A 56,680-nucleotide genomic window follows, 5' to 3' on the forward strand; every position below is an offset into this window, starting at 1 on the left:
GGGGGGGGGCCCGGACGCGGGTGGGGCGGCGGCCGGGGGCCGTGCTTCTTCCGGCCCCCCGCCGCCCCCGGCGGGGGGGGGGGGGGGGACGGGGGGGGGGGGGGGGGGGGCGCCCCGCCCCCCCCCCCCCCGACCGTGGTGCGTCAGATGACGTGCAGGACCCACGCGTGGTTGGCCAGGTCCTCGTCCTTCTTGAACTTCTTCACGAGCGCCTTGATCATCTTCATGACTACTCTCCATTCCGGGATTTCGGGCACGGCGAATAGGTGTGGCCGCGCCGACGGTGAAGTTCGGCAATCCGGTCCGGAAGGCCGAACGGCTTCATCTAACCCTGGACCCTAACCGAAATCCAGCGTTCCTGACACCTCTTTGACAGCTCGTGCTTCATTTCCTCGCCGCATTGGCGGCCAATTCTTGGGGAATTCGTTATAACCTTTTCCGGGCGCCCGTCGTGGGTGACCATGGAGATATGGAGCTGAGGATCGAGGCCGCCGACCTGCCGGGCCGTGAGTGCGGCGCCGGGCCCGGGTTCCCGGGGTACCGGGACATCCACGTCGCCGTCCAGCGCCGGGGCCGCCCGGCCGAGTTGCTCGACCCCCACCCCGGGGACGCGCCGCGGGCGCGCTGGTCGCTGGAGTGCGAGGCGAAGCGGCTGCCGGACGGCGCGGTGGACATCACCGGCCGGTACGTCCAGGGCGGGCCGGGCGGCCGGTTCGTCTACCTGAGCTGGGTCGCCGGGGGCGCAGGCGCCCGGTCGCTGTTCCGCCGGGCCAAGCTGCTGCTGGCGGCGGTGGACCCGGTCACCGTGGAGGAGGCCATGGCGGGCGGGCTGCTGGTGGCCCGCCTCGGCCTGACGGACGTCAAGGGGCACCCGCTGTGCGCCGCCGTCCGCCCGCCGCTGGTCACCTGGTCGGCCGGGGGCTGAGCGCCGCGTACTCCAGCGGCGCCGACGGGTCCATCGATGTGTCCGACTTGGTGTCGGGAATAGGCAGGAGCCCAGAGTATGCTCCTGCAACTAATACGCAATAGTGTTACCCCGGCACGATCACCGTCGTTCAACCTGCCGAAAGGGGCCGTGTCCTGATGGGCGCCTACACGCTTCCCGACCTGCCGTACGACTACTCCGCACTGGAGCGGGCGATGTCGGCCGAGATCCTGGAGCTGCACCACTCCAAGCACCACGCCGCGTACGTGAAGGGTGCCAACGACACCCTGGAGCAGCTGGCCGAGGCCCGCGACAAGGAGCAGTTCGGCGGCCTGGTCGGCCTGCAGAAGACCTTCGCCTTCCACCTCTCCGGCCACGTGCTGCACTCGCTGTTCTGGCAGAACCTCTCCCCGGAGGGCGGCGACCGCCCCGAGGGCGAGCTGGCCGACGCCATCGCCGAGCACTTCGGCGGCTTCGAGGCCTTCAAGAAGCAGCTCTCAACCGCCACCACCGGCGTCCAGGGCTCGGGCTGGGGCATCCTCTCCTGGGAGCCCCTCGGTCAGCGCCTGATCGTCGAGCAGGTCTACGACCACCACGGCAACGTGGGCCAGAACACCACCCCGCTGCTCGCCTTCGACGCCTGGGAGCACGCGTACTACCTGCAGTACCGCAACGTCCGCCCGGACTACGTCACCCGCCTGTGGGACGTCGTCAACTGGCGGGACGTCCAGGCCCGCTTCGCGGCGGTCAAGAGCGCCTGACCCGGATCAGGCGACGGAAGGCCCCGGCCCGGTCGGGCGGGCCGGGCCCTCCCCCTCTCCCGGGCGGCACCGGGGCGCGCGGGCGACGCGGAGCATTGACGCCGGACACGGTCGGCTCACCGAGACGAAGGCTTGATGCCACCCGTTGTTCGCCCGGAAACGGCCTCCGGCCGCTACGCTCGGACCACCGCCGGTAACCGGCGGTCGGCGGCCGTACGGCCCGTCCGCTCCTGAGCGAAAGGCCGTCCGGATGGCCCCGCGCCTCTCCGTCGTCGTCCCGATCTACAACGTCGAGCGCTACCTCAGGGAGTGCCTGGACTCGATCGCGGTACAGACGTTCGAGGACTTCGAGTGCGTCATGGTCGACGACGGTTCGACCGACGACGGGCCGGTCATCGCCACGGCGTACGCCGCCACGGACCGGCGCTTCCGGCTGGTCCAGCAGGAGAACAAGGGCCTCGGCGCCGCCCGCAACACCGGCTGGCGCCACCTCAGCCCCGGCACCGACTACCTGGCCTTCGTCGACAGTGACGACACCCTGCCGCCGCACGCGTACGAGCTGATGATCCGCACGCTGGACGAGACCGGCTCCGACTTCGCCGCCGGCAACGCGCTGCGGCTGCGCACCACCGGCCTCACCCCCTCGCACGCCCACCGCCGCCCGTTCCGGGAGACCCGGCTGCGCACCCACGTGAGCGAACTGCCCGCCCTGGTCACCGACCGCACCGCCTGGAACAAGGTCTACCGGCGCTCCTTCTTCGACGCCGCGGGCATCCGCTACCCCGAGGGCATCCTGTACGAGGACGCCCCGGTCAGCGTGCCCCACCACTTCCTCGCCGAGCGGGTCGACGTGCTCGCCGACCCGATCTACCACTGGCGGGTCCGCGAGGACGGCGAGCTGTCCATCACCCAGAAGAAGACCGACCCGCGCGGCCTGATCGACCGGGTCCGCTCGATGGAACTGGTCCGGGAGTGGCTGCTCGCCCGCCCCGAACCCGCGTTCGCCGAGCACCTGCGCGCCTACGACCGGAACTGCCTGGTCGAGGAGATCCCGATGTTCTTCTGGTCCATCCCGGACGGCGACCGCAACTACTGGGAGGTCTACCAGCGGCACGTCAGCCGGCTGCTCGGCGCCATCGGCCCCGACCGGCTGGACGGCCTGAGCGCCCAGCTACGGATCAAGTACCGCCTGACCCTGGCCGACGCGATGAACCGCTTCGTGGCCGTCCAGCGCGTGCACCGCGCCGTCCGCCGCACTCGCCAGGCGGTCAGGCGTCGGTGAGATCCCGGGCCCGTCGCCGCTGCTCCCGGCCGGCGGATGGTTCCTGCCGGTCGTCTGCCACCGGCCCACCCCAGGGTCTGCCGACCACCACCTCTCCACCGGATCCGACGCGGCCGGGTGACGCGATCGTCCGGTTCCTTGACGCCGGACACGTTGCCGGGGCCGTGGAGGCGGGCAGCGGCTCGGCCCCGGCCGGGCCACCGAGGCTTGCCCCCGACACTGCCCCTCCGGTCCTTGCCCGCACCCCGGAGGTCGTCGTAGACCGGCTCTGACACGTCGCGACTACGGCTCGAATCGCCTGTCCAGGAGGTGGATGTGCACGCGCACGACCAGAAGACGCAGGGCCAGTCCGAGCGCCGGGAACACAGCCGGCCGACCGCACGGCAGCAGCCTGCGCCGCTGCACCTCCAGTCGATCCGTGCGCTGCAGCGCACCATCGGCAACGCAGCCGTCGTCCAACTGCTCGGGCAACAGCGGCAGCCGGGGTCCCCCGTGCAGCGCTCGACCGTCCACCAGGTGCTGCGGTCGCCGGGCCGCCCACTGGCCGACGACGTGCGGGCGGAGATGGAGGCCCGCCTGGGCGCCGACTTCAGCGGCGTGCGGATCCACGACGACTCCGCCGCGGCCCGCTCCGCAGCCGAGATCAGCGCCCGCGCCTACACCTCCGGCGAGCACGTCGTGCTCGGCCACGGCGGCACCGACAAGCACACGCTGGCCCACGAGCTCACCCACGTCATCCAGCAGCGCTCGGGCCCCGTGGCCGGTACCGACCAGGGCAACGGACTGTCCGTCAGCGACCCCGGCGACCGCTTCGAGCGCGCCGCCGAGGCGAACGCCGTCCGGGCGCTGAGTCGGACGATACCTCCGGCCGTCCAGCGGGTCGCCGCTCAAGCCCCCACGCCCGGGCTGGAGTTGCCGGTACAACGCGCCTTCACCGGAACGCCGTACATCACCTACGGTGCGCTGAACGGAAACGGCGTCGGCACCTCGATGCATGCCGAACTCTGGCCCGGCCAGCTCGGCAAGGGCTCCAAGCCGAGCGTCCAGCCGTCCTGGTGGCCGACCGGGAGCGGCGCGACCGCCGACTGGTTCAGCAAGTACATGGTGCAGGGACACCTGCTCAACGAGCAGGTCGGCGGCCCCGGCAACACCATGAGCAACCTGACCCCACTCTGTAAGTCCGCGAACTCGGCGCACCACGCGAAGGTCGAGAAGGACGTCAAGGCCGAGGTACTGACCAACGGCAACGTGGTCGAGTACGCCGTGACGGCCGACTACAGCACCCACCCGGCCGGGAAGGACTTCGGGCCGCTCCCGAGCTCGGTGGAGGCCGACATCGACGCCAACTACTCCGCCAGGCTCGCCGGCAAGATCGAGGCCGAGTACACCGTCTACGACACCGCCGGCACGGAACTGCACGGCGACGCGTGGGAGATCGAGAACAACCGGCTGTAGCACCTGCTGGCGCCCGTGAAGGAGACGTACGTGACCACCCCCCGCGCCCGGCTGGCCGCGATGATCGACGACCTGGAGCGCAACCCCCGCGTGCAGCTCCTGGAGGCCACCGTCGCACCACCGACCCCACCATCCGACATCGAGCTCGCCGTCCGCCTGGCCCACGGCCGCCTCCCGAACGGCGTCGAGGCCTTCTACCGCGAAGTCGGCGCAGTCCGCCTGAGGTGGCGTCACACCGTCCCCGAGCTCCTCCACGACGACCTCTCGGACCAGGGCCTCATCAACCTCCTCCCGCTGCCCGAGGTCTTCGCCGATTGGCACGGCGTCACCTGGCACTCGCCGCAGGATCAGGAGTACCGCCCCGTCAAACCCTTCGACATGTTCGTCCCCGAGGCCTGCGCGGCGTTCGTTCCCCCCCTCGACTCCGTCCACTACCACTACTTCGGCGAGGAGCTGTACGACACCGGGTACTCGTTCGACGCCTACCTCGAACGGCTGCTCGCCTCCCGCGGCTACTGGTACTGGCCGCAGACGCTCTGCCGGGAGTTGGGGGAGAGCACGGAGGTCGCCGCGTTCCGTCGCGCGATGCCGGTGATCTTTCCGGACTACGACGACACCCTGTTCCGGCCGATGCGACGCTGAACCGGTGGCGCTCGTGCCGCTCCCGCGCCGGATCGGGTGGCGCGAGCGCCTTCGAGGGGAGGCGGTGCGACGGGTGGGCCGGCGGCGGTCGAGCCGGGTCCGCCCCCTGGCCGCGGGGGACAAAGCGTCAGCCGGACCTGGCGGCGCGGCCACTGGGGCACTTCGTGGCCGTCCAACAGGTCCACCTCCTCGTCCGCCGCACCCGCCAGGCGGCCAGGCGTCGGTAACTTCCCGGGCCTGTCGCCACTGCTCCGTGCCGACGGATGGTTCCTGCCGATCGACTGCCACCGGTTCACCCCAAGGTCTGCCGACCTCCTCACGGTCACCCGCCGATGAAACTCACCGTCTCCGACACGTCCGCCCGCCCGGTACGAAGCCGCGGCACGCCTTCCTTCTCGAACCCCACCGCGACACCGCAGAACAGCACCAGACCGTCATCGGCTTCGACCGCCGCGCTGACGGTCTTGCGGTACATCGTCCACATGACTTGGGGGCAGCTGTGCAAGCCTTCCGCCCTCAGCAGCAGCATGACCGTCTGCAGGTACATCCCGGCGTCCCCCCACTGCCCGGGGCCCATCGTCCGGTCGAGGTAGCAGAACAGCACGACCGGCGCCCCGAACGCCTCCGAGTTCAAGGCGGCGATCTTCCTGGGCCGGTCGGGGTCGTCGCGCTCGATTCCCAGGGCTTGGTAGCGCTGGGCGGCTGCGGCGGAAAACCGGTCCAGGTACGGCGTGGTCAGTTCGGCCGGGTACATCGGGTACTCCCGCTCATCGCCCGGGTCCCCGGCCAGTGCGCGCGCCGTCGCGCACCTCTTCAGCTCGGCCAAGGGCTCGCCGGCTACGACATACACGTGCCACGGCTGCAGGTTCCCACTCGACGGAGCCCGCGTCGCTGCGGCCAGTACCCGTTCGAGAACCTCTCTGGACACCGGCTCATCGCTGAACGCCCGTACCGCTCGGCGGCTGTCCACGGCCTCGTACACATCCACGACTTCCCGTCCTCTCGCTCAACGATCACCACCATCTCTCTATCGGAATCTCACGCGGCTCGGTGGTGCGATCCTCCGGAGCGGCAGAGACGGGCTTCGACCGCCCCGATATCCGGTCGACCGACTCGTCGTTGCGGCCCTACTCTCGCGCGGTGACGAACAACGTGAAGACGGGCGAGGACTTCCGCGCACTGCTGCGCAGCCTCATCGGCCGCTTCGAAGACCCCGGCACCGACGTGCCGGAGCTCGACGACATCCTCCTCCGCTGGGCCGATTCCCTTCCCGACCGGGCTCCGGAACCCGGCTGGCCAGGCCTGGCCGACCAGCTGCTCGGTGCGCTGAACGCTCCGTCGGCCGGGCCCGCCGAGCCCGCACCCCTGGGGGGCCGGAGGCCGGTCGCCTCTTCCGGGGAACTGCGCGCCCTGCTGCGCGGCCTGGCCGCCGACTACGCCCGGGACCGCGCCTGGAGGGTGGACAGGCAAGCCCGGGGACAGTGGGCCGGCGACGGCGGTGGCTGGGCGAGCGCCTCGCTGACCGGGTTCCTGGAGTCATGGGAGGCTTGGCTCGGTGCCAGGCTCGGCAGGGCACAGGTGTTCTCGGGTGTTCAACCGATCGAACCGGTCACGTGGGCCTCCGTGGCCATGCAGCTTGGCGCGGCCCGCGTCTACGAGTGACGCGGTTCAGCCCGCGTGATGTCCCTACCGGTTCTTCCCGTCACCCCGGATGCCGTGCACGATGCGCTGGGCGGCGGCGTAGTCGTCCGCAATGCTCTCCGGGGCCCACTCCACGCCGTCCCATCGCAGGATCAGACGAGGTTCGGACGGACTGACGTGAGAAGGCTTCCCGGCCGTCCAACCGGACTGCCTTCAACTCGCCGACCGGATGACGGAGAGCCTCCCCGCGAGCAGCCCACAACTCCAGCGGCTCGTTCGCGTCTTCCACGATTCACTCCAACGCTGAGGCTCGCTCATCCAGTTCCTCGACGCCGGGTACGTCGCGGAGGCGGTAGAGGCGGGCGCGCATGTCGTTGACGGCGTCCTGAACCTTGATGGAGCGAATCCGTCCGCGCAGTCGAGGAAGTCGTTCCAGGACGCGAGAGCGCCGTCGATGTCGTCCTGGCGGAGGCGGACGGTGCCAAGGTCGGCGAGGACGATTGCGCGGGTGCGGCGGGGCCTGGACGGCGAGGCCGCGAAGAGCAGTGGCGGCCAGTTCGGCGTCGCCGGCCTCGGAGGCCAGGCGGAACGAATGGGCGTAGTACTGCTGGGCGGCGTCCTGGTTGCCTTCGTCCTGAGCCATCCATCCGGCCAGGTGGACTAGTTGTGCGGTTGCCGCGAAAAGCTGGCGGCCGACGGCTTCGCTCCAGGTGCCGTCCAGCCAGGGGGCGACGTCGTCGTGGAGGTAGCGGACGGCGAGGTGGCGGGCGTGTCCGCCGCCGAGTTCCGCCGCAGCGTCGCCGAGTGACTTGGTCATTTGGCGGATCGCTGCGACCTCGCCCCGGCCGACTTGGACCTTTCCACCGGACTTGAGCCGCACACGGCGGAGTACGGCGTCGGGATCAGGCAGGCCCAGCGCCGCGAGCGCGTAGGCGCTGGAGGCGGCTACGAATCCCCGGCGATCCACCACGTCCCTCCGGCTCAGCTCGATGACGGAATCCACGGTATCGCCAGTTCCGGTCTCTTCCTGACCAGTTGGCGGGCTGCTTACCGTTTCTGCTGGGTCGATGCCCAGAACCGAGATCAGGTAAGGCATCCAGTACTTCGGGACGCGTCCTCCGCGCTCCCAGCGGGAGACCTGGCCACGATCCGGTCCCGCGCCGCCCTTCCCTTCCGCTTCGCCGAGTTCGCGACCGAGTCTGGGCTGCGACCAACCCTTCCTTTCCCGAGACATCCTGATCAGGTCTGCGACGGTCGCGGATCCCCCTGGCACGGCGCCCTCCCTCGGGTCGGCAGCCGGTCGACCGGCCCGTAGTCCCCGGCGGCCCCGCGGCCTACTTCGCGACCCTCTGCCCGTCAAGGCGTGCGTGGCCGCCGTCCGGGAGGCCGGCCTGCCCGCCTCTCTGTCGCACACCGTGGGAACGTTCGTCTGCAACCACGTCGGTTCCGCCGTGCGGGTCGACGGCGGGACCGATCGACTCTGGCAGCACTGGTGGGACCGCATCCTGGACGTCACTGGGCGCCAGGAAGCGGGCCCCCCGATGCTGCCGGACGGCCCGTTCGACAGGGTCGTCGAGGAGAACTTCGTGGCCCTTCACCGGTGGAGTGCCGCGCGTAAGCGTGAGGTCGCGCACGCCACCAGACCCACTCGTGCCCTTCCCAGGATGCGGGACGTCCTGCGCGAGTACGAGCAGACTACCGGCATCCGCCTGGGAGGATTCCAGCTGCGGGTCACCGCACTGCCCGTCACGGGCCAGGTGTTCCTTCCGCTTGACGGCGACCGGATCGTCCTCAGCATCACGTTGCTATCCGATCGAGCGGAGTACCTCAGACACGTCCTGGCGCACGTCTGCGGGAGATCCAGCTGAAGTGCGGTGAATGGACCGCATTCCGAAAGCCGATCCCGCAGCCAGGCCCACTCATCGGTGTGCCCCCTGTGGCCACAACACCTCAACCGGAACGCCGCGATCCTGTGCATAGGCGACCACGTCCGCCGTGCCGCCGTAGCCACGGGCGGGCAGGCCGTCCCAGACGGCGAGGAGCTTGTCGATCTGCTGGACGAGGACTTCGCTGCCCACCATGTGGGCAGCTTCGTCGGACTCCACGTGCCCGGTCCGGTGAACGGCTATGGCGGACTCCAAGAGCCGGTCGTAGGTGGCGTGGTGCCACTGCGGCAGCCCATCCCGGTACTGATCGGCCGGAATGACGGCCTCCAGTTGTGCACCCCGCTCAAGCGCGATCTCTGCCAACCACGCGTCCGGCCCGTCCGCAATGCAGGACACGACGGTCAGTTCGTTCGGGTTCTCGCGCGCGAGAGCGTCTTTGAGTAGCTGCCGTACCTGCCCCTCGACCTCGGTCGTCAGCCCTCGGTGCCCCGTGATCCCGATCCGCATCGGATTCCTTCCTAGAGATAGACGTCGTGCATGCGCTCATCAAACTCCCGCACGACCTTGGGCGGCGAGGAAGTGTTGAACGTCCGTCGAAGTGAGCGGCTCCGTTCGATGATTCGCCCTGAGCGGTACTGGAGACCGACCTCCAGAGCCTGCATCGCGAGTGCGAATGCCGCCTCGATCCGCCCTGAGGCGAGATGGCCTGCCGCGACATCCAGGATCAGAAGCGCGCGCTGTTTCGCGTGACCGGTGGCGAGAACGGGGCCTGCGCTATCCGAGATCCACTTGGAGAGTCCGAGTTTGGCGCCGCAGGTCACTCTGAAACCGGCAACCTTGGTCTCATCGAAGCTGAACACCCATGGCCAAGGAGGCGGTTCATCTTCGGTGTTGGCATGGACCGCCGCTCGGCTGCGTGTCAATGCGCGGTCGGCACTCCGCTGATCACCTGTGGCTGCGTGCCCGAGGGCCTCCACTGACGACAGCCATGCGTCGGCGACTGCGGGAGAGCCAGGCTCCAGAATGCTACGAGCTCGCTTCGCAAGGCTGATCGCCTGGATTCCGTTGCCGGTGTGTGCTTCGAACTGCGCAAGGCTTCCGGTTTGGTAGGCAACCAGGAGAGGACTTGCCCCCGATCGGGCGGCATTGATAGCAGCCCCGTAGAACGATCGCGCAGATCCGTGGTCGCCCATGTCCCATGCCAGCCATGCGTTCAGGCTCGCCGCCTCGCTCGCGACGGCGGCGAGCCTGATCCGATGGGTAGCGGTCTGCGCTGCGCCAGCCAGCCCCTGGATCAGCCGAAGATGGGACCGGGCTGCATCGGCAAGTTCTCGCGAGGGCGTCGATCCGTCCAGTCGGCGGTAGGACGTTGTGGCAAGCCGGAGTGCAGCAGCCTGTTGCTCGGACTCGTCGGTGGGACCGGCGATGACTGCGAGCGCGGGCGACACCGCGAATGCGGCTGCTGCTCCCAGAAATTGACGTCTTTCCACGCTCTCAGTTCCGATTCTTGCCTGCACTGTGGATTCTGCCAACCCGAGCAGGGGAGCTGGAATGCCCAAGTTCTGCGACACCCGCAGCAGCACATCCATGGCATACGGGCCGATGCTCCGCTTCTCCAAGCGTGAGATCGCAGATTGCGACAGACCGCACGCTTCACCCAGCTGCGCCTGTGTCATGCGTCGATGGGTTCGCGCCAGCTCGATGACTTTGCCGTAGTTCCCAGTCCGGGATGCCTCCCGGACCACTGTCGAATTCCAGTTCAACAGCCCACCTAACGCTACAAGCACTGCCGCGTCAACGGACGCACTCCGATGCGGCGCCCGCATACCCGTATGCGGACGCCGCATGATCAATGGTCTCACGGCTGTGACGGATTGTTGACTGACGGTAAGGAATCGCTTGTGCGTCGGTGCCTCGACAGCTATCGAGACACCGACGCCCGGCTCTGCGCTGGCAGTTACCTGCCCGGCTGGCTTGGAGGGTCTTTGTGGTGGTCAGTCCACTGAGCAATGCTCGATTTCCGGTACCGCTGGAGTGGGGTGTGCCGCCAGGGGCGGATGCTGTGCCTGCGGCGCGGCGGCTCGTCATGGCGATCCTGCGAGAGTGGGGTGTGTCGCTCTCGGAGGATGCGCTTCAGGAAGTCGAGCTGTGTGCGAGCGAGGTGATTGCCAATGCGCTGGTGCACACCAAGGAGCGCTGTGTCGTGACCGTCCGCCGCCGTGCTGGGCGGGTGAGGGTGGAGGTCGCTGATCGGTGTCCGGAGCTCCCGCATCGGGAGCGTGATGCTGAATCGACTGGCGGTCGTGGGTTGTTGCTCGTGGAGGCGCTGGCGCATGCGTGGGGCTGGTGCGCGGCTGAGGTGGGCAAGGTGGTGTGGTTCGAGTACCTGGAAACCGCCGAAGCGCCGTGCCCCACGCATGGGTGGGGCACGGCGGACGACCTTCGAGCTCTGCCCGAGGTGGCGTAGTGGCGACCGTCGGGCGGCTCGTGTGGTGGGTGCTCTTCTCGGCCGCGGTGGTGGCCGGCTTCGTGTCGGGGTGTGATCGTTAGCCGAAGAAGGCGTCCAGGATTTGCTGTGCTGCCAATCCCGCAGGCAGGGTGCCGGCGCGGACCTGGGCTTCCAGCGACGGGGTGAGCCGCTGGACCTCCGGGTGCTCGTGCAACCTCGCGTACAGCTGGTCGTGGACCATCGCCCACGTCCACTCGACCTGCTGTTCGCGGCGCTTGGCGGCCAGGGCGCCCGTTGCGTCGAGGACCTTACGGTGCTGCTGGAGGCGTTCCCACAGCACGTCGAGGCCAGCGCCGTCGAGCCCGCTGCAGGTGAGTACCGGGGGAGTCCAGGCCGCGTCCGGCGCCTGCAACAGGCGTAGGGCACCGGAGAGTTCGCGCGCCGCCGCCTTGGCGTCGCGCTCGTGCGGGCCGTCGGCCTTGTTGACGGCGATGACGTCCGCCAGCTCCAGCACGCCCTTCTTGATGCCCTGGAGCTGGTCGCCAGTGCGGGCGAGGCTGAGGAGGAGGAAGGTGTCGACCATCCCGGCCACGGCGGTTTCGGACTGGCCGACGCCGACGGTTTCGATCAGTACGACGTCGTACCCCGCTGCCTCCATCACCACCATCGACTCCCGGGTGGCCTTGGCGACCCCGCCCAGCGTCCCCGAGGTCGGCGACGGCCGGACGAAGGCCTGAGGGTCGACCGCCAGGCGCTCCATCCGGGTCTTGTCGCCCAGGATGGAGCCGCCCGTCCGGCTCGACGTCGGGTCGACGGCGAGCACCGCGACCCGGTGGCCGAGGCCCGTCAGCATGGTGCCGAAGGAGTCGATGAAGGTCGACTTGCCGACACCGGGCACGCCCGTGATGCCCACCCGGACGGCCCCGCCCGCGTGCGGCAGCAGCCGTTGCAACAGCTGCTGCGCGAGCGTGCGGTGGTCGGGCCGGGTGGACTCGACGAGGGTGACGGCGCGCGCGATCCAGGCGCGCGAGCCGTCCAGGACACCCGTCACATAGCTGTCGAGGTCGATCGTCCGCGGAGGCATGCGATCAGAGGCTCACAGCTCGTGGCCGAGATCGGCCGCCAGCGACTTCAGCAGGTCGAACGCCGCGTCGGGAATGACCGTGCCGGGCGGGAAGACCGCCGCCGCGCCCGCCTCGTAGAGGGCGTCGAAGTCCTGCGGGGGGATGACCCCGCCGACCACGATGGTGATGTCCTCCCGGCCCGCCGCGGTGAGTTCGGCGCGCAGCGCGGGCACCAGGGTGAGGTGGCCGGCGGCCAGCGAGGAGACGCCGACGATGTGCACGTCCGCCTCGACGGCCTGGCGGGCGACCTCGGCCGGGGTCTGGAACAGCGGGCCGACGTCCACCGTGAAGCCGAGGTCGGCGAAGGCGGTGGCGATCACCTTCTGGCCGCGGTCGTGGCCGTCCTGGCCCATCTTGGCGACCAGGATGCGCGGGCGGCGGCCCTCGGCCTGCTCGAACCGCTCGACCAGGTCACGGGTGCGCTGGAGGGGGGCCGACGGGCCGGCTTCGTCTCGGTACACACCGGAGATGGTACGGATCTGGCCGGAGTGTCGGCCGTACACCTTCTCCAGGGCGTCCGAGATCTCGCCGACGGTGGCCTTGGCCCGGGCCGCGTTGACGGCCAGGTGCAGCAGGTTGCCGTCCAGCGAGCCGCCGCGCTGCGGACCGGCCTCGGCGGCGCGGGTCAGCGCGTTCAGCGCGTCCTGCGTGGCGGCCTCGTCGCGCTCCTCGCGCAGCCGCCGCAGCTTCTCGATCTGCCGGGCCCGCACCGCGGAGTTGTCGACCTTGAGCACCTCGATCTGCTCGTCGCTCTCGACCCGGTACTTGTTGACGCCGATCACCGGCTGGCGGCCGGAGTCGATGCGCGCCTGGGTGCGGGCGGCGGCCTCCTCGACGCGCATCTTCGGGATGCCCGCGTCGATGGCCTTGGCCATGCCGCCGGCCGCCTCGACCTCCTGGATGTGCTGCCAGGAGCGCGCCGCCAGGTCGTTCGTCAGCTTCTCGACGTACGCCGAGCCGCCCCACGGGTCGATGACCCGGCAGGTGCCCGACTCCTGCTGCAGCAGCAGCTGGGTGTTGCGGGCGATGCGGGCGGAGAAGTCGGTGGGCAGCGCCAGCGCCTCGTCCAGGGCGTTGGTGTGCAGCGACTGGGTGTGGCCCTGGGTCGCGGCCATCGCCTCGACGCACGTCCGCGTGACGTTGTTGAACACGTCCTGGGCGGTGAGCGACCATCCCGAGGTCTGCGAATGGGTGCGCAGCGACAGCGACTTGGGGTTCTTCGGGTCGAACTGCTTGACCAGCTTGGCCCACAGCAGCCGGGCCGCGCGCAGCTTGGCGACCTCCATGAAGAAGTTCATGCCGATCGCCCAGAAGAACGACAGCCGCGGCGCGAAGGCGTCCACGTCCAGCCCCACGTCCAGGCCCGCGCGCAGGTACTCCACCCCGTCGGCCAGGGTGTAGGCCAGCTCCAGGTCGGCCGTCGCGCCGGCCTCCTGGATGTGGTAGCCGGAGATGGAGATCGAGTTGTACCGGGGCATCTTCTGCGAGGTGTACGCGAAGATGTCCGAGATGATCCGCATCGACGGCTGCGGCGGGTAGATGTAGGTGTTGCGGACCATGAACTCCTTGAGGATGTCGTTCTGGATGGTCCCCGCCAGCTTCTCCGGCGGTACGCCCTGCTCCTCGGCCGCGACGATGTACAGCGCGAGGACGGGCAGCACGGCGCCGTTCATGGTCATCGACACCGACATCCTGTCCAGCGGGATGCCGTCGAACAGCTGGCGCATGTCGTAGATCGAGTCGATGGCGACGCCCGCCATGCCGACGTCGCCGGTCACGCGCGGGTGGTCGCTGTCGTAGCCGCGGTGGGTCGGCAGGTCGAAGGCGACCGAGAGGCCCTTCTGGCCGGCCGCCAGGTTGCGGCGGTAGAACGCGTTGGACTCCTCGGCGGTCGAGAAGCCGGCGTACTGGCGGACGGTCCAGGGCTGGTTGACGTACATGGTCGGGTACGGCCCGCGCAGGTACGGGGCGATGCCGGGGTACGTCTCCAGGAAGTCCAGGCCGGCCAGGTCCGCCGCGGTGTACAGCGGCTTGACGCCGATGCCCTCGGGGGTGTCCCAGACCAGCTCGTCGACGTCCTTGCCGGTGGACTGGCGCCAGGCGCCCTGCCACTGGGCGTCGGTGACGTCCGAGGCGGCGTCGCCGTTCAGCCCGATTCCGGTGAAGTCGGGGATCATCGCGTCACCTTGTCCTCGTCGGCGCTGCTCGCACCGGTGATCTGGTCCAGCAGGGAGGTCAGGACGGCGACCGCGTCCCCGCCCGCGTGGATGAACTCGTCGACCCCGGCGGGCACTTCGGCGAGCCGCCCGGCCAGCAGCACCCGCCGGGCGCCGGCCGCCCTGAGCGCGGCGGCGACCGCCTCGGCGTGCTCGGCGTACAGGGCGTCGCTGGAGCACAGGCAGGCGACGGTGGCGCCGGAGGCGGTGAACGCCGCGGCGAACGCCGCCGGGTCGACACCCTCGGCCGAAGCCGTCGCGATGCCGCCCGCCTGGAACAGGTTGGCCGAGAAGGTGGTGCGCGCGGTGTGCGCGGCGGCGGTGCCGATCGAGGCCAGGAACAGCTTCGGCCGCTCGCCCGTGGCGGCGAGCACCGCGTCCGAGCGGTCGCGCAGCGCCTCGTACGCCTCGGCGCGGCGCACCTGCGGCAGGCCGCCCGTGGCGCCGGCCGGGGCCGGCTCGCGGACCAGCGGCTGCTCGTCCAGGTGCGGGAACTCGCTGACGCCGGTGACCGGTTCGCGCCGCTTGGCGAGCTTCACGGAGCGCTCGGCCCAGGCCGCGGCGATCCGCTGCTCGACCAGGCCCGAGTCGAGGGCGGCGCGCTGGCCGCCGGCCCGCTCGATCGCCTGGAACCAGGCCCAGGCGGCCTGTGCCAGCTCCTCGCCCAGCTGCTCGACGTACCAGGAGCCGCCGGCCGGGTCGATCACCCGGGCCAGGTGGGACTCCTCCAGCAGGATCGACTGGGTGTTGCGGGCGATCCGGCGGGCGAAGGCGTCGGGGAGGCCGAGTGCGCTGTCGAAGGGCAGCACGGTGACGGCGTCGGCGCCGCCGACCCCGGCGGCCAGGCAGGCCACGGTGGTGCGCAGCATGTTCACCCACGGGTCGCGGGCGGTCATCATCACCCGGGAGGTGACGGCGTGCTGGCGCTGCGCCGAGGCCTCGGCGGAGGCGCCGGACACCTCGGCGACGCGGGCCCAGAGGCGGCGCGCGGCACGGAACTTGGCGATGGTCAGGAACTGGTCGGCGTCCGCGGCGAAGCGGAACTCCAGCTGGCCGAGCGCGGCGTCCACCGACAGCCCGGCGGCGGTCAGCGCGCGCAGGTAGGCGACGCCGGTGGCCAGCGAGCAGCCCAGCTCCTGGGCGGGGGAGGCGCCGGCCTCGTGGTAGGGCAGGGCGTCGACGGTGAGGGCCCGGACGTTGGGGTAGTCGGCGGCGCAGCCGGCGGCCAGTGCGGTGGCCTCGGCCAGCAGCGCGTCCGTACGGGCCGCGTCGCCGGTGCGGGCCTGGAGGCCGAGCGGGTCGGCGCCGAGGTTGCCGGCGGCGGAGGCGGGGGAGACCTCGCGATCCTCGTACAGCTTGAACAACTGCTCGGCGGCGTCCGCGAATTCGGGGCCGGCGTCGAGCGCCACGGCGGCCAGGTCCAGGTACACCCCGGTGAGTGCCTCGGGCAGGGCCGACACCGGCAGGCCCGCGCCGCCCAGCTCCAGCCAGAGCGAGCCGACGCCGTTCTCCAGGTCCGCGAGGACCGCCTCGTTGGTGCGCCGCCGGTCGGGGTCGGCGTGCCGCTGACGGACGTCCCATCCGGCGATGGCGGAGCCCTGCGGCCGTCCGCCGCGGACGAACGGCGGGAAGCCGGGGTAGCCGGGCTCGGCCGAGCTGTCCTCGGCGGTGTACAGCGGGCGCGCGCGCAGGCCGTCCTGGAGCGCGGTGCCGAGCGCCTGCTCGGCGGCAGCGCCGTCCTCGGGCTGGGCACCGGACTTGCGCAGCACGCCCTCGACGAGCTGCTGCCACTGCTCACGGTGCGCGGCCGGGAACTCGGCGGCGAGGGGGAGCCCTTCGGGCGGGACCTTCATGTCCGCAGGTTAGCGCCCGTTCGCGGACCGGCAGGAGGGGAGTCGCGTGTGACCTTCTTCTCGATTTAGGCAACCTTTGGCATCAGGAAAGCACTCCTCCCGTCGAGGAGTGTCGCGATGCCGGTGTCACGGCACGTGATCGATCGCCCGCACGTGCCCGGATCAGGGGGATTGCGGAACCCCACCACTCATCTATTAAGTTCCTTAGAAGAAGGTGGGCGGGGGCGGCATCCCCCGTACGTCCCCGCCTGTCCTTCGCCGTCCCCCTTTCGCGTCCGCCGACGCCTCGAATGAACCCGCGAACGCCCCAAAGGCGTTCCATGAATGTCCGTCATCCGTCCCCGAAGGAGAGCCATCGCGATGGGAAAGCGCCGCAAGCCCAGCCCCCCGAGCCGGGCCCGCCTGGCGGTCCTCACCACGGCGATGGCCGGCGGCGCGGTGCTCGCCGCCGGCACCGCCCACGCCGAGCCGACCCCGACGCTCGCCTCCGTCAAGGAGCAGGTGGACAAGCTCAACGAGGAGGCCGAGCAGGCCATCGAGCAGTACAACGGCGTCCAGGAGAAGCAGCAGAAGCTGCAGGGCGACGCCAACAAGATCCAGGAGAAGGTCGCCCGCGGCCAGGAGGCGATGAACGAACTGCGCACCCGGCTCGGCGGCGTGGCCGCCGACCAGTACCGCAGCAACGGCATCGACCCGTCCGTCCAGCTGATGCTCGACTCCGACCCGGCCGCCTACCTGGAGCGCGCCTCGGTGCAGAACCAGGTCGCCGATACGCAGACCTCCCTGCTCAAGCAGGCCCAAGAGGAGCAGCGCAAGCTCGACCAGAGCCGCGCCGAGGCCACCGCCACGCTCGCCCAGCTCGACTCGGTCGGCACCGAGCTGGCGGAGAAGAAGAAGCAGATCCAGACCAAGCTCGCCCAGGCCCAGGCCACGCTCAACAAGCTGAGCGCCGAGGATCGCGCCAAGGCCAACGCCCAGCAGGCCGCCGAGAAGGCCAAGGCCGAGGCCCAGAAGGCCGCCGCCGCGGACCGCGCCTCCCGCTCCGCGGCGCGGACGGACCTGAACGCCCCGGCCCCGCCGGCCAGCGGCCGCGCCGCCGCCATCATCCAGTTCGCCTATGCCCAGCTGGGCAAGCCCTACCAGTGGAGCGCCACCGGCCCCGACAGCTGGGACTGCTCCGGCCTCACCGGCGCCGCCTACCGCGCGGCCAACGTCAAGCTCCCCCGGATCTCCCAGGACCAGTGGAACGCCGGCGCCCGCATCAGCCGCGCCGATCTCCAGCCCGGCGACCTGGTCTTCTTCTACGGCGACATCCACCACGTCGGTATCTACATCGGCGACGGCAAGATGATCCACGCCCCCCGCACCGGCAAGAACGTCGAGGTCCTCCCCATCGACGCCATGCCCTACGTAGGCGCCGTCCGCCCGTAGCCGGTCAGCGGTCAGTCCGTCACGGAGAGGACGATCTTCCCGGTGGCGCGGCCCAGTTCGCCCAGGCGGTGGGCCTCGGCGGCCCGGGCCAGCGGGAGGGTGGTGTCGACCAGGACGCGCAGGCGGCCGGTGTCGACCAGGTGGGAGATCTCCCGCAGGCCCTGCTGGTCGGGTTCGACCAGCATGAAGACGGCGCGGACGCCGACGGCCTCGGCCTCGGCGAGGGGGAAGGCGTCGGTCGGCGGTTCGATGGAGACCAGGGTGCCGCCGGGGCGCAGGGAGCGCAGGGAGCGGGACCAGCTGGCGCCGCCGACGGGGTCGAGGACGACGTCGACCTCGCGGACGGCCTCGGCGACGTCCCGGGTGCGGTAGTCGACCAGCTCGTCCGCGCCCAGTTCGCGCAGCAGCTCGTGCTTGGCGCCGCTCGCGGTGCCGATGACGTACGCGCCGCGGGCCTTGGCGATCTGGACGGCGAGGTGGCCGACCCCGCCCGCGGCGGCGTGGATCAGCACCCGTTGCCCGGGCCGGACGTCGGCGGTGTCCACCAGGGCCTGCCAGGCGGTGAGCGCGGCCAGCGGCAGGCCGGCCGCCTCGACGTGGGTCAGGCCCTTCGGGCGGGGCGCGAAGTGCCGGGCGGGAGCGGCGACGTAGTCGGCGTAGGCGCCGGCCGGGTTCGGGAAGCTCGGCATGCCGTACACCTCGTCGCCGGGGCGGAAGATCGTCACGCCGTAGCCGACCGACTCCACCACGCCCGAGACGTCCCAGCCGAGGATGAACGGGGGCGTGCCGCCGTTGACGAAGGTGCCGCGCGAACGGGTCTTCCAGTCGGCCGGGTTGACCCCGGCGGCGTGCACCCGCACCAGGATCTCGCCCCGGCCGGGCTCCGGGCGGGCGGTCTCCACCAGCCGCAGCACCTCCGGGCCGCCGGCGGTGTCCTGCGAGACGGCGCGCATGGTGTGGGACATGTCGTACTCCTCCGATCACGGGCCCGTGGTTCCGGGCGCGTCGTCAGAGTGCCGGTCTGCGAAGGCCCCTGGTGGTGGCGCGACGGCCACGTGGTGAAAGGATCCGGCCATGCACCACGTCGGCGTACTCGCCCTGGACGGCGTCTTCCCCTTCGAGCTCGGCATCCCGGCCAGAATCTTCGGCGCCGCGCGGGACGAGACGGGCAGCCCGCTCTACACCGTCACCACCTGCAGCCTGGACGGCGGTCCGGTCCGCTCCGCCGCCGACTTCGACCTCGCGATCTCCCGGGACGCCGCGCTGCTCGCCGAGGTCGACACCGTGGTCATCCCACCCGCGCTGTCGCTCGGCGGCCTCCGCGAGCACGGCACCCTGCCCGAGGATCTGCGGACGGCGCTGGCCGCGATTTGCCCCGGCACCCGGATCGTGGCCATCTGCACCGCGAGTTTCCTGCTGGCCGCCGCCGGCCTGCTCGACCGGCGCCGGGCCACCACCCACTGGCTGGAGGCCGACCGGCTGCAGCGGATGGTCACCACCGCGCGGATCGACCCGGACGTCCTGTTCGTCGACGACGGCGACGTCCTCACCTCGGCCGGGGTCGCCGCCGGCATCGACCTCTGCCTGCACCTGGTCCGCCGCGACCACGGCAGCCGGGTCGCCAATGAGGTGGCCCGCTCCTGCATCGTCCCGCCCTGGCGCGAGGGCGGCCAGGCCCAGTACATCCGCCGTCCCGTCCCCGAACCCTCCGCCGCCGGCACCGCCGCCACCCAGGCCTGGGCCCTGGAACACCTCGCCGAGCCGCTCACCCTCGCCGACCTGGCCGCCCACGCCCACACCAGCGTGCGCACCTTCTCCCGCCGCTTTCGCGAGGAGACCGGCACCACCCCGGCCCAGTGGCTGATCAGCCGGCGCGTGGACCTCGCCCGCCACTACCTGGAGACGACCGACTGGCCCGTCCCGCTGGTCGCCCAGCGCTCGGGCCTCGGCACGGGCGCGTCGCTGCGCCAACACCTGCGCGCGGCCATCGGGGTGGGACCGCAGGCGTACCGGCGGACGTTCCGCCCGGCCTGAAGGAACCGAACCCGCCCGCGCGAGACGGCCCGGGCGACCGGCCCGGCCGGTTCGAGGTGGGGGAGCAGGCCCAGCAGCCCGGCCGGTTCGTGGGCGGCGGGTTCCAGCGCGTGGTGCGCCGCGAGCACCAGGGCGACGGTGAACGAGGCCATCAGCGCCAGCCACAGGGTCGCGCCCAGGGCCGGACGGGCCTGGAGCCGGGCGGAGCCGGCCAACCGGCGGGGCAGCAGGACGCCGGTCACGGCGAGGTAGAGGCCGAGCAGGGCAAGGGTCACTCGGTGTCCCGGGCCTTGACCTGCTCGAGGGCGGCGAGCAGCGCGGAGGCCTCGTCCCCGCTCATCCGGTCGACGAAGTGCAGCAGCGCGCCCGCCCGGTCCGGGGTGGTCTCCAGCGCCTGGTGCATCAGCTGGGCGGTGTACGCCTCGCGGGTGCAGGTCGGCTCGTACACCCAGGCGCGGCCGACCTTGTCCCGGCGCAGCCAGCCCTTGGTGTGCAGGATGTCGGCGACGGTGGTGACGGTGGTGTACGCGACCGGCCGCTGCTGCCGGAGGTCGTCGACCACCTCGCGCACCGTTGCCGGACGGCCCCAGGACCAGAGCCGGTCCATGATCTCGGCCTCAAGATCGCCGAACCCCCGTAGCACTGCCGTGGCTCCCTTTGTCGCACCGGCCGCCGGCGCCCTTCGCCCGCTGGAACGCGGCCCATGCTACGGCGAGCGCCGGGCGCCCGCCCCCGGGCAGTGGGGGCGGGCGCCCGTGGCGTGCGGGTGGCGCTCCGCGGGTGCTCAAGCCGCGCTCAGGGCAGCCGCTCCAGCTCAGGCCGTGCCGGCGCAGCCGCTCCCGCTCGGGCCGCGCTCACGACAGCCGCCGCGCGAGCGGCACCCGCGACCGGGTGAACAGTGCCGCGAGCAGCCCGGCCACCACCGGCAGCACCAGCACGACCAGCAGCAGCTCGCCCCAGGGCGCGGTGATCAGCGGCGGCTGGGCGCCCGGTCCGCTCGCCCGGGATTTCAGCAGCCCCACCGCCGGGACGAACCCGTTGGTTGCCCCGAGCACCGCCCCCAGCAGGGCGATCAGCGCGCACTGCAGCCCTGCCATGGTCCGCCGGATCCGGGGCGGCGCGCCGACGGCGGCGAGCGTCGCCTGGTCCTGCCGGGAGTCGGCGGCCGCGAGCCCGGTGGCGATCCCGGCCGCGCCGAGCACCACCAGCCCGGCGAAGCCGCTGAGCGCCAGGGTGAGAGCGTCGCTCTTCGGCTGGTAGCCGCGTTCGACATCCAGCCGGGCGAAGCGGTCCAGCCGGATCGCGGCGGCCTCGGCGCGCTGCTGCGCCTTGCGGTCGGGCGGGGTGGCCGGCCGCCAGACCGCGCCGGTCGGCCGGGCCGAGAGCCCGAGCCTGGCGAGCGCGGTGGTGGGCAGCAGCCCCTGGGCGAAGCGGGCGGCGTCCGGGTCGTCGACCACCACGGCGTCCACCGGGACCTCCTGGAGGTCGGGCTTGGGGATCTGTCCCGGCTGCACCGGGCCGCCGCCCCCGCGCAGCAGCATCACGGCCTTGCCGTCGGCGCCGACCAGCGACCGGTCGAAGACCAGCAGCTTCCCGGCCGCCAGCGCCTGTTCGGCCGCCTGGTCCCGGACGTCGAACAGGTTGTGCAGCAGGGCGGCGTCCCCGGTGGCGATGTGCGGCGGCTCGGCGAGCCTGCGCCGGTCCACCGGGCCCTTGAGCTGGATGTCGCTGGCGCAGTTGTCGCAGAACTTGTAGATCAGCTGGCCGAGTTCGGCGCGCGGGCCGAGTCCGGTGAGCTGCGTCTCCAACTCGGCGCGCAGCTGTTCGGCCGGCGCCCCGTCCCGGTAGCTGGCCAACTGGACGGCTCCGTACGGGGCCTGCGGCCGGTAGTCGCGGCGGTGCTCGGCGTCGGTGCTGGTGCTGTACACCCCGATGGCGACCGCCCCGGCGACCGCCGCCATCACCGCGGCGACGGCCGGCGCGGTGCGCGTGCGGTGCCGGGCGGAGTCCCGAAGCGCGAGCCGGGGGCCGAGCGGCAGCCGCCTGGCGGCCCGGCCGACCACGGCGACCAGCACCGGGGTGCAGGCGAGCAGGCCGAGTTCGGCGGTGACGGAGCCGCCGAGCACGGTGAGCGTGCGGGCGTCGTAGGTGCTTACCACGGGCAGGCCGCGCTGCACCGCGCCCGCGCCGTACATCGCGATCGCGCCGCCGCCGAGGATCAGCGCCACGCCGAGCAGGGTGACCGCCCGGCTGGGCGGCCGGACGGTGTCGCGCCCGGTGAGCCCGGCGGTGACGCTGCGGCGGGCGGTCTGCCAGGCGGGCAGCGCGGCCGCGAGCAGCGCGGTGAGCAGCCCGATCCCGGCGATCGCGAGCAGGTCCAGCGGGGGCAGCGCGAGGTGTCCGAAGCGCGCGCCGCCGACCCGTTCGATGAGCGGCCGCAGCCCGGCGACCAGCCCGGTGCCGAGCGCGACGCCGAGCGCGGCCCCGGCCACGCCGAGGACCAGTCCGCCGCCGAGCACCACCGCGCCGACGTGGGCCCGGCTGCCGCCGGCCGCGCCGAGCAGGGCGAGCTGGCGGCGCGAGCGGCGGGCGCCGACCGCGAAGGCGGGCCCGGCGAGCAGCGCGACCTCCAGCAGCGCCATCCCGGTGACGGTGGCGACCACGACCTTGGTGCTGTTGCCCGCGGCCGGGTCGCTGTCGTGGGCGGAGTCGCGGTAGTAGGCGACGGCCCCGTACGGCGGCGGGTCGAGCGCGACCGAGCGCGCGGTCAGGGTGTAGCCGTACGCGTTGAACTGCTGCACGGCGGCCCAGTCGAGGCTGATTCCGCTCGGCAGGTGGACCAGCCAGGCGTTGCGGGCGTCCGGGGCGTGCTCGGCGGCGGGGCGGCGGGGCTCCGCCGCGGCGGCCAGCGGGTCGAGCAACTCGCCTGGCCGGGCCACGAGTTCGACCCGGCCGAGCTCGTCCGGGTGCTCCACCACGGCGGTGACGGTGAAGGTGGTCCGTTCCAGTCCCTGGACGGTGGTGGTGCCGCCGAGCGAGAGCCCGGCGTGGTCCAGGAAGGCCCGGGTGGCGGCCAGTTCGTGCGGGGCACTCGGGGCGCGACCCTCGACGACGTTCAGCCGGCCGTGCCAGACCGGGTCGGCGAGGTCGGCCTCGGCGGTGAGGGTGCGGACCAGGCCTTCGGGTGAGGTCGCGCCGGTCTCCGGTCCGGGTCGGGCCGGGGTGAGCACGCTGCCGGGCGGCAGTAGTGAGCTGACCAGGGCCGCCGGGTCGGTGCTCGCGGCCCGCTGCTGCTCGGCGGTGGGCTGCCGGCCGGGCTTGGGCTCGACCGCGAACGCGCCGTCCTCGGCGATCGGGGCCTGTTCGACGGTCCGGCCGGGGTTGAGCCCGGTGACCAGGGCGTCCGCCCCGCCGAGTACCCGCTCGACCCGTTCGTCCGGGGTGAGCTGCCCGCTGCGGTGGACCACGTCGGCGCCGGTGACCCCGAGGACGGGCAGCGCGACCATGGCCAGGATGAGGGCGCTGCGCCCCTTGGCCCGCAGCGCGTCGCGCCGGGCGATGCGCAGCGCGACCTTCGCTGCTCCGATCCTCAACGCGTCACCTGGCCGAGCGAGTTGGCGCGGTGCACGGCCGCCGGGCAGCGGCCGGAGCGGCGTCCGGCGGTCTCCGAGGCGACGGCGCCGTCGCGCAGGTGGACCACCCGGTCCGCCCAGGCGGCGTGCGAGGCCTCGTGGGTGACCATCATGGCGGCCGCCCCGGCGTCGCAGCGGGCGCGCAGGAGGGCGAGGACGGCACCGCCGGTGGCCGAGTCGAGCGCGCCGGTCGGCTCGTCGGCGAGGACGAGCCGGCGTTCGCCGATCAGCGCCCGGGCGATGGCGACGCGTTGCTGCTGGCCGCCGGACATGTCGTCGGGGAAGCGGTCGGCGAGTTCCCCGATGCCCAGCTCCTCCAGCGCGGCCAGCGCCTCCCGGCGGGCGGTGCGGCCCGGGGCGCCGTCGAGTTCGCGCGGCAGGGCGATGTTCTCGGCGGCGGTGAGCGCCGGGATCAGGTTGTAGTCCTGGAAGACGTAGCCGACGGAGCGCCGCCGCAGGTCGGCGAGCCTGCCCCGGCTGAGGCCGCCGAGCGCGACGCCCTCGACCAGTACCTCGCCCTCGCTGGGCAGGTCCAGCCCGCCGGCCAGGGTCAGCAGGGTCGACTTCCCGGAGCCGGACGGCCCCATCACGGCGACGAACTCGCCGGCGTGCACGGTCAGGTCGATCCCGCGCAGGGCGTGCACCTGTGCGGCGCCACGCCCGTGCACCCGGGAGACCCCGGCCAGTCGCAGGACGGGCTCGGACCAGGTCGGACCGGTGTGGGACAACACTTCCCCCTCGTGAGCTGTTCAGCTGTATATGTCGGTGAACTATATATGCCGAACGCGCGAGAGTGGGGCGGTCGGGCTTGGTCAAGGTTCTACAAAGGTGTCGAAGATCGGCCGAAAAGGTGAGAGGGACCCGCCGGGCGGGTCTATGCTTTGGGAGGTTTGAAAAGGCACCTCGTTCGGTGAGGCGTCTTCACGGACACAGGCCACTGACCCGACGACGTCGAGAGACGCCCAGGTTCAGGACAGGTCTTCCCGACTTAAGGGTTGACCCCAAGTGGCTTCCGGCCGGACAGGCTGGACACGCCGTGGAGTGCCAAAGCTCTGACGAGTTGGGGTGTACCGGTCCATCTCGACCGGTGTGCTCCTTGCCGTGTCGTGATGCGGCGCACAGACGGTGCGCCCCCGGCCGGGAGGAGGCGAGAGACATGGGCTGCCCTAGTCCGGGCCACAGTCGCCCCTGCCCCCGCATGCTCTCGAACACGTCCGGCACGCGGTAGCAACCTTCCCTGCGCGTTCACCCGGCGCTTCGCTCGGGGCTCGGTCGTGCCTCCATGGCACTCAACCACGCCTCGACGCAAAGAGCCTGACGCATCGTCATGTCCGTACGGCCGCCGCCGCTCAGCGCCGCCGTGCGGAGGCGATGGCGTGCGCCCGCAGGGGGGATCGCTGCTGCGTGCCCCCTGACGCCCCCTCAAGGTAGGGGGCAGGGAGGCCCCGCCATGACCAACGTGATGCTGGACCCGAAGGTTTCCACGGTCCCCGTCGCTACCGCCGCCACCCGCTCCGCCGTCCTGGACGACGCCCACGTGGGCGACATCAAGGGCGCGCTCGGCACCATCCGACTCGACGACACCACCCCCCGCCACGGCCTCTCCGCCCGGCTCAAGACCCTGCTGGCGATCATCGGCCCCGGTCTGATCGTGATGGTCGGCGACAACGACGCGGGTGCCTTCTCCACCTACGGCCAGGCCGGGCAGAACTACGGCACCCAGCTGCTGTGGACGCTGCTGATGCTGGTCCCGGTGCTGTACGTGAACCAGGAGATGGTGCTGCGCCTGGGCGCGGTCACCGGGGTCGGCCACGCACGTCTCATCCTGGAGCGCTTCGGCAGGTTCTGGGGCGCGTTCAGCGTCATCGACCTCTTCCTGCTGAACGCGCTGACCCTGGTCACCGAGTTCATCGGCGTCACGCTGGCCGCCGGGTACCTGGGCCTGCCGAAGGCGGCCTCGGTGGTGCTGGCGGCGGCGATCATCATCGCCTCGGCCTTCACCGGCTCCTTCCAGCGCTTCGAGCGCGTCGCCGTCACCCTGTGCGCCGGCTCGCTGCTGCTGGTGCCGATCTACTTCATGGTCCACCCCGGGACCTCGCAGATGGCCCACGACTTCGTGACGCCCACCCTGCCCGGCGGGTCCGGCCAGCTCGCGGCCGTCATGATGGTCATCATCTCGATCGTCGGCACCACCGTCGCCCCCTGGCAGCTGTTCTTCCAGCAGTCGTACGTCATCGACAAGCGGATCACCCCGCGTTTCATGACGTACGAGAAGGCCGACCTGTGGATCGGGATCGTCGTGGTCATCGTCGGCGCGGCCGCGCTGATCGGACTCACGGCGGCGGCCTTCGCGGGCACCGACGGTTTCGGCCGGTTCTCCGACGCGGCCGCCGTGGCCAAGGGCATCGAGGACAAGGCCGGCCGCCTGGCGGGCGTGCTGTTCGCCATCGCGCTGCTGGACGCCTCGATCATCGGCGCCTTCGCGGTGTCGCTGTCCACCGCCTACGCCATCGGCGACGTGTTCGGCATCAGGCACTCGCTGCACCGCGGGGTCAAGGGCGCCAAGGGCTTCTACGCGGTGTACGCCGGCCTGGTGGCGGTCGCCGCCGCGATCACCCTGCTGTCCACCGACTACACCCAGGGCCTGATCACCCAGTTCGTCCAGGTGCTGGCCGGGGTGCTGCTGCCCTCCGCCACCGTCTTCCTGCTGCTGCTCTGCAACGACAAGGCCGTGCTGGGCCCGTGGGTCAACGGGCCCAGGACCAACGCCTTCACCTCGGCGGTGGTCGGTGTCCTGGTGATGCTGTCCATGATCCTCACCGCGGCGGTGGTCTGGCCGGACATCAGCTCGGACGCGATCCTGTGGATCATGGCCGGCTGCGGCGTGACGGGCGTGCTGGTCGCCGGGTACTTCTTCACCTTCGGCCGCCGGGGCACCAAGGAGGACCTTCACCCAGCCTCCGGCCAGGGGTGCCCCCATGACCGCACCGGCCGCGAGAACTGGCGGATGCCCCCGCTGGAGACCCTCGGCAAGCCGGTGATGTCCACCGCCCGCAAGGTCGGCATGGGCGCCCTGCGGGCCTACCTGCTGATCGCGATGGTCATGGTGATCATCAAGATCGTCCAGACCGCGCTCGGCCACTGAGTCGCCGATCACAGCCCCCGCGGACGGGTGGTGGGCAGCCGCTCGCCACCCGTCCGCCCCCTTTCCCCGTGTTCCCCGCGTTCTCTCCGAAGGAGGTGCCGTCGTGCACACCCTGACCACCGTCGAGTTCCTGGTCCGGCTCGCCACCGGCGTCGCCTGCGGCGCGCTGATCGGCGTCGAGCGCCAGTGGCGGGCCCGGATGGCCGGCCTGCGCACCAACGCCCTGGTCGCCGCCGGCGCCACCCTGTTCGTGCTCTACAGCGAGGCGGTCGGCGACACCGGCAGCCCGACCCGGGTCGCCTCGTACGTCGTCTCCGGCATCGGCTTCCTCGGCGGTGGCGTCATCCTGCGCGACGGCGCCGGTGTGCGCGGCCTCAACACCGCCGCCACGCTGTGGTGTTCGGCCGCCGTCGGGGTACTGGCCGCCTCCGGCAAGCTGGAGCTCGCCGTCCTCGGCACCCTCGCCGTGCTCGCCGTCCACCTGGTGCTGCGCCCGGCCGGCCGACTGCTCGACCGGGCCCCGCAGTCCGGCAGCGACCCGGACTCCACCTGCCGGGCCGTCGTCCACCTGGAGTGCGACCGCAAGGCCGAGACCCACATCCGCGCCCTGCTGCTCCAGGCCCTGGCCGCCTCCGGCCTCGCCCCCACCGGCCTGCGCGCCCGCCGCTCCGACGAGGGAGACACCACCAACCTGCGGGCCACCGTGGCGATCACCGGGCAGGTGACCCCGGCCCTGGAGCAGGTCGTCACCCGGCTGTCGTTGGAGCCCGGCGTACGGGACCTGCACTGGCGCCTGGACGAGGACTCGGAGGAGCCCGGCAGCCCGGCGCTGGCCTGAGGGAGTAGAACGGAAGGACCGTCACTCATGCCGCCGGGAGGCCCGATGCTGAAACCCGACCCCGAGCACGGGCCGCTGGTGCCGATGCTGCTGGTGCTGACCGTGGTCACCGGGGTGGTGGACGCGGTCAGCTACCTCGAACTCGGGCACGTCTTCGTCGCCAACATGACCGGCAACGTGGTCTTCCTCGGCTTCGCCCTGGCCGGCGCGGCGAACCTCTCCGCCACCGCCTCACTGGCCGCCCTCGCCGCCTTCCTGCTCGGTGCCCTGGCCGGCGGCCATCTCTCCCGGCACCTGCCCGGGCACCGCGGCCACCTGCTGACCGCCGCCGTCGTCGCCCAGGCGGTGCTCGTAGCCGTGAGCACCGTCCTGGCGGCCGTGATCGGCCACGGCTCCGAACCCGCCCGCTACACCCTGATCGGTCTGCTCGCCTTCGCGATGGGCGGCCAGAACGCGGTGGTCCGCTCCCTCAAGGTCCCCGACCTCACCACCACCGTGCTCACCATGACCATCACCGCTCTCGCCGCCGACCGCACCGGCCTGCGCCGTCTCGCCTCCGTCGTCTGGATGTTCGCCGGCGCCCTGGCCGGCGCCCTCCTGGTCCTCCACACCGACGTCCCCACCGCCCTGGCCCTGGCGCTCGTGCTGCTGGTCGCGGTCGCCGCCCTCACCCACCACGCCGCCGAAGCCACCCCGGCGCCGGCCTGGACGGAGCGCCTCTGACCCGGAACGCCCCTGTGCCCGCTCGTCGTCCGGGCGGATGCCAGGGGTGTTGCTCGCCTGGGTCACTCCTCCCGGCGGTGCCCCGCGCGGCCGCTCCAGAGCGGCTCCAGGCGGGCCCAGCTCGTGGTCCAGACGGCTTCGGCACGGCGGTCGAGGACGCGCAGGCGCAGCCGGAGGGCCAGGGTGAGCAGCGCGAGCACGCCGAGCAGGGCGCCGGCTCCGGTGCAGGCCGCGGAGACCGCGAGGGCGGCGCGGTCGGCCGGGGGATTGGTGGCGTTGCCCGCGGGGTCGACCCAGATCGGGACGACGGTGCCGGCGACGGCCGTGCGCGGGGCCTCGACGGTGCCGGTGTGCGCGGTGCCCATGGGGTAGTTCCAGGCGGCCTCGACGCCGATCCGGTTGCTGTAGCCGCCCGCGAACCGGCTGCCGGTGACCGCGCCGTGGTCGGGGAGGACGGCGACCACGGCGTCCACCTGGTGCAGCCGCACCCGGTCGGCCGCCGCCTGCGGCGCCGTCGAGCGGTACAGGAGCAGGGAGCCGATCACGGAGACGGCGACGGCCAGCAGCCCGCCGACGAGTGCGAGCAGCCAGGCCCGGGCGCGGGCGCGGTCGAGCGGGCGGGCCAGGGGTTCGTGCCGAGCGCCGAAGGCCCGCCGCAGCTGACGGCCGGTTCGCCGCGGGAGCGACGCGGGCCGGGCGGGGCGGGGTGTGCTGGCCACGGTGAGTACTCCTCAGGGACGCGGGCACGTACGGGGTTTCATCACCCAATCTCCACCCGACGGCCCCTTATGCACAAGAGTGGTGCGCGCTCGTAGTACCGCCGACCCCACTACCAGGGACGTTCGGCCCTCGGCAGGCGCCGCCCGTCCGGGCAGGCTGGAGTCCGGCCCGCGCTCCCCGTGCCTGAGCGCGGCGCCGGCCCGGTCGGACCGTGGGGGTTCCGGCCCGTGGTGCGGAGCAGGGGGCGGTCGTGGGGCCGCCTCCTGTCCGCTCTTGTCGGTCAGTTGACGTTTCGCCAGGTCATGGCCGTATTCCTCGCAGCTATACACTCGGTGTATATCCCTGGTGTATGGTCTCGCCCATGAGTGTTCCCTTGACCCTCCTCGGGCTGCTGGAGCGCGAGCCGAGCCACGGCTACGACCTCAAGCGCGACTACGACTCCCTCTTCGGCCGCGGCAAGCCCCTTCCGTACGGCCAGGTCTACGCGACCCTCGGCCGACTGGCCCGCGACGGAAAGGTGGTGGCCGGCGAGGCCGAGCCCGGCGACGGGCCCGAGCGCAAGCGCTACGTCATCACCGACGCCGGGGTGACCGAGTTCGAGACCTGGCTCCAGGAGCCGATCACACCCGAACCCAACCTGCAGTCCGTGCTGTTCACCAAGGTCGTGCTGGCCCTGATGCTCGGCCGCGACGCCGAGCAGTACCTGGACACCCAGCGCGCCGCCCACCTGCGCCGGATGCGCGAGCTCACCGAACTGCGGCGCACCGGAGCCCTGGTGGACGCCCTGCTCGCCGACCACGGCCTGTTCCACCTGGAGGCCGACCTGCGCTGGATCGACCTCACCGTCGCCCGCCTCGACGCCCTCGCCGCGGAGGTGCGCGGATGACCACTGTCATCGAAGCCCGCGACATCGCCCTCGCCTTCGGCGAGACGCCCGCGCTGCGCGGGGCGAGCCTGGCCGTCCAGGCCGGCGAGGTGCTGGCCATCATGGGCCCCAGCGGCTCGGGGAAGTCGACGCTACTGCACTGCCTGGCCGGCATCCTGGTGCCCGACGCGGGCGAGGTGCTGTTCAACGGGCAGCGCCTGGACCGCATGTCGGAGGCTCGGCGCAGCGCCCTGCGCCGGGACACGTTCGGCTTCGTCTTCCAGTTCGGCCAGCTGGTGCCGGAGTTGACCGCCGAGGAGAACGTGGCCCTGCCGCTGCTGCTGAACGGCGTCCGCCGGGGCGCGGCCCTGGCCCAGGCCCGTCCCTGGTTCGCCCGGCTCGGCCTGGACGGCATGGAGACGCGCCGCTCCGGCGAGCTGTCGGGTGGTCAGGCACAACGGGTCGCCCTGGCCCGCGGCCTGGTGGCCCGTCCGCAGGTGCTGTTCGCCGACGAGCCGACCGGCGCGCTGGATTCGCTGACCGGCGAGCAGGTGATGGAGCTGATGGTCGCCGCGGCCCGGGAACAGGGCACCACCGTCATCCTGGTCACCCACGAGCCCCGGGTCGCCGCCTACGCCGACCGCGAGGCGATCGTCCGCGACGGCCAGGCCCGTACCCTCTCCGCCGGATCGGTGGCCCCGTGATCCCCTTCTCGCTCCGGCTGGCCGTCAGCGGCGGCCGGGAGGCGGTGGCCCGGCTGCTGATGATCGCGGCGGCGGTCGCGATCGGCGTCGGGCTGCTGCTGTCCACCCTCTCCAGCGTCAACGCGATCGACCGCGCCAACGAGCGGCAGATCTGGATGAACACCGGCGTCAAGGACGCGACCGCGGCCGCCCCCGTGGACCCGCTCTGGTGGAGCGCCCGGATGGACTACTACCGCGGGAAGACCGTCTTCCGGGCCGACCTCGCCCCGACCGGGCCCAGCTCGCCGCTGGTGCCCGGCCTGAGCCGGCTGCCCGCGCCCGGCGAGTACTACGCCTCGCCCGCGCTGGAGAAGCTGCTGCGCGACACCCCGGCCGTCGAACTCGGCGACCGCTTCCCGGGCCGGCTGGTCGGCACCCTCGGCGATGACGCGCTGCCCTCCCCGGACACCCTCGCGGTGGTGATCGGCCGCACCGCGGACGAGGTCAAGGTGCGGCCGAGGGCCCGCACCGTCACCAGCATCGCCACCGCGCTGCCCACCGACTGCGAGTACGACTGCTACGGCGCGGGCGTGCACGGGGACCGGATGCTCCTGGTGCTCACCGTGGTGGCCGGGGCACTGATCTTCCCGGTGCTGATCTTCATCGGCACCGCGACCCGGCTGTCCGCCGCCACCCGCGAGCAGCGCTACGCCGCGATGCGCCTGGTGGGCGCGACGCCCGGCCAGGTGTCGGTGATGTCGGCGGTGGAGTCCACCGTGGCCGCGGTGATCGGCACGGCCCTCGGCTTCGGCCTGTACCTCGCGCTGAAGCCGCTGGTGGCCGACGTGCCGTTCACCGGCGACCGCTTCTTCGCCTCCGACCTGAGCCTGACCCTTCCGCAGGTGGCCGGGGTGGTGCTGGGCGTACCGGTGGCGGCCGCGCTCGCCGCCCGGTTCGCGCTGCGCCGGGTCACCATCTCGCCGCTCGGGGTCTCCCGCCGGGTCACCCCGAAGCCGCCGAGCGCCTGGCGGGTGACGCCGCTGGTGGCGGGCCTGGCCGAGCTCGGCTACTTCGTCGGCAGCAAGCCGGCGACCACCAACGGGCAGTCCCTGGCGTACCTGACCGGCTTCGTGCTGGTGATGCTGGGCCTGGTGGTCGCCGGGCCGTGGCTCACCATGGCGACCGCCCAGGCGGTGGCCCGGCGGACCAGCCGGCCGGCCTCGCTGATCGCGATGCGCCGCCTGTCGGACGACCCGCGGGCGGGCTTCCGCTCGGTCGCCGGACTGGTGCTGGCACTGTTCGTCACCACCGGAACCCTCGCCATCATGAGCACCATCAACGCCAACCAGGGGATGCTGAACGGCGCCCCCGAGGTGCGCAAGGCGATCGTGGCCACCCCGTTCGGCAACAAGCCGGACGCGGCCGCACTGCCTTCGGTGCCCGACCGCGTGCTGGCGCAGGCCCGAGCCGTCCCCGGGTTCCGGGGGATCGCCCTGGTGCACGACAACCCGGCCGGGATCGGCGCGTACCAGCTGGGCGAGCGACGGATGGTGCCCAGCCTGGTGAGCTGCGCGGAACTCGCGCAGGTCCCCGTGGTCGGCCACTGCGCGCCCGGCGCCGCCGTCGCGGCGGTCGATCCCTACCAGCTGCTCGACCTGACGGACGGCTCAGGGCACGAGTGGCCCGCAGTACAGATCTCGGCGGAGGCAGTGGCCGAGCTCCCGGTCCGGATGCTCTACGCGACCACCGACGGTTCCGAGGCGGCCAAGGAGCAGCTGCGGACCCTGTTCATGAAGGAGTTCCCGACCTACGAGCCGCGGCTGGCCGAGGACTGGTCCTCCGAAGGGCAGAGGAAGCTCCAGGGCTGGCGGCAGCTGGCGAACGTGGTGCTGCTGACCACCCTGCCGATCGCCGGGTGCAGCCTCGCGGTGAGCGTGGTGGCCGGACTGTCCGACCGCCGACGGCCGTTCGCGATGCTGCGGCTGACCGGAGCGCCGCTGCGGCTGCTGCGCGGGGTGGTCGGACTGGAGAGCGCGCTGCCGCTGCTGGTGGTGTCGGCGCTCGCGATCGGGACGGGCTTCACCGCGGCGGCGATGTTCCTCAAGGCGCAGATGGACTACAGCCTGGTGTCTCCGGGCCTGGCGTACTACGGATTGACCGGCTTCGGGCTGCTCGCCTCGCTCGGGATCATCGGCTCGACGCTGCCGCTGCTCAAGCGGATCACCGGGCCGGAGGCGGCCCGCAACGGCTGATCGCCGCACGGGAGTCGGCCACCCCACCGCCTGACGACGGCAGGCGGTGGGGTGGCCGCGCGTCAGCGCCGGGCGACGGTGTAGCCGCGCGTCCCGTCCCGGCGGACGTCGTCCAGTCCGGGCAGCCAGCTGCCGAGCACCAGCGCCGACGGGTAGAACATCGGCTCCGGCAGCTCGTCCACCGCGAAGCGCTCCCAACCGGCGCAGGCGTGCGGCTCGGTGACCACCGCCTCGGCCAGGCTCGGCGGCGCCAGCACGGCGGCGGTCAGCCGGGGCCGGCCGAGCTCGTGGTCCAGGTGCACGGCGAGCACCCGCATCGCGGCCGCCGGCAGCACGATGCCGGTCTCCTCGGCGAGTTCGCGGGCCGCGGTCTGCTCGAAGGACTCGCCGAGGTCGACCTTGCCGCCGGGCAGGCTCCAGGTGGGCGGTTCGCCGGCCGTGGTGCGGCGGCCGATCAGCACCCGGCCGTCCCCGGTGGGCACGATGATCCCGGCGCCGAGCAGCGGTGCGGTCGGTGCTGTGCTCATCTCGCCATCTCCTTCAGCTGGTTACCAGTTGGCGCGCTCGTAGTCCTTGAGGAAGCAGCCGTACAGGTCCTCGCCCGCCTCGCCGCGCACGATCGGGTCGTACACCCGGGCCGCGCCGTCGACGAGGTCCAGCGGGGCGTGGAAGCCCTCGTCGGCGAGGCGCATCTTGTCCGGGTGCGGCCGCTCGTCGGTGATCCAGCCGGTGTCGACGGCGGTCATCAGGATGCCGTCGGTCTGGAACATCTCGTCCGCGCTGGTGCGGGTGAGCATGTTGAGCGCGGCCTTGGCCATGTTGGTGTGGGGGTGGCCGGCGCCCTTGTAGCCGCGCTGGAACACGCCCTCCATCGCGGAGACGTTGACCACGTACTTGCGGCGGGACGCGGAGGCGGCCATCGCCGGGCGCAGCCGGCTGATCAGGATGAACGGCGCGGTGGAGTTGCAGAGTTGGACCTCCAGCAGCTCGACCGGGCCGACCTCGCTGACGGTCTGCACCCAGCTGTTGGTGGGCGCGAGGTCGGGCACCAGGCCGCCGGCGTCGATCGCCGTTCCGGCCTCGATCCGGGCGGGCGTGGCGGAGCCGGTGACCAGCGCGAGCGAGGTGACGTCCTCGGCGGCCATCCGACGGTCGTCGCCGCTCGCCTGGTGGGGGAGCGCGGGCAGGTCGACACTGCCGCTGTTGAAACGGCCGATGGTGGTGGCCTGCGGCAGCTCACCGGCCGGCAGCGGGGCGGACTCGGCGTTGACCAGCTCGCGGTAGGACTCCGGCGGTCGACGGACGGTCTGCGCGGCGTTGTTGATCAGGATGTCCAGCGGGCCGTCGGCGGCGACCTCGTCGGCCAGCGCCATCACCTGGGCCGGGTCGCGCAGGTCGATGCCGATGATCTTGAGGCGGTGGATCCACTCGGCGCTGTCCGGCATCGCCGTGAAGCGGCGGATCGCGTCGTTGGGGAAGCGGGTGGTGATGGTGGTGTGGGCGCCGTCGCGCAGCAGCATCAGCGCGATGTACATCCCGATCTTGGCCCGGCCGCCGGTCAGCAGCGCGCGCTTGCCGGTGAGGTCGGCCCGGGCGTCCCGGCGGGACCGGTTCACGGCCGCGCACCGCTGGCACAGGTTGTGGTAGAACGCGTCGACCTCGACGTACCGGCCCTTGCAGATGTAGCAGGAGCGCGGCCGCTCCAGGATGCCGGCGATCTCGGTGGTGGTGACGGTGGTCAGGCCGAAGGCGCCGGCCGTCTCGTCGTCGATCCGGGTGGGCGCGCCGGTCGCGGTCCGGGCGGTGACCTTGCGGTCGTTGGCGGTCTTGCGGGCCCGGGTCTCCTGGCGGCGGCGCTGCTTGAGGGTCCGGAATATGCCGCCGACGGCCTGGCGGACGGTGATCGCGTCAGGGTGGTCGACGTGCAGCTCGTCCAGTTCGGCGAGCACCTCCAGGCAGAGCCTCAGCCGCTCGGGGTCGAGGCCGGGACCGTAGTCGATCTCCTCCTCGGTGCCCTCGCCCTGGACCTGACCGACGCCGTGTTGTTCGACGTCCTTCTGCTCGATGCTCACGCCCGCTGCCGCTTTCCCACTCGCCTCGCCGTTACCGCGTGAATGCTACGGGAGCGGTCCGCGCCGGGGCGAAAAGCCGACGTGGGGGCGGGCGCTTGGAGGATCGTCCATGTCTACGCGCGGAGCATTGATCACGGTTTGTGTACAGCACCAGCAATGTTCCCCGAACTGGCATTTGCCCCCACCCTGCCGGAGAATCGAACGCTGGGTGCCGGGCGCCCGAGTGCGCCCCGGCGGCATCGCCGCAACCGCACCCGAGGTGTAATTTCTCCCAGCCAGAGAGCCCATTCCATGCGTTTCCTGAACGACCTCAAGCCCTCGTACGACCTGACGTACGACGACGTCTTCATGGTCCCCAGCCGTTCCGCCGTGGGCTCCCGGCAGGGCGTCGACCTCTCCTCGAACGACGGTACCGGCACCACCATCCCGCTGGTCGTCGCCAACATGACCGCCATCGCCGGCCGCCGGATGGCCGAGACCGTCGCCCGCCGCGGCGGGCTGGTCGCCATCCCGCAGGACATCCCCACCGAGGTGATCGCCGAGGTCGTCTCCTGGGTCAAGCAGCGTCACCTGGTGGTCGACACCCCGATCACCCTCACCCCCGGTGCCACCGTCGCCGAGGCGCTCTCGCTGCTGCCCAAGCGCGCGCACGGCGCCCTCGTGGTGGTCGAGGACGGCAAGCCGGTCGGTGTGGTCACCGAGTCCGACTGCCAGGGCGTGGACCGCTTCACCAGCCTGGCCGACATCATGTCCCGCGATCTGCTGCTGCTGGACGAGGGCATCGACCCGCGCGCCGCCTTCGACAAGCTCTCCGAGGCGCACCGCAAGCTCGCCCCGGTGGTCGACGCCGAGGGCCGCCTGGTCGGCATCCTCACCCGCAAGGGCGCGCTGCGCGCCACCCTGTACACCCCGGCCGTGGACGCCGACGGCAAGCTGCGGATCGCCGCCACCGTAGGCATCAACGGCGACGTCGCGGGCAAGGCCGAGGCGCTGATCGACGCCGGGGCCGACGTCCTGGTGGTCGACACCGCGCACGGCCACCAGGAGAGCATGATCAACGCGCTGCGCGCGGTGCGCGGCCTGGACCCGCGGATCCCGATCGTGGCCGGCAACGTGGTCTCCGCCGCCGGTGTCCGCGACCTGGTCGAGGCCGGCGCCGACATCCTCAAGGTCGGCGTCGGACCGGGCGCCATGTGCACCACCCGGATGATGACCGGCGTGGGCCGCCCGCAGTTCTCCGCCGTTCTGGAGTGCGCCGCCGAGGCCCGCCGGCTCGGCAAGCACGTCTGGGCCGACGGCGGCGTGCGCCACCCGCGCGACGTCGCCATGGCGCTGGCCGCCGGTGCCTCCAACGTGATGATCGGCTCCTGGTTCGCCGGGACCTACGAGTCCCCGGGCGATCTGCAGACCGCGGCCGACGGCCGCCAGTACAAGGAGAGCTTCGGCATGGCCTCGGCCCGCGCCGTGAGCAACCGCACCGCCCAGGACTCCACCTACGACCGGGCCCGCAAGGCGTTGTTCGAGGAGGGCATCTCGCACTCCCGGATGTTCCTCGACCCGGCCCGCCCGGGCGTGGAGGACCTGATCGACTCGATCGTGGCCGGCGTGCGCAGCTCCTGCACCTACGCGGGCGCCAACACCCTGGAGGAGTTCCACGAGAAGGCGATCGTGGGCGTCCAGAGCGCGGCCGGCTACGCCGAGGGCAAGCCGCTGCACTCCAGCTGGGCCTGATCGCCCGCGTCCGTCCCGCCGTCCGGCCGGTTCCTCGCCTCGGGGAGCCGGCCGGCGGCCGTTGACGGTCCGTGGTGCAGCCTCTCGTGGTGCGGGCCGAGGGGGAGCAGCAGCGCGTGGCCGAGCAGCCCGACCGAGCCGTCCAGCGTGGCGATGAAGGCGTGCGCGGTACACGGCACCCGGCGCAGCTCCCACAGCGTCCGGACGGCCGACCAGGCCGCCTCGCGCGCGGCGTCCACCGACCAGGCGCCGAGCAGGTGGGCGAGCGGCTCGACCCGCGCCGGCAGGTCGGGCTCGGGCAGTAGCCGCTCCCGGACGGCGGCCTCCACCTCCGCCAGCACGCCGTTGACCCGGTGGTAGTCGTCCTCGACGTCGTCCGGCTCGCAGCCCAGCCGGTGGCAGGTGTCGACGACGGCCAGCGGCAGGTCGTGCTGGATGTGGGCGTTCATCCCGGCCAGCGCGAACTGCAGCGGGTGCACACCCGGATGGGCGCGCAGCGCGAACAGCGGCCGCCAGCAGGCGGGCGGCTCCCGCCCGGCCGCGTCGGCGGCCACGGCCAGCAGGTACCGCCGGGCGAACACCACGTCCAGCTCGGCCACCGCCGCCGGATCGGCGAAGTACGGACCGCCGAGCCGTTCCCGGACGGCCTCCGTGACGGTGAGGTAGGCGCGGTTGAACACCGCCACCCCATCGTCCGGCGGCAGGCCCGCCCCGATCCCCCTCAGCCGGCCGACCACGCCGTCGACCGTGACCACCGGGCTCTCCACCGTGTCGTCCGCCGCCGCACCGGGCATGGGCCACCCTCCGATGTCGATCGTGCACTGATCGCGTCATCGTGGCAGCGCCGTCGGCGACCCGGTGCGCGCGGCGCGCAGCCGACGCCCGTTCAGCCCAGCTCGTACTCCAGGACGTAGGTGTGCGCGCCGTCCTCGCCGACGGTCAGGTGGAACTCCCCGGTGAGCCCGGCCAGCTCGCCCGAGCCCGTCCCCGGTACGACGCGTATGGTCACCCCGCTCGTGTCCCACGCCGCGTGCTGGAGCACGAACGAACCCTTCCGTCCGTCGAGCTCACCGGTGACGTGTTCCACCGCCACGTACGAGGCCGGGCCGCCCGAGGTGTCCCCGACGGACAGCATCCGCACCTCGCTCGTGCCCGTGATCCCGCCCGTGAACGTCTTGGCGATCCGGATCCGGCCGAAGCTCGCCCCCGCCCGCTCCTCCGTCTCCACCGGTTCGAAGGCGGTCAGCTCGAATGCCCCGCTCGCCTTGTTCCCCATGCCCTGCTCCCCTCGACGATCGTGCCTGCGGCCGTCACCCATCGCCCGCCGACCGTGAGCAGAGCCTTGCACACACCACTGACATCGACGGCACCCACGGTGCGCCGGTCACGGTTCCCAACGGAGCGCGAGCAGCGCCGCGTCGTCCGCCAGCCCGGCGGGGCCGACCCAGCCGTCGACGTCCGCGAGCAGGGCGCCCAGCAGGTCCGCCGGGTTCCCCGCGGGCAGGCCGGGCAGACGTTCCGTCAGCGGGTAGAACCGGCCCTCGGCGTCCCGCGCCTCGGACACGCCGTCCGTGTGCAGGAGCAGCAGGTCGCCGGGCCGCGGCTCGAAGCGGCCCGCCGGGTAGCCGCCGCCGGTCAGCCCGAGCAGGCCCAGCGGCGGCGCCGGGAACGGCGGCTCCAGGTCGCTCACCCTGCCGGCGCGGCGCAGCAGCGGGTCAGGATGGCCGCAGTTCACGATCGTCACCGACCCCCGGTCCGGTGGCACGTCCAACAGCAGGGCGGTGGCGAACCGCCCGTCCTCCGAGCGCGCGGTGAGCGCCGCGTCCAGCCGCTCCGCGAGTCGGGTGAGGTCGGGCTCGGTCCGCGCCGCCTCCCGGAACACGCCCAGCACGTCCGCCGTCGTCTCCACCGCCGGCAGCCCGTGCCCCTGCACGTCGCCGAGCAGGATCCGCACGCCGAAGCGGGTCTCGACGACGGCGTACAAGTCCCCGCCGATCCGTGCCTCGGCCGCCGCCGCGACGTACCGCACGGCCACACGCAGCCGCCCGATCCGCTCCGGCGGCGGGCGCAGCACGGCCCGCTGTGCTGCCTCGGCCACCGTCCGGACCTGGAACAGCTCCCGTTCCCGGGCCGCCACCAGGACGACGTTGGCGGCGCTGGCCAACGTCGCGGCGAGCACCGTGATCAGCGCGGTGACGTGCACCTCGGTCGGCAGATCGGTGTTGGTGGACTCCAGCAGCCCGACTGCGAGGGCGGAGATCGCCCCGGCGATCAGCGGCACCCGGGCCGTCCGGGTGGTCGCTCCGGCCAGCACCGGCGCCACCGCGAGGACGGGGGAGAGCGTCGTGCCGGGGCCGGTCACCAGATCGGCCACGATGGCGCCGACCAGCAGCACGAAGGAGCCGGACAGCAGCAGCCTGGTGCGTCGCGGCAGGTGCAGCGGCGGCACACCGGCGGGGCCGTCGTCGGCGGTCACGCGTCCTCCAGGGCTGAGCGGCTGAGCGGGCCTACCGTCCACTCTGCTCCGCGCCCCCCGCAGGCGGCACCTCGGACGGAGACGGCTGGGCGTACCCGACTAGGCTGGGCCGCGAGATGAGACGAAAGAGCCGCCGCCCGGCCTCCCCCCTCCCGCAGCGCAACGGCGTGGACCCGGTGCACCTGCGGCTGCCGGCCGAGGGTCCCTGGCCGACCGTCCGCGCCCACCTGGTCGAGCGGCTGCCGGCCGTGGCGGCCGAGCGGATCGACGCGGCGTTGCACGGGCGGGAGATCGTCGGCGAGGACGGGCCGGTCGCGCCCGACGCGCCGTTCCGGCCCGGCGCGCACCTGTGGTTCTACCGGGACCTGCCGGACGAGGTCCGCGTCCCGTTCGACCTGGAGGTGCTGCACCGGGACGAGCACCTGGTCGTCGTCGACAAGCCGCACTTCCTGGCCACCACCCCGCGCGGCAGGCACGTCGCCGAGACGGCCCTCTCGCGGCTGCGGCACGCCCTCGACCTGCCCGCGCTCAGCCCCGCCCACCGGCTCGACCGGCTCACCGCCGGCCTGGCCATGTTCGTGGTCAGGCCGGAGGACCGCGGCGCCTACCAGACCCTGTTCCACGACCGGCTGGTCCGCAAGGAGTACCGGGCCGTCGCCCCCTACGACCCGGCGCTGAGCCTGCCGCGCACCATCCGCAGCCACATCGTCAAGGAACGGGGCGTGATCGCGGCCCGCGAGGTCGACGCCCCGCCGAACAGCGAGAGCCGGATCGATCTGCTCGACCACCGCGACGGCCTCGCCCGCTACCGGCTCCGCCCGGTCACCGGACGCACCCACCAGCTGCGCCTGCACATGTGCGGGCTCGGCGTGCCGATCCTGGGTGACCCGGTCTACCCGGTGGTGCTGCCCGAACCGGCCCCGGACGACTTCCGCCGCCCGCTCCAACTCATCGCCTCCGTCGTCGAGTTCACCGACCCACTGTCCGGTCGCGAGTGCCGTTTCGAGAGCCGCCGCACCCTGTCCGCCTGGACCGACCCGGAGGGCTGGGCCCTCGGCGCGTCCTAGGTTCGGCGAACGACGGGCCCCGGCCCGGTGGCCGATCCGCCGCCCGGCCCCACGGTGCGATCGCGGGGGCATGCCCGCGGCACTGCCCACCGCCCCGCACTCCTCGGGAGTCTCGCGGGCCCCGGGTACCCGCGAGACCGGCTCACCACCGTGATCACAGGCGGTCGAACGCCGAGATCCCCGACAGAGTCAGGCTCGGACGGCGACGCGGTGCCCGTGGCGGTGCCGACCGTGCCGCCGGTGCCGCCGACGCCGCCGACCGGTTCCGGACGCCGACGATCCGGACCGGCCGGCTCCGGACGTCGAGGCTTCAGAGGACGAGGATGAGTCGGCTAAGGCCTCGTCCGACTCGTGGTCGGAGCCTTCCGGTGCTGAGGGCAGCACGTCGATCCGACCCATCTGGCCGTGCGAGGAGTGCACCATGTGGTGGCAGTGATAGAGGTACTGGCCCGGGTAGTCGCCCCAGACCATGGCGATCCGGACGCTCTGGCCCGGGTAGATCGGGACGGTGTCCTTCAGCCCGGCCTCGGACGGGCCGACCGGCTCCCCGTCGCGGTCCAGCACCCGGAACCGCACCAGATGGGTGTGGAAGGAGTGGGGGGCGTGGAAGACCCCGGCCGGCCGGCGGGTGAGGTGGTTGTGGATCGTCCAGATCTCGCTGGTGCCGACGGTGGTCTGCACGTCGGCCCGGTCCGGGTCGTACTTGCGCCCGTTGATCCTGGTGTCCGGGAAGGTCGTCAGCCAGAACTCCCGGTGCACCGTCGCCTCCGGGATCGGCGGCAGGGTGGCCAGGACGTCCGGTATCCGGCTACGGTCCTCGGCCGCCCGGGTGATGTCGAAGCGCAGCACCTCGGACCGCTCGGTCTCCAGCGCGGCCGTGTTCTCCAGCACGATCGATTCGCCGACCGGGTAGCGGGCGAAGTCGACCACGATCTCGGCGCGTTCCGCGCCGGCCAGGGTCAACTCGTCCAACTGCACCGGACCGGCGAGCAGCCCGCCGTCGGAGGCTATCTGGGTGAACGGCTCGCCGTCGGCGAAGCGCAGCGATATGTGGCGGTTGGGCGAGACGTTGAAGAGCCGCAGGCGGTACTTGCGCGCCGCCACCTCGAAGTAGGGCCGCTCCTTGCCGTTGACCAGCATGTGCGGGCACTCGTACGGGTCGGTGTAGACCAGCTTGCCGTCGGTCTCGATCCGGGCGTCCCGGAACAGCAGCGGCACGTCGAACTCGCCGCTCGGCAGCGGCAGGCTGCTCTCGTGCGGGTCGCTGAGCAGGTAGGCGCCGGCCAGGCCGCGGTAGACGTTCTCGGCCTCCAGCCGGTGCGCGTGGTCGTGGTACCAGAGCGAGGCGGCCACCTGTTCGTTGGGGTAGCGGTACTCGCGGGTCTCGCCGGGCGAGACGAGGTCCATCGGCAGGCCGTCGTACTGCGACTGCACATGGCCGCCGTGCAGGTGGACGGAGGTGTGCACGCTCAGGTCGTTGGTCTGCTTGACCACCACCTCCCGGCCCTTGACCGCCCGGATGGTCGGACCGGGGAAGCAGTCGCCGTAGGTCCAGACGGTGGTCCGCAGCCCCTTGACGATCTCCACCTCGCTCTCGGCCATCCGCAGCTCGTACAGGTCCGAGGAGTCCGTCCGCGACACCGGACTCAGTACCGGGGGCACCGGCATGGCGTGGGCGAAGGGGACGACCCGGGCGGCCCGCCCCCCGGTCCCCGACCTGGCCGGAGCGGTCGGCAGCGCGGCTGGCACCTGGGCCAGGCTTGGTGCGATGCCCCATGGGAAGAGGGCCACCGGGCCGCCTATGGTGGCGGCCCTGAGGAGGTCTCGTCGGTTCAGCATCCTCGGTTTCTCCGTCCAGGACTCGGCGGTCGGTACGCCGCCAGGCAGTGGTCGCCGGTCGTGGCTTCCGTCCGCCCCGTCCAGCGGCTGCTGCGCCCACGACGGCGCGCGACCGGGCATTGCGGAGCGTGGCGCCCGTGCGGCGCTCCGTTACCGCCCGTCGGCTCAGTATCGGCGAGCTTCGCGCGCTCCGCATCGCGACCGCACCTGCCGGGAACCAGGGAGCCCCCTCGGGACGGCCGGCGGCCACGTGGTGCGGGGCGCACACCCGGTGCGCTCCCGGCGGCCGGCCGCTCTCGTCGGGCATGGCTGGGGCGTGTCCTCGAACTCCCGCCTGTGGGGCGGACGATGGGAGTTGAAGACACGCCCTGGGGAAGGCCTGCTATCGGCGTCGGTCTACCGGTGTCGGTCAGTCAGACGGTGGCCGGCACGACATTGGTGACGGCGAGCGCGGGGTGGACCGCTCTGGCCAGGTCCACGGCATCGCCCTCGGCCCAGATGTGGGTGAAGAAGAGGCGAGGTTCGTCCGTCAGACCGTGGTTGTGGAGTTCGACCAGGTCGATACCGCCCCGCCGCAGCGCCGCGAGCGCATCCTGGACCTCGGCGGCGACCATGGCGAGGTCGCCGCTGAGCGCGGCCCGTCCCCCGCCGAGCGGCTGGAAGTTGAAGGCCGAGGTCGCGCCCAGACCGGCCGGCAGCACGTGCCCCTCCTCGATGACGGTCTCGCGGCGGACGAAGACACAGGCATGGACGTCCTCGCTGGTCGTGCCCGTGGCACCCAGCGCGGCGTCGATGCCGGCGATGTCCAGATCGAGGGGTCGGGACGGTCGGGGCAGGTGGGGCGGTGGAGTGCCGGTGGAGTTGAGCGCGGTCCGAAGCCCGTGGGCCAGTGCCACGGCGTCATGGCCGTGTGCGCAGACGTGAGTCCACCAGATGTCAGGAGTGTGGGCCGGCAGGTGTTTGTGGATGGCGGTCTGGGCGATCCCCTGAGCATGGAGGGCGTCGGTCAGGGCCGGCAGTTCATCCGCGGTCACCACCAGATCGCCCATCATCAGTGTGCTGCCGTTGTCGTACCGGGCGAAGGAGACGTGTGAGCCCAGCGCGAGCCCGGGGCTGACGACGACGCCGCCACTGACCACGTGCAGGTCGTGTCGCGGGAACGGCGTGTGGTGGTAGGTCCGGCGGATGAGGCCGCCCGGCCGGCCGAGAGCCCGCACGACGTCGACCCAGTCCGCCTCGGCGGTGGGCACCGGCCTTGGCGCCGAGTCGACCGGCTGACCGCTGCCGGGATCACGGGCCACAGCCGGCTGTGCGGCGGTGTCCCCGCCCAGGCCGACCAGCACTGGCGCCAGTCCGGCCGCCGCCAGCAGCGGCCGTCGCGGTACGGCGGGGGGAATACTTTTCCCGGGGATTCCGTCTCCGGTCTTCACAGGCACACCTCCAGAGTCGAAGGCAAGCACAGGAGCCGGTCCCCGCGTCGTCGCCACGGCGGCGCGCGGGCACCGACTCCCGTCCGGATCGACCGATGGGAGTACGCCGGCGACCGCATGAGCGGCCGGATGGGGGAGTGAGGCCACGGGACGGCAGCCGCCCGACAGCGACACCCGGCACCCCGGGCGGCCGAACCCCACGACGGGCTCGACCGACCCGACCCGGAAGGTGGAGCGCTCGAATCCGCGCCGTCAGGAATCAGACGACGCCCAGGTGCCCAGGGACATCTCCGCGGTGATGCCCGGGCCGAACCCGGCAAGCAGCCCCTGGTGGCCGTTGAGAGCCGACTTCTCGTCGAACATCCGGCCCAGGGCGTCGAGCACGACCGCACTGGCGATGTTGCCGTACTCGGTGAGGGTGGCCCGGCTGAAGCGGAACGCCTCGGGCGGCACCTCCAGGAAGTGGCTCAGGTCGTCCAGGATCCGCGGACCGCCGGCGTGGACGATGTAGAAGTCCAGCATGCCCACGTCCCACTGGTGTTGCTCCGCCACCGCGCGCAGGGCCGGGCTGAGGGGCTCCATCGTCCCCGGCACCCGTCTGTCCAGCTGGAAGTGGAATCCGGTGGAGCGGACCGCGTAGGAGATCCACTCCTCGGTGTGCGGGATGAGGTACGAGCCGTTGCGCTCCAACCGGATCCCGGTCCCGCCCTCGCCCCGGACCACGGCGGCGGCGATCCCGTCGCCGAACAGGCCGTTGGACAGCAGCGACCCCACACCCAGGTCGGTGGGCTGGTAGCACAGCGAGCAGAACTCGCAGGCCACGATCAGCACGTTGGCGCCCGGGTAGGCCGAACAGAAGTCATGGGCCCGGTTCACCGCCGCACCGCCGGCCGCACAGCCCAGTTGGGCGATCGGCAGCTGCCGGGTCTCCGGCCGGAAGCCCAGCTTGTTGATCAGCCACGCCGTGAGCGACGGCATCATGAAACCGGTGCACGACACATAGACGATCAAGTCGATCTGCGACGGCTCCACTTGGGCCTGCGCGAGAGCCCTGACCACCACCTCCGGGACACGGGCCCTGGACTCCGACTCGAAGACGGCGCTCCGCTCGTCCAACCCCGGGTGCTTCAGCACCATGTCGATGGGTTGGATCAGATGCCGCTTCCGCACTCCGGTGTTCTTGATGAGGCGCAACGCCAGATCGAGCTGTGGATGGTCGCGGTGGAGCCTGCGTGCCAGTTCGAGGGTTTCCTCGTTGGTGATGATGTGCTCGGGCACAGCTATCGCCGGTTTGCACAGAACGGCCATGGGACTTCCTCCTGTACGGGCGGAGTTCCCGGTGTGACCCTGGCTGGCCGGGGAATTCATCACTCGACGGCAGCCGCTACGTGCCGGACGCGTGGAGACGGCGCGGCGGCGGGACTCACCGGGCGGGACCCAACAGCGTGGCAGACGAGCCGGCAGAGCGAGGATCGGATGCTCGCCGTGCGGGCGGTCGTGCAGGCCACGAGTTGGTTCGAGCCGCGTCAACCCAATCTACGGAAGGTGGGTCCAGCGCGCACGTCGGCCCGCACACTCCGAGGTGCGCGGGCCGACGTGCGCGGCGATGCCGGAAGCGGGGTGGCGGCAGGCGGGCGCCGGAGGGTGGGGCACCGTCACCAGGTGACCGGCAGCGCGAGCGGATAGCGCCAGATCGACGTGGTGTTCCACGCCAGCTCCGCGGCCGGCTTCGCCAGCGTGATCCCGGGGAAGCGCTCCAGCAGAGTCCCGAGGGCGACTTCGAGTTCGGTGATGGCCAGCGGTGCGCCGAGGCAGTGGTGCGCGCCCCAGCCGAAGGTCATGTGGGAGGGGCTGGTCCGCTCCAGGTCCAGCTCGTCAGGCCGGTCGAACCTGCGGCCGTCCCGGTTGGCGGTCAGGTAGGAGACATGCACGATGTCCCCCGCCGGGATCGTCACCCCGCTCAGCTCCACGTCCTCCAGGGCCACCCGGGGGATGCCGACACCCTTGCGGAAAGGGATGAAGCGCAGCATCTCATGGATCACCTGGGTAAGCATCTCGGGCCGCTCGCGCAGGACGGCGCGTACGTCGGGCCGGGTGAGGATGGTGTACGAGAGGTTGCCGAGCTCGTACGTCGTGGTGTCCTGGCCGGTGATCAGCAGGACCATGGCCATCACGGTGAGTTCCTTCTCGTCGAGGACCTCGTCGCCGTCGCGGGCCGTGGCCAGGGCGCTGATCAGGTCGTCACCGGGGTTCCTGCGCCGTTCGGCGGTCAGCTCGGCGAAGTACGCCCGCAGGTCGGCCTTGGCCCGTACCGCGTCCGGCTTGTTGTCCAGGCCCACGTTCATCATCGTCCGGGCGTTGGCGCGCAGCTGTGCGCTGTCGGCCTCGGGGATCTCCAGGACCTCGCAGATCGTGATCAGCGGGAGCGGGTGGGCCAGGTGCTCCATGAGGTCGGCCGGGGGACCCTGGTCCCGCATGCGGTCCAGCAGCTCGTTCACCACGTGCTGGGTGCGGTCCCTCATCCGCTCGATGTGGTCGGGTGTGAAGCCCTTGGACACCAGGCTGCGCAGTCGGGCGCTGGCAGGCGGGTCCATGACGTTGATCGCCTCGGCCTGGACGATCGGCTCGGGGGTCATGCGCGGAAAGTCCCGGCCGACGACGGCGTGCCGGCTGAAACGCCGGTCAGTGGTCACGGTGCGCACGTCGTCGTACCCCGTGACGAGCCATGCCTCCCCTTCGCCGTAGGGGAGGCGGATGCGGCTGACCGGTGCGTCGTTCATGAGCTGCCGGAGCGTCGGGTCGAACTCAAGGGCCTCGGCGAAGTCGAACGGGCAGTTCCGTGGGCTGGAGTCGGTGGACATGCGGACCTCCAGGTCTGGGCCGTGCGGGCCGGATGGGAAGGCGGACGGAATGAACGGAGCACCGGTACCCGATCGGTCGGCCGCACACACCGGTGGACGCGTGGGACCGCCGGTAATTCATCCGGCCTGCTCACCGGCTGGCACGCGCCCCGGGCCTCGCACCTGTCGATGCCGGCCGCCGTCGCGGGCCGCCCGCTGCCGGCGGACCGCTACCACGAGGCGGTCCGGCACCGGTACCTGTGGCACGAGTCCGGGGACGTGAACCCGCTGCTCCCGGACCGACCGATCGCGTCAGCCGGTGGCGGCGTAGGCGGCGATCCCTCCGTTGGTGTCCGCCAGCCCCGCGTAGCCGTCGACCAGGACGGGTGCGAGCTGCGGATTGCCGGGCCGGTCCTGGCCGGTGGTCGCGTCCAGGCTCACCGGGCCGTTGGAGGTCCTGCCGTAGACGACGCCGTGCCAGACGGCGGTGACCCGGGGCGCGACGCGGGTCTTGGCGTCGTCGGGCAGCTTCCAGAGCACCTTGCCGGTGGCGGGATCGAGGGCGAACACGCTGTCCTCGCCCGCGCACACCGTCACCGAACGCTCGTCGTACGTGCAGGTGAGGTGCAGCGGGCTGTCGATGTCCAGCAGCAGCCTGCCGGTCGTGCCGTCGGTGAACCAGGTCAGGCCCTTGGCCGAACCGTAGTCGCTGCCCTCGACCAGGACCCGGTTCGGTCCGGCCGGCTGCACCGAGACCTGGAACAGGTCCTTGTCCCCGGTCCACGCCGTGCTGCCGTCCGTCAGCTTCAGGCCCGACAACCGGCGCTTGACGAGGTCCGGGGCGCTCAGGCCGACCACCTGGTCGTCGGTGAGCGCGGAGCCGAGGAAACCGTTCTGGGTCCAGAGCGCCTTCCGGGTGGCGAGATCGACGGCGACGGTGGCGCTGTGGTCGGTGTCGGCGGCGGCGATCACCGCCGTCGTGCCGCGCACCCCGAGCACGGACGGGGACTTGGAGGTGCCGAAGCCCTGCGGGAGGTCGGCCGACAGCGACCAGGCCACCTGGTGGGAGGCGGCGTCCATGGCCACCAGCTGCACGACGGTGCGGTCCACCGCAGTGCCCTGGCCCTTGACCGTCGCGACGTCGGCGGCGAGCACCAGGCGCTTGCCGCCGACCTCCGCGACCACGGGTGCGGTGTCGCCCGTACCGGGCTGCTCGCCGTCGGCCGTGCCGAGCGTCCGACCGGTGGTCAGGTCCACGGCCCGGATGCCGCCCTGAACCGTGAGGTAGGCGGTCGGTCCGTCCAGGAGCACGCTGCCGGCCCAGGTCACGCCCGCGAGGGGCGTGGCTTGGGCCGAGGCGAAGGTGGACGGCGGGTCGAAGCCCTTCCGCGTCGCGGCCGAGGGGGTGGCCGCCGCGGGTGCCGAGGCGGCCGACGTGTCGCCGCTCGTGTCACCGTCCGTGGCACCGTTCGTGGCGCCGCCGCCCCCGCTGGAGCAACCGGCCAGCAGTGCCAGGACGGCGGCGGCCGCCGCCAGCTGCCCGGGGATCCTGTGTCGCGTCAGTGGTGCCATCGGTGACTCCCCGTCAGTCCAGGCCCGCGCCGCTGGCGGGCGGGCGATCATGGTACCGATCCGGGGATCGCCGCTCAGGCCAGCAGGGTCTGCGCCACGTGGTGGGTGTCCAGGTACTCGCGGACGGCGGTGATCCGCCCGTTCTCCACGGTGAACACGCCCAGGCAGCGGTTCTCGTACGCGGCCCCGTTGGCGGCCGTGCCGACGGTGGTCCACTCGGCCACCGCCCGGGGGCCGTCCGCGAGGACGTGGGTGAGGGTGATGGTCGGCAGGCCGTCGGCGGCGAACAGGGTGCCGACCTGTCCGAGGAACTCGCCGAAGATCTCCTGCTTGCCGCGCCAGGTGCGGGACAGGGCGAGGCCGCCCGGGTAGGTCCAGGTGGCGTCCTCCGCGAACAGGGCGATGGCGGCGTCGAGTTCACCCGCGGCGAGGAGGGTGACGTAGTCGGTGACGACGGTACGGGCGTCGGGCTGCTGCACGGTGGACTCCTCTGGTGCGTCCGGTCGGGGCTCTCCCGCCGTGACACCAGCAAATCCCCGCCGCGGCCCGGGCGGCCAACAACCGCGCGGGCCCCCCGACAACCGTCCGTTGTCCATGCAGGTCTAGTCGGTCGAGAAGCCCGGCGGCAGCTCCAGCTCGAACCAGACCACCTTGCCCTCCTCGGTCCGGCGGCTGCCCCAGCGGTGCGCCAGCTCGTTGACCAGGTGGATGCCGCGCCCGCCCTCGTCCTCGGCGCGGGCGCGGCGGATCCGGGGCGTCTCGCTCTCCTGGTCGGCGACCTCCACGGTGAGCACCCGGTTGCAGTACAGCCTCAGTTGGGTCGGGGAGCCGGCGTGCATCAGGGCGTTGGTGATCAGCTCGCTGGTGAGCAGCTCGGCCCAGTACGCGAGCGCGGTGAGCCCCCAGGCGGCCAGCGTCTCGCGGGTGAAGCGGCGCGAGTGGGCGACCATCGCGCGGTCGCCGGTGAGTGGCAGGATGGCGATCCGGTCCGCGCCCTGCGGGCGGACCTGCGCCATGATGACGGCGATGTCGTCCTCTGCGGTGCGGCCGGTGAGCCGGGTCAGCACGGCGTCGCAGGTCTGTTCCAGCGTGCCGCGCCGGTCCGCGACGGTACGGCGGAGCAGGGTCAGCCCCTCGTCCAGGTCGCGGCCCCGGCGCTCGACCAGGCCGTCGGTGTAGAGCGTCAGGATGGCCTCCTCGGGGAGGGAGAACTCCACGTTCTCGAAGGGGACTCCGCCGACCCCGAGCGGTGCGCCGGGCGGCAGGTGGACCAGGTCGGCGTTGCCCTCGGTGTCGGCGACCACGGGTGGCAGGTGGCCGGCGCAGGCGGCGGTGCAGCGGCGGTCCACCGGGTCGTACACCACGCACACGCAGGTGGCGAACTGGCCTTCGCCGAGCGCGGTGGTCGCCTCGTCCAGCCGGTACAGCACCCGCGCCGGGTCCAGCTCCAGGGTGATCAACGTCCTGGCCACGGTCCGGAGTTGGCCCATGGTGGCGGCGGCCCGGATGCCGTGGCCCATCACGTCGCCGACGATCAGCGCGACCCGCCCGGCGGACAGCGGCACCACGTCGAACCAGTCGCCGCCGACCTCGCTGACCACGCTGCTGGGCAGGTAGCGGTAGGCCAGCTCCAGCCCGAGCGTGCGGTGGATCTCCTGCGGCAGCAGGCTGCGTTGGAGGGTGAGCGCGGTGTCCCGCTCACGGCGGTAGAGCCTGCCGTTGTCGATCGCCAGCGCGGTGCGGGCGGCCAGCTCCTCGGCCAGCGAGCGGTCCGCCGGGCCGAACGGCACCGGGTTGCGGGTGCGGACGAACTCCGCGCCGCCCAGCACCAGTCCGCGCGCCACCAGCGGCACCATCAGGTACGAGTGCACCCCGGCGGCCAGCCCCGGCTGCACCCGGTCGGGGGAGGCGACGATCCGGCGCAGCTCCTTCTCGGTCACCTCGGACACCAGGACCGAACTCCGGGTGCGCAGGCTCTGCGCGTACACCTCGGCGGACTGCGAGGTCTCGCCGACCTGGTCGGCGGCCTCCGCCATGCGGCCGTCCTCGGCCGCCTCGCCGACCGCCACCGCCCGCATCAGTACCGACCCGTCCCTCGGCAACGGCCAGGGCTCCTCGTCGTTGAGTACCGCGTCGCGCAGGTCCACGGTGACGAAGTCGGCGAAGCGCGGGATCACCACCTCCACCAACTCCCGGGCGGTGCGGTGCAGATCGAGCGTGGTGCCGATCCGGTTGCTGGCCTCGTTCAGCAGACCCAGCCGCTGCTGGGCGGCCCAGGCCTCGTCCAGCGCCCGCTGCCGGGCCGCGGCCGCGTCGTGTTCCCGGGTGAACAGCAGCGCGTTATCGATCGACACCGCCGCCCGCACCGCCAACTCCCCGGCCAACGCCAGGTCCTCGTCCTCGTACGGCCGGTCCGCCAGGGTGCGGTAGAAGCCCGCGACGCCGACCGCGCTGCCGCGCGCGATCAGCGGGACGACCATGAACGAGCGCACGTTCTGCTCCTGTACGGCGGCGGTGCGCACCGGGTCGTCGGCGAACCAGGCCATGCCCTCCGCGTCCATCCGCGGCACCAGCACCGGCTGGCGGTGCGCCAGGCTCCACGCGTACGGCGAACCGGGCAGGAAGCGGTGCACTCCGCCGAGCCGGTCGATCGGTGCCAGGGTGGAGCCGCGCACCGAGTGGAAGGCGATCCGCCGCAGCAGCGCCGAGCCGTCCGCCGAGGCGCGGGCCTCCCGCTCACCCCGGACCAGCTCCTCCAGCACCTCCACCACCACCGTGTCGGCCAGCCGGGGCGTCGCCACCTCGGCCAACTCCTGCGCGGTACGGTCGATTTCGAGCGTGGTGCCGATCCGGGTGGAGGCCGAGTTGACCAGCGCGAGCCGCTCCTGCGCCGCCTTCGCCTCACTCAGCGCCTGCTGCCGGGCCAGCACGGTCTGGTGCTGGCGCAGGTACAGCCGGGCGTTGTCGATCGCGACGGCCGCGCGCGAGGCCAGCTCGTCGCCGAGGGTGATGTCGGCCTCGGCGAAGGACTCCCGCTCGCCGCGCCGCGAGTACACCACCATGCCGAGTGTGGTGCCGCGCGCCACCAGCGGGGTGATCCGCACCGAGTGCGGCCGGTCGCTCGGGAACGCCTGGCTGTGGTTCTCGTTGATGCCCTCGCTCAGCGGCGGCAGCTCCCAGGACGGCACCACCACCGTCCGCCCGCTGGTCATCGCCCGGGCGTACGGGGAGTCGGCCGACAGCTCGTACACCGCGTCCACCGGCAGTGCCTCGCCCGGGTACAGCGGGTCGACGGTGGCCAGCGCCAGCTGGCGGACCAGCTGCGGGGCGTCCGGATCGGGCGGCTCGACGTTGCGGCCGGCCACCAGCGCCTCCAGCGCGAACACCCCGCTGATGTCGGCGACCCTGGGCACCATCGCGTCGGCCAGTTCCCGGGCGGTCTGCCGCAGGTCGAGAGTGGTCCCGATCGAGGCGGTCGCGTCGACCAGCAGGGCGAGCCGCTCCTGCGCCCGGGCCGCCCGGGCGTCGGCGCGGTAGCGCTCGGTGATGTCGACGACGGTCGCGCTCACCCCGAGCACCCGCCCGGCCCGGTCCGCCAGCCGGAAGTAGGAGGCGGACCAGGCGTGGTCGGGCCGCGGATCCCCCGGGGTGCGGCCGTGTGAACGGAAGTCCACCACCGGCTCGCCGTCCGCCAGCACCTGCCGCATCACCGTCTCGGCCTCGGCGGCGTCGATCCCCGGCAGCACCTCGGTGAGTCGGTGGCCCATGTGCTCGTCGGCGTCCAGCCCGTCCGTCCTGGCCATCGCCTCGTTCAGCCGGATGAAGCGCAGCTCGGTGTCGAACACCGCCATGCCGATCGGGGACTGGGCGAAGAACCCGTCCAACACGGCCAGATCCGCCTGGAGCCGGTGCAGCGTGGTGACCTCGGACGCGACGGCCAGCACCATCGGCGCCCCACCGGGCCCACGGATCGGATGGGTCCGGAACTCCAGGTTCACCAGGTGCCCGTCCCGGTGCCGTACGGGGAACACCCCGGACCACCCCCGGCCCGACAGGATCTGCCGGAACAGCTCCAGCACCTCGGGCCGGTCCTCGTCCGAGGTCAGCAGCTTGGCCGCCTTCCGGCCCACCGCCTCGTCCGCACGGTAACCGAGCAGTGCCTCCGCGTCGCCGCTCCAGTGCAGGATCCGCCCGTCGGCATCGGTCAGCGCCGTGGCGATCGGCACCATCAGCAGGGCATCGTGCCGCGGCTCCCCCTGACGCTGCCCTTCGTCGTTCACCATGGCCAGAGACCCGCCCGGAGATCGTTCCCACCAGCCCTGCCATCTTCCCACGGGCCCTGGCACGGCCGCTCACCGTGGCGGCGGGAGCCGCCCCCGGGGCCGGGCCCACCGAATCCCGCGCCGCAACGTCGGGCACACCAGGAGCCGCACCAGCCGGTTGTGCACGATGCGGTACCCCGGCGTGACCCACGACCCCGCTCTGCCGCCGGCCGGGTGCGCACCGTCCCGGTACACGTACCGCACATACCGCCGCCACAACGGCCCCCCGGCCACCGACAGCACCGGCGCCGCCGCCACTGCCCCGATCCACACCGCGCTCCGGCAGAGGAAGTCGGTCGGGCTCCCCGCTCTCATGGGTCGACTGTCGCACGGATAGGGGCAGTCGGAGCCGTGTTCCACCGACCCTGACGAGTCCGCCGTCGACCAGCTCGGCGATCCCGCTGGCGAGGCCGCGGCGGAGAGTGCCGAGGACGGCGCCGCATCCGGTGAGTGACCGCCCGCTGGCACGCCCCGCCCGTCCGGCACGGCCGGACGGGCGGGCCCGGCGTCCTCGGCCCCGCATCACCGGGTGGTGGCGTGCTCCCGGGCCGGTGCGGCCGGCTCCGGCTCGGTGCCGGCCTCCGCGCGGGATTCGGCACCGCGGGCCGCGAGCGCCAGCACCGCGCCGACGAGGCAGAGCGCCGCGGCGACCAGGACGGCGCGGTCGGTGCCCGTGGCCAGGGCGCGGGCCGCCGCCTCCGGGCCCGGGCCGGTCGCGCGGGCGGAGCCGGCGACGGCGACCGTCACCGCCACGCCCAGGGCCGAACCCAGGTAGCGGGAGGTGTTGTTGGCGCCCGAGCCCATGGCCGTGCGGTGGGCCGGGACGCTGCTGACCGCCAGCCGGGCGAGGGCCGCGTTGAGGACGCCGCTGCCGATCCCCGCGACCGCCAGGCCGGGCGCCAGCCGGAGCCAGGGGGAACCAGGAGTGAGCCCGTACAGTCCGGCCTCGCCCAGGCCGCAGACCAGCAGGCCGAGGGCGACCTGCGCGGTGGCCGAAAGGCGGGTCGCGAGGCGGCGGGCCTGGAGGGCGGAGACCACCGACAGGCCCGACCACAGGGCCAGCACGCCGCTCGCCGCCAGGCCGGACAGGCCGAGCACGCCCTGGAGGAGGGTGGGCAGGTAGCTCATGAAGCCGACCAGTGAGAGCCCGGTGAACAGCGCCCCGCCCGTCGCCGCGATGAAACCGGGGCTGCGGAAGAGCGAGAGGTCCAGCATCGGCTCGCGGACCTTCGCCTCGACCACGGCGAAGGCCGCCAGCAACAGCACCCCGGCCGCCAGCAGCGCGACCACCGCGGGCCGCCCCCAGCCGCTGCGGCCCTCGGCCAGTCCGGCGATCAGCAGGGACGTCCCGGCGGCGAGGGTCAGCACGCCGTACGGGTCGAGCGCGCGCGGCTCCTCCGCGCGCGACTCGGTGAGGTACGCGGCGGCGCAGGCGGCCACGGCGGCCGAGACCACCGCGAGTCCGCCGCCGACCGCGCGCCAGCCGGCGCACTGCCGCACCAGTGTGCCGTAGACCGGCCCGACCGCGATGCCGAGGCCGACTGCCGCGCCCCAGATCCCGAGTGCCCGGATCCGGGCCGGCCCCGGTGGGTGGGCGTGGCTGATCAGGCCGAGGGCGGGCGCCAGGACGGCGGCCGAGGCGATGCCGAGCAGCACCCGGGCGGTCAGGTAGACGGCGCCGCCGGGGGCGAGTGCGGCCAGGGCCTCGGCGGCGGCGAACAGTGCCACGCCGAAGGTGAAGACCCGCTTGCGGCCGTGGTCGTCGGCGGCGCTGCCGGCGGTGAGCAGCAGCGCCGAGATGCCGACCAGGGTGCCGGTGAGGATCCAGGTGCGGCCGGAGGCGCCGAGCTGGGCGGCCTGGGCGGTGGCGGCCAGCGAGGCGGTGGGGGCGGTGTAGGCGACGGTGACCAGGGCGGTGGCCGCCGCGGTGACGGCCAGCGTTGCGCCGGGTCGGACGGATGCGGCCACTGGGGCGGGGGTGGAACCGAGTGGTGCGGGGGACATGGATGTTCCCTCCGAGCGCGGGACCGATGGGTCTGGTGAATGAACCTTCGTCGCGACGGCACGCTACCACTGTTGGTCTGTTCATTGAACCTATTGGGGGAGTGGACTAGGCTGGCCCGCATGGCGCTGGGAACCGACTACGAACTGCAGGACTGCGCACTGGCCCGCGCGCTGGAGGTGGTCGGCGAGCGCTGGAGCCTGCTGATCGTGCGCGACGCGTTCTACGGCGTGCAGCGGTTCAACGACTTCCTCACCCATCTGGGCATCCCCCGCGCCGTTCTCACCGCGCGGCTGAACGCCCTGGTCGCCGCCGGGGTGCTGCGCAAGGAGCCGTACCAGCAGGCGCCGCTGCGCCACGGCTACCTGCTCACCGAGGTCGGCCTCGAACTCTGGGGTCCGCTCTACCAGTTGAGCCGCTGGGGCGGCCGACACGCCACCGAGGGCGGTCCGCACCACCTGTTCGCGCACGCCGCCTGCGGCACCGACCTGGACCTCGTCGGCGCCTGCCCGAAGTGCGGCGGCGGGCCCGTCCCCCCGGTCGAGGTCGCCATGCGCCCCAACCCGGCCCGCACCGGCGGCCGCCGGGACGACCCGGTCTCCCGCGCCCTGGTGCGCCCGCACCTGCTCCTCGAACCGATCGCCTCGGCGGCGGCGTAGCGGCGCGCCGCCGGGCCGGGCCGGACGGGCAGGGCGGGCCGACGAGGCCGCCGGCAGGTCGCCGACGGCCTCCGGGCGCAACGGCTCAGGGGGTGGCAGGTCGGTCAGGAGTGGAACCGGACCTCCGGGTTGGCGGCGGTCGGCCCGTCGAACAGTGGCTGGTCGATGTCCTTCAACTGGAGGTCGAAGAACGCCCCGACGTACTGGCGGGTGAGCTCCACGCCGCGCCGGCCCGACATGGTGGTGCCCGGGCCCTGGGGCATGCCGAGCGCGTCGAAGAACATCGGGAAGTCGGTGAAGCTGCCGTGATTGGCGCCGTCGAAGCTCAGCCACCGCTTCCAGCCGTCGAGCCGGGCCCAGCTCGTGGACCAGCTGCCGTCGTCGCCGCTGCTGCCGGCGTCCTGGTGGTTCATCATCAGGAACGGCTTGCCGCCGATGCCGGACTCGGGCACCAGGTAGTCCATGCCGCCGTCCAGGTCCACCCCGGCCTGGATCCGGTCGTCGGTCACCAGTGCGGGGACGCTGGCCGCGCCGCCGGCCGAGTGCCCGGCCATGCCGATCCGGTCGCGGTCGATCATGCGGGCGTAGCGCCAGGCCGGGTGGGGGCGGTCGGTCAGCTGGTCGATGACGAAGGAGACGTCCTTCGCCCGGCTCTCGTCCAGGCCCTCCCACTCGTCCGGCTTGAGCCTGCCGCACATCACACAGGGAGCGTCCGCCCGTCCGGGAAGGTGGTCCCGGTGTTCTCGTAGGTGTGGTCGACCAGCGCCACGACGTACCCGCGGCTGCCCAGGTCCTCGGCGAGGCTGGTGAGCGAGGCGCGCGGCATGGTGAAGCCGGGTGACAGCACCACCAGCGGATAGTGGCCGCCCTGGGGGCGGGCGTCGGTGCTGGACCACGTCCGGGTGTTGGTGACCGACTCGGTCGGGATGGTGCTGGTCAAGGGCTTGGAGTCCAGCAGCATCCGGGCGGCCGCGGCGGTCATGTACGGGGCCGGGCTGCCGGTTCCGGCGTGCGCGGGGTAGTACATCGTGACCATCAGCTGACGCGGCCCGGCGGAGGGGACCCATGGGTCCGGACGGTCCTCGTCGACCAGGTGCAGGACCTCCTGCCCGACCGCGTACGGCCCGGTCGGGCGCGGGAGTTCGAGGTGGAGGGCGTGAGGGGCGGTGGCGGAGACGCCGGCGCCGGCCGTGGCGGCGACCGGTGCGGCGGGCGCGGCCAGGGCGGGTGCGGCGGCGGCGACGGACAACGGGAGCGCGAGCAGCAGTGCTGCCGCGGCGGCGGTCGTGCGAAGTCGGCTCATATGAGCGACGGTAGGTCGTCGGCACGGGAACTGACGTCACCTCAGCGGCGTATTGATCCCGGCCGGGACGCACCCGGAGTGCCCCCTAGGGGACGGGCGGACGGGCGGGATCAGTGGATCGCCTCCAGGATCGTCGCGTTGGCCAGGCCGCCCGCCTCGCACATGGTCTGCAGTGCGAACCGCCCGCCGCTGCGCCGCAGTTCGTGCACCAGGGTGGTCATCAGCCGGGTGCCGCTGGCGCCCAGCGGATGGCCGAGGGCGATCGCGCCGCCGTTGACGTTGAGCCGGGCCGGATCGGCGCCGGTCTCCTGCAGCCAGGCCAGGACCACGCTGGCGAAGGCCTCGTTCACCTCGAACAGGTCGATGTCGGCGAGTGAGAGGCCCGAGCGGCGCAGCACCTTCTCGGTCGCGGGCAGCACGCCGGTGAGCATCGGCAGCGGGTCCGAGCCGGTGACCGCGAAGGAGTGCAGCCGGGCCAGCGGCCGCAGACCGAGCCGGGCGGCGGTCTCACTGCTGGTGATCAGCACCGCGGAGGCGCCGTCGTTGATCGGGCTGCTGTTGCCCGCGGTCACCGACCAGCTGATCTGCGGGAAGCGCTCCTCGTAGGACGGGTCGGCGAAGGCGGGGCGCAGGCCCGCCAGCACCTCGGGTGTGGTGCCCGGGCGCACCGACTCGTCCATGGTCACCAGGCCGCCCGGCGTCCCCACCGGGACCAGCTCGTCCGCGAACCGGCCCTCGGCATGGGCTCGGGCCGCCTTGGTGTGCGAACCGGCCGCGAACTCGTCCATCGCCTCCCGCGTGATCGACCAC

General features: G+C 72.5%; 46 protein-coding genes, 3 pseudogenes and 1 riboswitch (1 of these 50 cut by a window edge). Of the genes and pseudogenes, 20 read left to right on the plus strand and 29 right to left on the minus strand.

Going from position 1 to position 56,680, the window contains the following annotated elements:
• Positions 1-469: 469 nt before the first annotated feature.
• The 5 genes from ACH4E7_RS23965 (at position 470) to ACH4E7_RS23985 (ending at position 5,065) form a co-directional block, all read left to right on the plus strand.
• Positions 470-925: a DUF5990 family protein gene (locus ACH4E7_RS23965; protein WP_396251067.1), complete on the plus strand. Its 456-nt coding sequence runs from the start codon at positions 470-472 to the stop codon at positions 923-925.
• A 158-nt stretch (positions 926-1,083) separates the two neighbouring features.
• Positions 1,084-1,686 (plus strand): superoxide dismutase, encoded by a 603-nt coding sequence (locus ACH4E7_RS23970; RefSeq protein WP_396251068.1) that lies wholly within the window; start codon positions 1,084-1,086, stop codon positions 1,684-1,686.
• A 250-nt stretch (positions 1,687-1,936) separates the two neighbouring features.
• The gene (locus ACH4E7_RS23975; protein WP_396251069.1) at positions 1,937-2,968 is read left to right on the plus strand and encodes a glycosyltransferase family 2 protein; all 1,032 of its coding nucleotides are present in this window, start codon (positions 1,937-1,939) and stop codon (positions 2,966-2,968) included.
• Between the two features lie 315 nt (positions 2,969-3,283).
• Positions 3,284-4,423: a DUF4157 domain-containing protein gene (locus ACH4E7_RS23980; RefSeq protein WP_396251070.1), complete on the plus strand. Its 1,140-nt coding sequence runs from the start codon at positions 3,284-3,286 to the stop codon at positions 4,421-4,423.
• A 30-nt stretch (positions 4,424-4,453) separates the two neighbouring features.
• Positions 4,454-5,065: a hypothetical protein gene (locus tag ACH4E7_RS23985; RefSeq protein ID WP_396251071.1), complete on the plus strand. Its 612-nt coding sequence runs from the start codon at positions 4,454-4,456 to the stop codon at positions 5,063-5,065.
• 322 nt (positions 5,066-5,387) lie between these two features.
• Here ACH4E7_RS23985 and ACH4E7_RS23990 read toward each other — a convergent pair whose 3' ends face one another.
• Positions 5,388-6,053, minus strand: coding sequence for a nitroreductase (locus tag ACH4E7_RS23990; RefSeq protein WP_396251072.1), 666 nt, complete (start codon positions 6,051-6,053; stop codon positions 5,388-5,390).
• Positions 6,054-6,205: 152 nt separating this feature from the next.
• Between ACH4E7_RS23990 and ACH4E7_RS23995 the strand changes: the two genes are divergently transcribed.
• A complete protein-coding gene (locus tag ACH4E7_RS23995) occupies positions 6,206-6,727 on the plus strand; it encodes a hypothetical protein (RefSeq protein ID WP_396251073.1) in 522 nt (173 codons plus the stop codon).
• 24 nt (positions 6,728-6,751) lie between these two features.
• Here ACH4E7_RS23995 and ACH4E7_RS24000 read toward each other — a convergent pair.
• Positions 6,752-6,883: pseudogene (locus ACH4E7_RS24000) on the minus strand (DUF6087 family protein); the annotation flags it as partial.
• Positions 6,884-6,998: 115 nt separating this feature from the next.
• Complete coding sequence (locus tag ACH4E7_RS24005) at positions 6,999-7,802, minus strand: hypothetical protein (protein WP_396251074.1); 804 nt, start codon at positions 7,800-7,802, stop codon at positions 6,999-7,001.
• Between the two features lie 188 nt (positions 7,803-7,990).
• Here ACH4E7_RS24005 and ACH4E7_RS24010 point away from each other — a divergent pair.
• A pseudogene (locus tag ACH4E7_RS24010) lies at positions 7,991-8,148 on the plus strand (pyroglutamyl-peptidase I); the annotation flags it as partial.
• A 477-nt stretch (positions 8,149-8,625) separates the two neighbouring features.
• Here the strand turns inward: ACH4E7_RS24010 and ACH4E7_RS24015 are convergent.
• Positions 8,626-9,099, minus strand: a complete 474-nt coding sequence (locus ACH4E7_RS24015; protein ID WP_396251075.1) for a hypothetical protein — start codon at positions 9,097-9,099, stop codon at positions 8,626-8,628.
• A gap of 11 nt (positions 9,100-9,110) precedes the next feature.
• Complete coding sequence (locus tag ACH4E7_RS24020) at positions 9,111-10,439, minus strand: helix-turn-helix domain-containing protein (RefSeq protein ID WP_396251076.1); 1,329 nt, start codon at positions 10,437-10,439, stop codon at positions 9,111-9,113.
• A 215-nt stretch (positions 10,440-10,654) separates the two neighbouring features.
• Between ACH4E7_RS24020 and ACH4E7_RS24025 the strand changes: the two genes are divergently transcribed.
• A complete protein-coding gene (locus ACH4E7_RS24025) occupies positions 10,655-11,059 on the plus strand; it encodes an ATP-binding protein (protein ID WP_396251249.1) in 405 nt (134 codons plus the stop codon).
• Between the two features lie 79 nt (positions 11,060-11,138).
• On the opposite strand, the gene meaB is transcribed toward ACH4E7_RS24025, so the two are convergent.
• From meaB to ACH4E7_RS24040, 3 genes are read right to left on the minus strand one after another with little or no spacing between them, the layout of a single operon-like run.
• Positions 11,139-12,125, minus strand: coding sequence for a methylmalonyl Co-A mutase-associated GTPase MeaB (meaB, locus tag ACH4E7_RS24030; RefSeq protein ID WP_396251077.1), 987 nt, complete (start codon positions 12,123-12,125; stop codon positions 11,139-11,141).
• 12 nt (positions 12,126-12,137) lie between these two features.
• The gene (gene scpA / locus ACH4E7_RS24035; protein WP_396251078.1) at positions 12,138-14,342 is read right to left on the minus strand and encodes a methylmalonyl-CoA mutase; all 2,205 of its coding nucleotides are present in this window, start codon (positions 14,340-14,342) and stop codon (positions 12,138-12,140) included.
• Positions 14,339-16,234, minus strand: coding sequence for a methylmalonyl-CoA mutase subunit beta (locus ACH4E7_RS24040; RefSeq protein ID WP_396251079.1), 1,896 nt, complete (start codon positions 16,232-16,234; stop codon positions 14,339-14,341). The genes scpA and ACH4E7_RS24040 overlap by 4 nt, the downstream gene beginning before the upstream one ends.
• Before the next feature lie 360 nt (positions 16,235-16,594).
• Between ACH4E7_RS24040 and ACH4E7_RS24045 the strand changes: the two genes are divergently transcribed.
• Positions 16,595-17,665: an NlpC/P60 family protein gene (locus ACH4E7_RS24045; RefSeq protein ID WP_396251080.1), complete on the plus strand. Its 1,071-nt coding sequence runs from the start codon at positions 16,595-16,597 to the stop codon at positions 17,663-17,665.
• Positions 17,666-17,676: 11 nt separating this feature from the next.
• Here ACH4E7_RS24045 and ACH4E7_RS24050 read toward each other — a convergent pair whose 3' ends face one another.
• Entirely contained in the window at positions 17,677-18,630 is a 954-nt protein-coding gene (locus ACH4E7_RS24050) for an NADP-dependent oxidoreductase (RefSeq protein WP_396251081.1), read from the minus strand.
• A 109-nt stretch (positions 18,631-18,739) separates the two neighbouring features.
• Between ACH4E7_RS24050 and ACH4E7_RS24055 the strand changes: the two genes are divergently transcribed.
• On the plus strand, positions 18,740-19,699 hold the full coding sequence (locus tag ACH4E7_RS24055) for a GlxA family transcriptional regulator (protein ID WP_396251082.1): 960 nt from the start codon (positions 18,740-18,742) through the stop codon (positions 19,697-19,699).
• Between the two features lie 271 nt (positions 19,700-19,970).
• On the opposite strand, the gene ACH4E7_RS24060 is transcribed toward ACH4E7_RS24055, so the two are convergent.
• The 3 genes from ACH4E7_RS24060 to ACH4E7_RS24070 all read right to left on the minus strand — a co-directional run bounded on the left by ACH4E7_RS24060 (position 19,971) and on the right by ACH4E7_RS24070 (position 24,059).
• Positions 19,971-20,342 carry a BlaI/MecI/CopY family transcriptional regulator gene (locus tag ACH4E7_RS24060; RefSeq protein WP_396251083.1) on the minus strand — a complete coding sequence of 124 codons (372 nt, stop codon included), beginning with the start codon at positions 20,340-20,342 and terminating at the stop codon, positions 19,971-19,973.
• Between the two features lie 211 nt (positions 20,343-20,553).
• Positions 20,554-23,292 (minus strand): FtsX-like permease family protein, encoded by a 2,739-nt coding sequence (locus ACH4E7_RS24065; RefSeq protein ID WP_396251084.1) that lies wholly within the window; start codon positions 23,290-23,292, stop codon positions 20,554-20,556.
• Entirely contained in the window at positions 23,289-24,059 is a 771-nt protein-coding gene (locus ACH4E7_RS24070; RefSeq protein ID WP_396251085.1) for an ABC transporter ATP-binding protein, read from the minus strand. The genes ACH4E7_RS24065 and ACH4E7_RS24070 overlap by 4 nt, the downstream gene beginning before the upstream one ends.
• Before the next feature lie 167 nt (positions 24,060-24,226).
• Positions 24,227-24,403: riboswitch (M-box (ykoK) riboswitch) on the plus strand.
• 378 nt (positions 24,404-24,781) lie between these two features.
• Between ACH4E7_RS24070 and ACH4E7_RS24075 the strand changes: the two genes are divergently transcribed.
• The 3 genes from ACH4E7_RS24075 to ACH4E7_RS24085 all read left to right on the plus strand — a co-directional run bounded on the left by ACH4E7_RS24075 (position 24,782) and on the right by ACH4E7_RS24085 (position 28,037).
• Positions 24,782-26,476, plus strand: coding sequence for an NRAMP family divalent metal transporter (locus tag ACH4E7_RS24075; RefSeq protein WP_396251086.1), 1,695 nt, complete (start codon positions 24,782-24,784; stop codon positions 26,474-26,476).
• Between the two features lie 103 nt (positions 26,477-26,579).
• Positions 26,580-27,314, plus strand: coding sequence for an MgtC/SapB family protein (locus ACH4E7_RS24080; protein ID WP_396251087.1), 735 nt, complete (start codon positions 26,580-26,582; stop codon positions 27,312-27,314).
• Positions 27,315-27,359: 45 nt separating this feature from the next.
• Positions 27,360-28,037, plus strand: coding sequence for a YoaK family protein (locus tag ACH4E7_RS24085; RefSeq protein ID WP_396251088.1), 678 nt, complete (start codon positions 27,360-27,362; stop codon positions 28,035-28,037).
• Positions 28,038-28,099: 62 nt separating this feature from the next.
• Here ACH4E7_RS24085 and ACH4E7_RS24090 read toward each other — a convergent pair whose 3' ends face one another.
• Entirely contained in the window at positions 28,100-28,756 is a 657-nt protein-coding gene (locus ACH4E7_RS24090; RefSeq protein ID WP_396251089.1) for a hypothetical protein, read from the minus strand.
• 362 nt (positions 28,757-29,118) lie between these two features.
• Between ACH4E7_RS24090 and ACH4E7_RS24095 the strand changes: the two genes are divergently transcribed.
• Genes ACH4E7_RS24095 through ACH4E7_RS24105 form a run of 3 tightly spaced genes read left to right on the plus strand, consistent with a single transcriptional unit; the run spans position 29,119 to position 32,557 of the window.
• Entirely contained in the window at positions 29,119-29,643 is a 525-nt protein-coding gene (locus ACH4E7_RS24095) for a PadR family transcriptional regulator (protein ID WP_396251090.1), read from the plus strand.
• On the plus strand, positions 29,640-30,326 hold the full coding sequence (locus ACH4E7_RS24100; RefSeq protein ID WP_396251091.1) for an ABC transporter ATP-binding protein: 687 nt from the start codon (positions 29,640-29,642) through the stop codon (positions 30,324-30,326). Before ACH4E7_RS24095 ends, ACH4E7_RS24100 begins: the two co-directional genes overlap by 4 nt.
• The gene (locus ACH4E7_RS24105) at positions 30,323-32,557 is read left to right on the plus strand and encodes an FtsX-like permease family protein (RefSeq protein WP_396251092.1); all 2,235 of its coding nucleotides are present in this window, start codon (positions 30,323-30,325) and stop codon (positions 32,555-32,557) included. The genes ACH4E7_RS24100 and ACH4E7_RS24105 overlap by 4 nt, the downstream gene beginning before the upstream one ends.
• Positions 32,558-32,619: 62 nt before the next feature.
• Here the strand turns inward: ACH4E7_RS24105 and ACH4E7_RS24110 are convergent, their stop codons facing one another.
• Positions 32,620-33,084: an NUDIX hydrolase gene (locus ACH4E7_RS24110; protein ID WP_396251093.1), complete on the minus strand. Its 465-nt coding sequence runs from the start codon at positions 33,082-33,084 to the stop codon at positions 32,620-32,622.
• Between the two features lie 21 nt (positions 33,085-33,105).
• On the minus strand, positions 33,106-34,557 hold the full coding sequence (locus ACH4E7_RS24115; protein ID WP_396251250.1) for an SDR family NAD(P)-dependent oxidoreductase: 1,452 nt from the start codon (positions 34,555-34,557) through the stop codon (positions 33,106-33,108).
• 363 nt (positions 34,558-34,920) lie between these two features.
• Here ACH4E7_RS24115 and ACH4E7_RS24120 point away from each other — a divergent pair, with 363 nt between their 5' ends.
• Positions 34,921-36,360: a GuaB1 family IMP dehydrogenase-related protein gene (locus ACH4E7_RS24120; RefSeq protein WP_396251094.1), complete on the plus strand. Its 1,440-nt coding sequence runs from the start codon at positions 34,921-34,923 to the stop codon at positions 36,358-36,360.
• On the opposite strand, the gene ACH4E7_RS24125 is transcribed toward ACH4E7_RS24120, so the two are convergent.
• The 3 genes from ACH4E7_RS24125 to ACH4E7_RS24135 form a co-directional block, all read right to left on the minus strand.
• Positions 36,321-37,154 carry a DUF5995 family protein gene (locus tag ACH4E7_RS24125; RefSeq protein WP_396251095.1) on the minus strand — a complete coding sequence of 278 codons (834 nt, stop codon included), beginning with the start codon at positions 37,152-37,154 and terminating at the stop codon, positions 36,321-36,323. The two genes, ACH4E7_RS24120 and ACH4E7_RS24125, sit on opposite strands and share 40 nt — an antisense overlap.
• Before the next feature lie 92 nt (positions 37,155-37,246).
• The gene (locus ACH4E7_RS24130; protein ID WP_396251096.1) at positions 37,247-37,636 is read right to left on the minus strand and encodes a DUF3224 domain-containing protein; all 390 of its coding nucleotides are present in this window, start codon (positions 37,634-37,636) and stop codon (positions 37,247-37,249) included.
• 108 nt (positions 37,637-37,744) lie between these two features.
• Positions 37,745-38,836, minus strand: a complete 1,092-nt coding sequence (locus ACH4E7_RS24135) for a PP2C family protein-serine/threonine phosphatase (RefSeq protein WP_396251097.1) — start codon at positions 38,834-38,836, stop codon at positions 37,745-37,747.
• A 116-nt stretch (positions 38,837-38,952) separates the two neighbouring features.
• On the opposite strand from ACH4E7_RS24135, the gene ACH4E7_RS24140 reads away from it, so the two are divergent.
• Positions 38,953-39,903, plus strand: a complete 951-nt coding sequence (locus ACH4E7_RS24140; protein ID WP_396251099.1) for a pseudouridine synthase — start codon at positions 38,953-38,955, stop codon at positions 39,901-39,903.
• 189 nt (positions 39,904-40,092) lie between these two features.
• Here the strand turns inward: ACH4E7_RS24140 and ACH4E7_RS24145 are convergent, their stop codons facing one another.
• From ACH4E7_RS24145 to ACH4E7_RS24160, 4 genes are all read right to left on the minus strand, one after another.
• The gene (locus ACH4E7_RS24145) at positions 40,093-41,742 is read right to left on the minus strand and encodes a multicopper oxidase family protein (protein WP_396251100.1); all 1,650 of its coding nucleotides are present in this window, start codon (positions 41,740-41,742) and stop codon (positions 40,093-40,095) included.
• Between the two features lie 413 nt (positions 41,743-42,155).
• Positions 42,156-43,085, minus strand: a complete 930-nt coding sequence (locus ACH4E7_RS24150) for a DUF1259 domain-containing protein (protein WP_396251101.1) — start codon at positions 43,083-43,085, stop codon at positions 42,156-42,158.
• A gap of 339 nt (positions 43,086-43,424) precedes the next feature.
• A complete protein-coding gene (locus ACH4E7_RS24155) occupies positions 43,425-44,480 on the minus strand; it encodes a type III polyketide synthase (protein WP_396251102.1) in 1,056 nt (351 codons plus the stop codon).
• Positions 44,481-44,827: 347 nt separating this feature from the next.
• Positions 44,828-46,033 carry a cytochrome P450 gene (locus tag ACH4E7_RS24160; RefSeq protein WP_396251103.1) on the minus strand — a complete coding sequence of 402 codons (1,206 nt, stop codon included), beginning with the start codon at positions 46,031-46,033 and terminating at the stop codon, positions 44,828-44,830.
• Positions 46,034-46,054: 21 nt separating this feature from the next.
• Here ACH4E7_RS24160 and ACH4E7_RS24165 point away from each other — a divergent pair.
• Positions 46,055-46,282 (plus strand): annotated as a pseudogene (locus ACH4E7_RS24165) (S-adenosylmethionine:tRNA ribosyltransferase-isomerase); the annotation flags it as partial.
• 42 nt (positions 46,283-46,324) lie between these two features.
• Here ACH4E7_RS24165 and ACH4E7_RS24170 read toward each other — a convergent pair.
• From ACH4E7_RS24170 to ACH4E7_RS24185, 4 genes are all read right to left on the minus strand, one after another.
• A complete protein-coding gene (locus ACH4E7_RS24170) occupies positions 46,325-47,584 on the minus strand; it encodes a PQQ-binding-like beta-propeller repeat protein (protein WP_396251104.1) in 1,260 nt (419 codons plus the stop codon).
• Between the two features lie 74 nt (positions 47,585-47,658).
• The gene (locus ACH4E7_RS24175) at positions 47,659-48,063 is read right to left on the minus strand and encodes a nuclear transport factor 2 family protein (protein ID WP_396251105.1); all 405 of its coding nucleotides are present in this window, start codon (positions 48,061-48,063) and stop codon (positions 47,659-47,661) included.
• Between the two features lie 123 nt (positions 48,064-48,186).
• Complete coding sequence (locus ACH4E7_RS24180) at positions 48,187-51,867, minus strand: SpoIIE family protein phosphatase (RefSeq protein WP_396251106.1); 3,681 nt, start codon at positions 51,865-51,867, stop codon at positions 48,187-48,189.
• Between the two features lie 561 nt (positions 51,868-52,428).
• Positions 52,429-53,910: an MFS transporter gene (locus ACH4E7_RS24185; RefSeq protein ID WP_396251107.1), complete on the minus strand. Its 1,482-nt coding sequence runs from the start codon at positions 53,908-53,910 to the stop codon at positions 52,429-52,431.
• Positions 53,911-54,030: 120 nt separating this feature from the next.
• Here ACH4E7_RS24185 and ACH4E7_RS24190 point away from each other — a divergent pair, with 120 nt between their 5' ends.
• Positions 54,031-54,567 carry a winged helix-turn-helix transcriptional regulator gene (locus ACH4E7_RS24190; RefSeq protein ID WP_396251108.1) on the plus strand — a complete coding sequence of 179 codons (537 nt, stop codon included), beginning with the start codon at positions 54,031-54,033 and terminating at the stop codon, positions 54,565-54,567.
• Positions 54,568-54,671: 104 nt separating this feature from the next.
• On the opposite strand, the gene ACH4E7_RS24195 is transcribed toward ACH4E7_RS24190, so the two are convergent.
• From ACH4E7_RS24195 to ACH4E7_RS24205, 3 genes are all read right to left on the minus strand, one after another.
• Positions 54,672-55,265: an alpha/beta hydrolase family protein gene (locus tag ACH4E7_RS24195; protein WP_396251109.1), complete on the minus strand. Its 594-nt coding sequence runs from the start codon at positions 55,263-55,265 to the stop codon at positions 54,672-54,674.
• Entirely contained in the window at positions 55,265-55,870 is a 606-nt protein-coding gene (locus ACH4E7_RS24200) for a hypothetical protein (protein ID WP_396251110.1), read from the minus strand. The genes ACH4E7_RS24195 and ACH4E7_RS24200 overlap by 1 nt, the downstream gene beginning before the upstream one ends.
• 110 nt (positions 55,871-55,980) lie before the next feature.
• Positions 55,981-56,680, minus strand: the 3' portion of a protein-coding gene (locus tag ACH4E7_RS24205) for a thiolase family protein (protein WP_396251111.1). The gene runs 599 nt beyond the window's last position; only the last 700 of its 1,299 coding nucleotides appear in the window; its start codon lies off the right edge, out of view; its stop codon occupies positions 55,981-55,983.

The sequence above is a fragment of the Kitasatospora sp. NPDC018058 genome (assembly GCF_044327205.1).
Taxonomy (GTDB): domain Bacteria; phylum Actinomycetota; class Actinomycetes; order Streptomycetales; family Streptomycetaceae; genus Kitasatospora.

What these genes read in the sequence shown, in the direction of transcription:
- ACH4E7_RS23965 (WP_396251067.1), top strand. Translation starts at nt 470, where the DNA reads ATGGAGCTGAGGATCGAGGCCGCCGACCTGCCGGGCCGTGAGTGCGGC.
- ACH4E7_RS23970 (WP_396251068.1), top strand. Translation starts at nt 1,084, where the DNA reads ATGGGCGCCTACACGCTTCCCGACCTGCCGTACGACTACTCCGCACTG.
- ACH4E7_RS23975 (WP_396251069.1), top strand. Translation starts at nt 1,937, where the DNA reads ATGGCCCCGCGCCTCTCCGTCGTCGTCCCGATCTACAACGTCGAGCGC.
- ACH4E7_RS24005 (WP_396251074.1), bottom strand. Translation starts at nt 7,802, where the DNA reads ATGCCTTACCTGATCTCGGTTCTGGGCATCGACCCAGCAGAAACGGTA.
- ACH4E7_RS24015 (WP_396251075.1), bottom strand. Translation starts at nt 9,099, where the DNA reads ATGCGGATCGGGATCACGGGGCACCGAGGGCTGACGACCGAGGTCGAG.
- ACH4E7_RS24020 (WP_396251076.1), bottom strand. Translation starts at nt 10,439, where the DNA reads ATGCGGCGTCCGCATACGGGTATGCGGGCGCCGCATCGGAGTGCGTCC.
- meaB (WP_396251077.1), bottom strand. Translation starts at nt 12,125, where the DNA reads ATGCCTCCGCGGACGATCGACCTCGACAGCTATGTGACGGGTGTCCTG.
- scpA (WP_396251078.1), bottom strand. Translation starts at nt 14,342, where the DNA reads ATGATCCCCGACTTCACCGGAATCGGGCTGAACGGCGACGCCGCCTCG.
- ACH4E7_RS24040 (WP_396251079.1), bottom strand. Translation starts at nt 16,234, where the DNA reads ATGAAGGTCCCGCCCGAAGGGCTCCCCCTCGCCGCCGAGTTCCCGGCC.
- ACH4E7_RS24045 (WP_396251080.1), top strand. Translation starts at nt 16,595, where the DNA reads ATGGGAAAGCGCCGCAAGCCCAGCCCCCCGAGCCGGGCCCGCCTGGCG.
- ACH4E7_RS24050 (WP_396251081.1), bottom strand. Translation starts at nt 18,630, where the DNA reads ATGTCCCACACCATGCGCGCCGTCTCGCAGGACACCGCCGGCGGCCCG.
- ACH4E7_RS24055 (WP_396251082.1), top strand. Translation starts at nt 18,740, where the DNA reads ATGCACCACGTCGGCGTACTCGCCCTGGACGGCGTCTTCCCCTTCGAG.
- ACH4E7_RS24075 (WP_396251086.1), top strand. Translation starts at nt 24,782, where the DNA reads ATGACCAACGTGATGCTGGACCCGAAGGTTTCCACGGTCCCCGTCGCT.
- ACH4E7_RS24085 (WP_396251088.1), top strand. Translation starts at nt 27,360, where the DNA reads ATGCTGAAACCCGACCCCGAGCACGGGCCGCTGGTGCCGATGCTGCTG.
- ACH4E7_RS24095 (WP_396251090.1), top strand. Translation starts at nt 29,119, where the DNA reads ATGAGTGTTCCCTTGACCCTCCTCGGGCTGCTGGAGCGCGAGCCGAGC.
- ACH4E7_RS24100 (WP_396251091.1), top strand. Translation starts at nt 29,640, where the DNA reads ATGACCACTGTCATCGAAGCCCGCGACATCGCCCTCGCCTTCGGCGAG.
- ACH4E7_RS24110 (WP_396251093.1), bottom strand. Translation starts at nt 33,084, where the DNA reads ATGAGCACAGCACCGACCGCACCGCTGCTCGGCGCCGGGATCATCGTG.
- ACH4E7_RS24120 (WP_396251094.1), top strand. Translation starts at nt 34,921, where the DNA reads ATGCGTTTCCTGAACGACCTCAAGCCCTCGTACGACCTGACGTACGAC.
- ACH4E7_RS24125 (WP_396251095.1), bottom strand. Translation starts at nt 37,154, where the DNA reads ATGCCCGGTGCGGCGGCGGACGACACGGTGGAGAGCCCGGTGGTCACG.
- ACH4E7_RS24130 (WP_396251096.1), bottom strand. Translation starts at nt 37,636, where the DNA reads ATGGGGAACAAGGCGAGCGGGGCATTCGAGCTGACCGCCTTCGAACCG.
- ACH4E7_RS24140 (WP_396251099.1), top strand. Translation starts at nt 38,953, where the DNA reads ATGAGACGAAAGAGCCGCCGCCCGGCCTCCCCCCTCCCGCAGCGCAAC.
- ACH4E7_RS24145 (WP_396251100.1), bottom strand. Translation starts at nt 41,742, where the DNA reads ATGCTGAACCGACGAGACCTCCTCAGGGCCGCCACCATAGGCGGCCCG.
- ACH4E7_RS24155 (WP_396251102.1), bottom strand. Translation starts at nt 44,480, where the DNA reads ATGGCCGTTCTGTGCAAACCGGCGATAGCTGTGCCCGAGCACATCATC.
- ACH4E7_RS24160 (WP_396251103.1), bottom strand. Translation starts at nt 46,033, where the DNA reads ATGTCCACCGACTCCAGCCCACGGAACTGCCCGTTCGACTTCGCCGAG.
- ACH4E7_RS24170 (WP_396251104.1), bottom strand. Translation starts at nt 47,584, where the DNA reads ATGGCACCACTGACGCGACACAGGATCCCCGGGCAGCTGGCGGCGGCC.
- ACH4E7_RS24180 (WP_396251106.1), bottom strand. Translation starts at nt 51,867, where the DNA reads ATGGTGAACGACGAAGGGCAGCGTCAGGGGGAGCCGCGGCACGATGCC.
- ACH4E7_RS24185 (WP_396251107.1), bottom strand. Translation starts at nt 53,910, where the DNA reads ATGTCCCCCGCACCACTCGGTTCCACCCCCGCCCCAGTGGCCGCATCC.
- ACH4E7_RS24190 (WP_396251108.1), top strand. Translation starts at nt 54,031, where the DNA reads ATGGCGCTGGGAACCGACTACGAACTGCAGGACTGCGCACTGGCCCGC.
- ACH4E7_RS24195 (WP_396251109.1), bottom strand. Translation starts at nt 55,265, where the DNA reads ATGTGCGGCAGGCTCAAGCCGGACGAGTGGGAGGGCCTGGACGAGAGC.
- ACH4E7_RS24200 (WP_396251110.1), bottom strand. Translation starts at nt 55,870, where the DNA reads ATGAGCCGACTTCGCACGACCGCCGCCGCGGCAGCACTGCTGCTCGCG.